Origin of the sequence: Streptomyces sp. NPDC093111, from assembly GCF_040683955.1 — a bacterium.
Lineage (GTDB): Bacteria > Actinomycetota > Actinomycetes > Streptomycetales > Streptomycetaceae > Streptomyces.
Map to the genome: position 1 here is coordinate 172,273 of NZ_JBFBNW010000010.1, position 56,582 is coordinate 228,854.

A 56,582-nucleotide genomic window follows, 5' to 3' on the forward strand; every position below is an offset into this window, starting at 1 on the left:
GCACGTCGTGTCCGAGCTGGAGGGGCTGGCGAAGCCGGACCCGGCTATCTACCGGCTCGCGCTGGAGAGGATCGGGTTGCCTGCCGAGCGGTGCGTGTTCGTGGACGATCACGAGGTGAACCTGCCGCCGGCTGCCGAGCTGGGCATCACGACCGTTCACGTCACCGACGAGGACAGGGCCGTGGCGGAGCTGGAGGCTCTTCTCGGCGTCACAGCTGTGCTCACGGTCTGAGCGTCAACTGCCGCCTGGCCGAAGGCTGTCCGCCGCCCCATTTCTGTGAGTACTGTCCGTGTGGGGCCCATCACGCGGAGGTTCTGGAGCATGCAGTGGTCGGAGTACACCACCTCTGAGCGCTTGAAGGCGCTGCGCGGTGCCATGACGCAGGAGCAGTTAGCGGAGGCGGCCGGTGTGTCCGTCGGCGTCGTCCGCAAGCTCGAACGTGGCGGGTCGGCTTCCCTGCCGTCGCTGCTGTCGATCGCCGACGCGCTCGGTACGGACATCGCCGTGCTCCTCGGGCAGCAGGCGCCGCGCCGCTCCATGGACCGCGACGAGAGGGCCGCGCTGCGCCTGGTCTCCGCAGCGACCCACGACGCTGCCATCGGTATCCCCGCCGATGTCGAGCCGGGCAGCGTCGAGGAACTTCGAGCGGTCGTGCGTCGGGCGGACGCCGCCTACTGGGAGGGGCGGTACACCGAGCTCGGCACCCTCCTCGGGCGGCTCCTTCCAGAAGCCCGCGCCAGGTTCGACGCCGCCGGTCTCGATGAACGGGAGGCCGCTGCCGGCGTCCTGATCGACACCTTCCAGACCGCGGGCATGGCCGCCAACGTGCTCGGCTCGCGAGACCTGGCGTACGCGGCGTTGACGTACGGACGGCAGATCGCCGTCCAGGGCGGGGACGAACTGCGCGACGCCCATCTCGCTGCCACGACCGCATGGGTCAACCTCCGCGATGGCCGTACCAAGCAGGGCTTCCTCCTCGCAGCGGCCCAGGCCGACCGGATCGAGCCCAAGATGAGCGAGCACGACCCGGACCGGCTCAGCGTCTATGGCCAGCTCGTCACGAACGCCGCCGTCGCCGCCTCCCGGGGCGGGGCCAGCGCGGACCACGTCCGCGAGTACCTCTCCCAGGCACACGCCGTCGCTGCCCGCATCGGAGACGAACACGCCCGTGGCTCGCACGCCCAGCCGTACGGGCCGATGTACGCCGCCACGCAGGCGATGAGCATCGCGGTGGCCCTCGGCGACACAGGTGGCGCTCTACGCCTCATGGACACCGTCCGCCTGGACGCCAGCGTGCCGCTGGCCACCCGAGCCCGCTTCGGCCTGGACGTCGCTCTCACCCAGGTGGAATGCCGACGGTGGGAGACCGCCGCCGACACCCTCCAAACGGTGTGTGAGATGGCTCCCGGCTGGGTGCGCCACCAGATGCTTCCCGGCGTCATCATCAGCAGGCTCGCCGGCGTGTCCGTCAACCGGCTGCGCGGGCTCGCCAACTCCGCAGGCGTCCCGCTCGGGGTGCGCTGACGGACGGGTCGCAGTACCACGGTCCGTAGTAGCTCCGCGGGTTCCACCAGCGTGATTGCTACGGGCCGTGCCAGCCCCACGGCGGAGTCCGCATCCGCTGCCACGGGACGTGGCAGCCGAGCCCGGTACGAGGTTCCTCCGCTGCGACGGGCCATGCCTGGGCCCGAGCATCGCAGGCCAGCAGCCTGGAGGCATGCCGAACAACCCGCCCGGCGGTCTCGGGCACGTGCCCGTTGCCGTCTACTCCTGCGCCCCGTCCTCCACCGCTCTCAGCGAGAGCGAGGAGCGTGGCCGCTACTACGCCGACGCCCGGCACTGGCACGTCGCCGGGGTCTGGTCCGACTCCGACCCGGCGCTGCCGCTCGCTGAGCGGCCGGGATGGCAGGCGGTCACGGCCGCCCTGTCCGCCGGGATGATCCGGGGCGTCGTCGTCAGCGCGGCGGCCCATGTCGCCTCCGACGCGGCCCAGTTCGCGGCCCTCAGCGTGCTTCTCCGCGATCGGGGAGGGTTCCTCGCGGACGCGTCGAGCGGCACCCCGGCCCGCCGTACGCCGGCTCAGGCCCGACGCCGCCGCGGCCTCGCGGACGCGGCGTCGGGCTGGTTCACCCAGACCGAAGCACCCGAGGAGGGCACCTCGTGACCGCCCGGCGCGCATGGGTCGGCGACCTCGTCAGGGACGGAAACGGACGGCGGGCGATCGTCACCGACGTCCGTGCCGGCGGCACCGTGTGGGTGCTGCGGCCGCCGACCGGGGGCGGGCCCTACTGGGAGACCGACGACCCCGACAGCCTCAAGGTCCTCGCTCCCTCCGGCGGCGAGGACAACCGGTGAGTTTCCGCGCTCACCGTCCCGTCCCTCACTCCCTTCCGTGCACCACGCCTGAAAGGCGACGCCCCGTGTACGCGTTCGGTCTCTGCATCGACCAGCAGTACCTCGTACCCGGCCTCGCCGCGATCGCGGGCCTGGCCGACGGCCTCACCCCCTTCGCCCGCCGCAACGCAGCGGTACGGGTGCTCACCCTCGACCTCACCCCGGCGCAGGCCCTGCTCCTCTCCGACTTCGCCAAGCGGACCGGCTTCGGCTCCTTCGACCTCCGCCGCTGCGCCCCGCTGCGCGCGTCGCGCATGGCGGACGCCTCGTACATCACCGTCACCACCTACCTGCGGTTCGAGTTCACGCCGGACTTCGTCCGCCGGCCCTACCTGATCTACGTGGACGCGGACGTGCTCGTACGCGGAGACATCACCAATCCGCTCGACTCCCTCGTGGAGGACGAGGTCGGTGCTGTACGCGACGAGTTCAACCCGACCGTAGGGGAGTGCCCGGCGCTGCCCGGGGTCGCCGAACGCTGGCCCCACCTGCACGGCCGTCCCTACTTCAACGCCGGAGTCCTGTAGACCCGCACCGGCCACATGCCCGTCGTCCGCAGGGGCGTCGAGCACGCGCTCATCCACGGCCGCCGCCACATCCTCCACAACGACCAGGACGCCCTGAACCTGTGGCTCCTGCACTCCGGCCGCGTGCGGCCGGCCGCCGCCGGGCTCAACAGGTTCGAGGCCGGCCGGTTCCTGGAGCGGGGCAACTGGGTACGGCGGGTCGTCACCCGGTCGCCCAGGCCGGACCCGGCCGCGGCCCTCGTGCACTTCGTCGGCCCCGAAAAGCCCTGGCAGCCCGACTGTCCCCGCACCGAGGACGTGGCCGAGTACCGGCGGCACCTGGCGGTCACCCTTCGGCACGTCCGCCGCCTGGGTGCCTTCGGGGCGGAACCGGCGGGTGCGTGGTGAGCACGACGAACGTACCCGCAGCCATCGCGCGGGCTGCTCTCGCTCTCATGGGAGTTCCGGTCCGCGCCGCACACCGTCTGTCGGCACGGTCGAAGACCGTCGTGTACCGGGCCTTCCTGGCCGACGGCCGGAGCGTGGTGATCAAGTTGTACGCGGTTACCGCCCGCCGCAACGCCGCGACCGAGGCGGCGGCGAACCGGGCCGTCGCGCAGCACGTCCCCGTGCCCGCCGTCCTCGTGCACGGACACGTGCCCGGCCACGAGGTGACCGCTCTCATCACTGCGGACCTCGGACCGCTCACCCTGGGAAGCGCCGTGCGGTCCGGCCGGGTGGGCGACGAGCGAGCCCTGAGGGACCTCGGCGGCCTGCTCGGCCGCCTTCACCGAGCCCCGGTCCAGCCGTGGGCCCCGCGCCGGCCGCTCCATGAGCAGGTCACCTCGATCGGCCGTCGCTGCCCGCCCAGCGCTCTGGACCGCATCGCGCCCGCCCTGGCCGCCATCACCGACGCCCCCACAGCCGCCCTGGTGTGGTGCCACGGCGACCTGCACGGCGACAACGTCGTGCTCGCCGGGCCCCGAGCCGTCCGCCACCTCGTCGACTTCACCGACGCCGTAGCCGGCCCCCGCGAGTCCGACGTGGCCCAGACCCTGGTCATGACCGGCGCCATCGCCTCCGCCCGGGCCCGCACGGTCACTGACGCCTATCCGCTCGCCTTGGACCACCACCAGCTGGCGGCCTGGGCCGTCTTCCACACGATGCGCTGCTGGGCCCACTCCGAACCCGGCGACGACCGGGCCCGGTGGGTCGGCCGCCTGGACGAGCTGAGCCGACGGACCCCGCACCTCTTTCGCGTACCCCGTCCCGAAAGGACATATCGATGACCACCCCTGCCTTGTCGGTGGTGATCCCAGCCTTCAACGAGGTCGCCTACCTGCCCCGCTACCTGCCCTCCGTCCTCGCCTCCCTCGCCCGCTGGGAGGAGGTCACCGGCCGCACCGGGGAGGTGATCGTCGTCGACAACGCCAGCACCGACGCCACCGCCGACATGGCCGCCTTCTTCGGCGCCCGCGTCGTCACCGAGTCCGTCCGCAACATCGGCCAGGTACGCAACACCGGCGCGAGCGCCGCCCGCAGCGGCCGTCTCTTCTTCACCGACGCCGACGTGGCCCTCCCCCTGGAAGCGGTCACCGCCGCGGCTGCCGCCATGGACGCCGGGTCCGTCGGCGGCGCCATTCCGCCGCTCTACACGCCCGAGCGGCTCGGCGCCCGGCTGCTGTGCGCCTACTGGGACCACTACCGCACCCGGCGTGGTGGAGCCCAGGGCGTCAACCAGTTCTGCACCGCCGACGCCTTCCACCACGTCGGCGGGTACCGGGACGACCTGTTCATGAGCGAGGACGTGGAGTTCTTCGCCCGGCTCACCGCCCACGGCCAGGCCACCGGACGGCCCGTGGCGATCCTTGACGACCTGCGCGTACGCCCGTCGACCCGCCGCTACGACCAGTGGTCGAGCCTGCGGATGCTCTGGTGGCAGAACCCCGTCACCGCCCGCCTGCGGCTCCGGTCGCCCCGCATGTGGCGCCACTGGTACGAGACCACCGTGCGATGACGAAGGAGACCCCTGTGCGGCCCCAGCCCAAGACCCTGCCCGCAGCCGACCTGCCGGTTCCGGACGGCAGCGGCATCTACACCTTCCCCGACGACCTCCACCGCGCCCACCGGACGCACACCCAGCAGCTCGCCGCCCGCCACCGGGCCATGGACCACCATGTCCTGGAGGTGACGGCGCCCCACACCCGCGTCCCCTACTACGTCGAGGCCCGCACCCCCGCCGGCCGCCCGGTCCTCGTCATCGAACCCCACCACGACGACTTCGCCCTCTCCGCCTCGGGTGCCTTCCTCGCCCGCCCCCGACCGCTGACCGTGGTCACCGTCTTCACCCGCTCCCGGAGCGTGCACCCCACCCTGGAAGCCACGTACGCCGACGTCGACACGGTCTCCGAGCTGCGCGACCGCGAGGGCGCCGCCGCGCTCGCACCGTTCGCCGCCCGCCGACTCCTTCTGGGGCACAAGGACGCCGAGCCGCCGTACAGGCCCTACGACCCCGAACGGCTCGACCGGACCACCGAGGAGCTGCGCCGGATCGCCGCGCTCCACCCCGATGCTGAGCTCCTCGCCCCCGCCGCCGTCACCCGCCACCCCGACCACCTCCTCGTCCACGAGGCCGCCGTCCGTCTCGGCTGCACCTGGTTCTGGGAGGACCTCGCCCTCTGGGCGACGTACGCGCTCGCCGGCTGCGACCAGCACCTGTTCCGTACGCGTACGGGGGCGGACATGCGGCCCGAGCTGGTCGACATCACCGACGTCGTCCTGGACAAGGTCACCGTCCTGAGGATGCACGGCTCGCAGATGCACCCGGCCCGGAAGATGTACCGGCCGATCCGGCACGCCTTCACCACGGCGGCCGACCTCGCCGACGGGCCCGGCCCGTACGCCGAACGCTTCTACCGGACGGAGTCGCCGGCGTGTTGATCATCGCCCTGGAGGGGCCCTCCTACGCCGGCAAGTCCACGGCGATACGCCACCTCCGTCGCACCGCCCTCGGCTCACGGGCGTACGTCTCGGACTGCTACGTCAAGCACATCGCCCACCGCGACGACATCCCTCCGGCCCGCACCGACTCCGCGGCCGCCCAGCTCGCCGCCTTCGAGAGGTTCATGGAGATCGAGGCGACCAGAGTGGCCGAGGCCGCCGCGAGCAGCAGGCAGCTCGTCGTCCTCGACTGCTCCGTGGACACCCTCCTTGCCCACGCGTACGCCCTGGACGCCCTGTTCGGGTACGGCGTGCACCACCAGCTCCGCCACCGGCTCCAGTCGCTGCCGTTCCTGCGCCCCGATCACACCCTCTACCTCGACGTACCGGCCGAGACGCTCCACCTCCGCCGGAAGACCGCCGGCCACACCGCCGCCGAGTCCGAGTACTTCCTCCACGAGCCGGACTTCCTCCGCCACGCACGCGACTACTTCGTTCACACGGCCCGTCGGCCCATGACGCGAGAGCTCGCGGTCCTCGCCGCCGACGCCGACCCGGATGAAGTCGCCCGGGCCGTGGAAACCCTCGTCGGCTTCTGGGCGAGGTGACCGCAGGTGCCCACCGCCCTCTTCGCCTGGCGCCGCACCCCGCCCCCCTTCCTCATCGGCGGCGCCGAGGTCACCCAGCAGCTCCTCGCCGAAGAACTTGCCGCCGTCGGCTGGCGCGTCACCTACCTCGGCTCACACGAGGCGCCGTGGGACGGAGCCACCCAGCTCACCGACATGCGCGCCCATCTCGACAGGCATCGCGTCCTGTACGACGAAGCGGACGACACCCTGCGCTACCGGTGGAACGGGGTCGAGTGCGCGGCGCTGACGCAGAACAACGTGGGGCACGCACTGGCCAGCCTCCTGGGAAAGATCCGCCCCGACGTCGTGTTCACCGCCCAGGAAGGATCAGCGAGGCTGGCCGAACTGGCGAAGCCGACCACCCTCGTCGCCGGCCTGCTCCACTCCGTCTCTGCCACCGGCCTGGGCGTGCTCACCGGCCGTCCCCACTACGGACTTGCCGTGTCGAAGTTCGTCCGCGACCGGGCACCCCGCACGCCCGGCACCCGCATCGACGTGGTGTACCCGCCGTTCGCCCGCCCACGACCGGCTACGGACACGGAGCGCACACCAGCCGTACTGATGGTCAACCCCATCCCCGCCAAGGGCGCCGAGCTGCTGCACCAGCTCATCCGCCTCATGCCGGAACAGCCCTTCACCCTGGTCGAGGGCTGGTGGGACACGTCTGCCGACTTCGCGGCCTATCCGAACGTCAGGTACGTGCCCCGTGTCTACGACATGGAGCCGCTGTACCGTAGCCACCGCCTTCTGCTGGTCCCATCCACCGTGGAAGACGCCTTCCCCCGCTTGATCGTCGAGGCCGCCCTCCACGGCGTCCTGACCATCGGTACCAACCGGGGCGGGATCCCCGAAGCCATCGGCGACGCCGGAATCGTCCTCCCTGCCACCGCCGGCCCCGAGGCGTGGGCGCAAGTGATCCGCGACGTGGACTGCGAAGCGCTGGGGGAGCTGGCACGGGCCAGAGCGGCACGTTTCACCCGCCCGTGCCTCCCAGAGCTCCGGGAACTGGGGATCTAGAGAGCGCCGCCGAACGCCCGCTCCACCTCGTCGAGCCGCTCCGTCCACCAGCGGAGGAGCGCCTCGTCGGCGACGAACAGGTCGTCGCAGGAGTGGTCGCCCCGGTCGTAATGGAATTCGAGCTGCCAGAAGTCCGTCATCCGCTTCCACCACAGACGGCGTGCGCCGTCGAGCAGCGCGGCCGGCTCCAACGGGACCACCGACCGGTAGCCGCTCACGAAGGCCGCCACCCGCTCCAGGTCGAAGACGCCCTCCACCCCGAACTGCACCTGTGCCGTACGGACGACCTCCTCGGCGTACGGGCGGACGCCCAGCCGGTCCCAGTCCAGGACGGCCGTCAGCTCGCCGTCGGCCCAGAGGAGGTTCCGGTACTGAAAATCGCCGTGCGTCCAGCCGTACGGCCCTGCGGGAACGTCTCCCTCCGGGCGCAGGGCCGCGTACTCGGCGAGCAGCACCCGACGCTTGGCGAGGGCGTCGAGCGCCGCCGCGTCGAAGGCGTCGCCCGAACCGTGGGACCGCGCAGCAGAAGTGAGCCGGTCGGCCTTCTCCGCCGCCCGTTCTGGTGTGGCGACGTCTGCGGCGATGCTGTCGGGAACGGCAGCAAGAGCCCCGGTTTCGGCGGTGTGGCGGAGCGCCAGGTGGAGCTTGGCGAGGACTGCGCCGAGCCGCCGCACCTGAGCGATGGGGAGGTCAACGCCACGAACGTGCGCTCCTCGTGCCCAGGGGAACAGACAGTACCCGCTCCCACCGACCTCGACCACGGCCCCACCCGACGAGCCCACCACAGGGACGATCACCGGAATGCCGGCCTCAGCCAGGGGCGGCAACACGGCAAGATTGCGGCGCAACCTGTCGAGCGGCACATCCGTGACCCGCTTCACAGCGAAGGTCCCTCGCGGCGTGTCCAGCTGCCAGTTCACGTTCATGAGGCCATCAGCCAGATGACGCCAGTCGACGACGTCCCCGAGGTCGAACTCCTTGATCAGTTCCGCAAGATCATCGGAGGGGATGCGGTGCCTGCTCGCCACATGCGCGTTGGTCACCTTGGCGACGATACGTGAGCAGAGCACCCGGGTGCACAAGGATCACCGCGCGGCATCGGGCATCCGTGGTCCGGCCGACGCTTGTACTCAGACACCGTGCCCTTCGCGCTGGTGGTAGGCGGCCTCTCCGGCCCGGCCCCGTCCGCGGATGCTGACGGCTAGGGTCTGGATCGTGTGACCGCAGGGGAGCGCGTCGACGAGGGGGCAAAGCCATGAACGATCGGTCGGAGAAGCCGTTCCTGTACGTCGTCGTCTGCGCCGCCGGCATCGCGGGCGACGCGCACCGGCTGATCACCGCCGCGAAGGAGCAGGGCTGGGGCGTCGGCGTCGTAGCCACACCCCAGGGCCTCGGCTTCCTCGACACCAAGGCGATCGAGACCCAGACCGGCTACCCGATCCGCTCGGCGTGGCGGAGTCCCGGCGACCCGCGGCCCCTCCCGCCCGCCGACGCCATCGCCGTCGCGCCTGCCACGTTCAACACGATCAACAAGTGGGCCGCCGGCATCGCCGACACCCTCGCGCTGGGCATCCTGTGCGAGGCGTACGGGGCGGGCATCCCGACGGTCGTTTTGCCGCACGTGAACGCGGCCATGGCCGTGCATCCGGCGTATGACCGGAGCCTGAACCAGCTGCGGGAGATGGGCGTGTCGGTCGGGTCGTACGAGCCGCACCCGCCGAAGGCGGGCGGGGGAGCAAACTGCTTCCGGTGGGAGGAGGCGCTGGAGCTCCTGGACGGCAGGGGCGCAGGTCTCTTCGGACGGTGATCCGGATCGAGGCCCGCGCGCCCGTCGTCGGTCGGAGAGGACCGGGCGGATCTTTCGTCAGTGGGCGGAGCCCGGACGCGGCTCCTCGTCCTGCCTCGGCAGCAGTCGCAGGGCGAGGACCGAGCCATCGGCGTGGACGGAGACCGGACCTCCCCAGTCCTTGTCGTAGCTGAGGTGGGGGCGGGCGTGGCGGCCGGCGTGGACGAGGGCGCGGTACTCCTCGACGTCGCCCCTGGCGAGGAGCCGGAAGATGTCCTCGTCCACGCCGGAGAACGCCTCGACACGGGGGCCGTTGAGGCGGAAGACGTGGTCGGTGCCGACGTACGCGGTGCCGAAGAGGGTGTGAGCGGCGTCCTGGATGCTCATGGCGGCCGCGTGTTCGAGACCGGTGAAGCGTTTGCGGCCCTGCCGGTCGGTGAGGTGGCGGGCGGTGGCGTGGCCGGAGCCGGTGAACGCCATGAGGCCAGCCGCGGTGGTGTGGGCCAAGGACTCCTGGAACCAGGCGTAGTCCTTCGGCTGGACGTGGCAGCCCCGTACAGGCTCCGGCGTCACCAGGTCCTCGGTCGGTGGATGGATGTCCGGCATCACGTTCGCCTGGAACGGCGGAGCGTTCAGGTTCGCCTCACGGACTTCCGCCGGGGACAGCCGGCCTCCGCTGCCAGGTGCCTGGAGGGCGTGGACGGTCATCGTGCCGCCGTCCGTCGGGAGCTGCGTGCTGAACAGCAGGCCGGGGGTCTCGTTCCACGCGCCGATGTGGACCGCTTCAGCGTGGGCCGAGGCGGAGGCCAGCTGGTCGGCGGAGGTGGCGGCGTCGCCGTGGTTGCCCTTGCAGGCGAGGGGGATGACGAGAGACGGCTCGCCAGGACGCCAGACCTCGGCGAAGTAGTGCGGGCGGTAGCGGTACTTCACTTTGTCGCCCTTGTCCCTGCTCGTGAGGGCCCAGCCCGCGCGTAACACCGTGTCGGCGGGGACGATCGTCACCGAATGGTCGGGGAAGCGGCTGCGCAGCACGTGCTCCGCGAGGGTCAGCGCGAAGCCGATGCCGAGCTCGCCGGACTGTAGCGACTTGTAGTGGTCCGCGATGCGGTGGCCCTCGTCGGTGAGACCGAGGAAGGAGTCCCTGCCGCCGGCCAGGACCTGGGTGTATTTCAGCGCGCCCCAGTGCTCCGCCAGTCCCCGGCCCGCACCACGCCACGAGAGGGCGGTGGCCCGGGCGAGGGTGTGGAGGACGTCCCAGAGGGTCACTTCGAACTGCCGGGGCAGCTCCGTCTGCGGGATCGGGACGAGGTCGGGCTTCCTGCGGAGGGGCTCGTCCTCGTTCTCCTTCCGCTTCTTGTCGTCCGCCGCGATGGCGGCCTCCACCTTGCCGACGAGTGCCTTGTCGGAGTGGACGGAGATGTTCGAGGACTGGGTCAGGGCCTGGAGCACTTCTTCGGTCGGCTTCAACAGCTCTCCCTCACGGCGTGCGCGGGCAGTTCACCATCGGCTGGACCGTACGGAAGGGAGGAGCGGCGCACGCAAGTGCGCAGGGGCGCGTGGTCTGGACTTCGGCACGGCGGCGGACAGTGTGCAGCCGGTGGCAGGGGAGACCCCGCCACCGGCTGGTTGTTTGCATGGAGGATCTGACCCGTTCCTGCTATTTCTCTCGGGTCATGAATCGGCGCCTGCGGCGACGATGCCGCACAGGCGGTCGTATTCGAGCATGTCCTCGTGGGTCATGAACTGGACGAGGGCCGTGTGATGGTCCAGGGCGTAGGAATAGATCAGCTTGGCGAGTTCGGTGACGGCTGCTTTGGCTTCGGTTCCTGCTTCGGGGTTGTGGATGCGGACGCCGGCGGCCTGGAATTCTTCGAGAGTGGCGTCATCGGCGAGTGCCTGTTCTTCGTCGGTGAAGGGGCGGCCGTCGAGGTGGCGGAAGGTGCGGGTGCCCCACGGCCGGTCGAAGTCCGTGTCGAACAGCAGGGCCATGATGTGGGGGCGGGGTGCGGGGGAAGGGGTGGGCATGGAGGTTTCCTTGTGCCTGGTCAGAAGGTGTACGGGGTGAAGGGGAGAGCGGGTTCGATCATGAGCTTGAGCAGCTGGTCGAACTCGGCTCGCTCGTCCTCGGCCATGAGGGCGTGGGCGTTGCCGAGGTTCTTCTCGTCGAGCTGTTCCATGAACGGGGCGAGGAAAAGCTGGATGGCTTCGGGTGCTTCCTCGTGCGTCTGGAGGTACTCCATGTAGCGCGAATGCTGGATCTTCAGCTCTTCGAGGTCGGCGCGCGTGGCCTGGAAGATCAGCGTTCGTTCCTCCTGGGTGAAGGAGCGGCCGTTTCGACGGGACCAGGAGTCGGTTTCGCGGAAGTGCTGGAAGTTCGCGTCGCAGAGCAGGGCGACGATCTCGGGGCGGGCTTCGGACGGGGGCATGCGGGATTCCTTCCGGGGGTTGGTCGGAAGGTCAATTGTTGGGAGAATCGCCGGTTAGGCTAACCGGCGATTCTGGGCTATCTTTCCGCCTCGTTTCGCGGGTCAGCGCTGCCTTCGAGTGTCGTTCGATGGCCTGGCGTCGAGGTGTGCCGCACGTTGCTGCGAGGAGGCGGCAGCGCTGCCTCGTCCATGCGTGCTTCGGGAGTTCTGGGGATCAGCGGGGAGGTCGGCCATCCGTCGTAGCCGCCACACGAGCACGTCACTCGTGCGCTCCGCCGTGTCCAAATCCCTCCGGGCGGCTGCCTGCACCAGCAGAGCGGTGGGGTTGTGGCCGGCGGTCCGGGCTTCGTCGAGGGTGGCGGCGAGGGCGGGCCATCCGCGTTCGGCGAGGACCTGGTCGGCCAGCTCGGGCAGGGCTTGGCGCAGGGTGGCGGCGTGATGGCGTTGCCAGGCAGGGGTCAGGCGGCTGCCCCGCTGGTGGAGGAAGGCCATGGGGTGGTCGGCAGCGGCGGGATAGGCGGCGCGGAGGTGCGCGGCGGCCCGGTGGGCGGCTTCGGCCTGCTGGGCGTGCTGCTTCTTGGCGTGCCAGTGGGCGGCGGCGGTGATCAGGAAGAACAGCGTGTCGATGACCATGGCGGTGGTGGCGCTGTCCTCGCCTCGGCCGAGGGTCGGGCCGCTGTGGACGAGGTCGCGGGCGGCTCGGCGCAGGGCGTGGTCGTGACCGCGTGCGGCGCGGACGTGGGAGCGAGAGGCGCGTTCGAAGACGGCTGCTGCGGCTTGGAGTTCGTGGCGGGTGTGGGCGGCGGAGGTTTTGGCGAGAGCGTCGAGGACTTCCCCTGCGGCGGCGATCTGTGCGGCGATGACACCGTCGTCGCTCTGGTCGATGACGAGCAGGGCTTGCCAGGCGGCCGTGGTGGCGCGTCGGCGTGCGGACGCGGGCCCGGTCACCCACGGCTGGGACGACTCCGAGGAGGGGGCTTCCGTGGACGTGGTCCAGCGTTCACGGATCCGGGGCAGCGAGAGGTCCGGGGCTAGCTTGGAACCGGAGTAGAAGACCGGCTCGCCCTTGCCGTTGCGGTCATCAGGGAGGGCGACGGTGTAGCCGAGGGTGTCGCCCGAGGGTGCGATGCGCCGCCGGACGAGCAGATCGGCCGAGGCGAGACGGTCGTAGAACTCCTCCTCACTGGCTGCGCCGGCCACCGAGCGGCGGACTTCCTCGCGCAGCTCCTCGCGTGGGGTGCGCTGTCGGCCGAGACGGTCGGTTTTGTGGCGTTCGGAGCTGGTGGGCCGCGTGGCGGCGGTACCGTCCCCCGCCGCCACGCGGTGGAGGCCGTAGGCGACTTCGATCTGGCGGCATTCGGTCTGGGCGCGCTTGGCGGAGCGGTGGTGGTCGGGGCGGCGGCCGTCTTCACGGACGAGCGTGGCGATGAGGTGGATGTGGTCGTCGGCGTGGCGGACGGCTGCCCAGCGGCAGCCCGCGCCGTCGCCGGGGTCGATGCCCGTGGCGGCGATGACGCGGCGGGCGATGTCCGCCCATTCGGCGTCGGTGAGGGTGCGGTCGCCGGGGGCGGCACGGACGGAGGCGTGCCACACGTGGGTGGTGGGGCGGGCGTCTTCGTCGAGGAGGTGCAGGGGCTCGTCCAGGAGCTGGGCGAGGTCGACGATGGTGGTGCTCCGGTCGCGGCCGGGGTCGGGGGCGAAGCCGTCGAAGGAGGCGACGAGGTGGGGGTCGGTGTGTTCCTCGCGGCGGCCGGGGCCGTAGAGGTAGGCGAGCAGGCGGACGGTGTTGCGGCCCTGCTTGTGGATGCGGGGTATCAAGCGGCGGTGCCTTCGGAGTTCGGGTCGGTGAGGCGGGCGGTGACGTGGCGGACGGCGTCGACGGCGTGGCGGACGGCGGCGATGGTGTCCTCCAGGCCGTCGGGGTAGGTGCCGCTGTTGAGCGCGTGGGCGGCCTGGTTGAGGTTGTTGTTCGCGTGCCCGAGCTGGCGCCGGAGCGTGAAGAGGGTGGTCAGGGTGTCCTGGCGGGTGGCGATGGCGGCTGCGGTGCGGTCGAGGTCGCGGGCAGCGGTGAGTCCGCTGTGGGCGAGGAAGCCAGCGATGCTCATGCCGACCGCTTCGGCGCCGGCGGCGATGGTCGCGTGCTCGGCGTCGCTGAGGCGGACGCTGTGCGCGCGGCGCTGCGTACGGGCGCGTACGCGGGACTTGCCACGGCGACGCGGCACCGGCTGCGGTCCGCCCTCGGCCGCAGCCCCACCCTCCCGCGCCCCCTGGCGCGGGAGGGTGCCCGCCACCCCCGGGGCGGGCACCGGTTCGGACGCACCCCCGACGGGGGAGTGTCCGAACCTCCAACTTGCTCCGCCCGGGGCAGCGCCGGTGGGCACCAACGGCTGGTTGGTGAGGGCCTCGGTGTGGCTGTCGTGCATCGGGGTGTTCCTTCGGAGTGAGCACTGGAGGGGCGCCCGTGTGGGCCTGGGGTGACGGGGACGTCAGGCGGTGGCCGCCAGATTCTTGGCGGTGGCCGCTTCGTCCAGGACGGTGTCGGCGGCCTTCTGGGCCCGGGCCCTGTCGACGGTGTAGCCCTGGGCACGGGCGGTGCGCTCCAGGTCGGTCCGGCGGACGGTGCCGGTCTCGTAGCGCATCTGGCGGGCGAGCTCCAGGAGGTATGCGTCAGGGGCACTGGTCTTGCGTCCGCCGGTTTTGGCGTCGCTTTCCTCGGCGGTGTGGCGGTGGCGGGAGGCGGCGCCGTGGCGGTCGTGGCGGGGGAAGCCGGTGCGGTGGGCGGCTTCGGCTCTGGCGTGGCGGTCGGCTGCACCAGGCGCTGCTTAGCGGGTATGGCGGTGGCGGTGGACTTGGCAGCGGGCGGTGGCGGTCCGCCACTGGGTGCCTTGGCGGTTGGCGGTTCGGCCGCCATCGCCTTGTTGGCGGCGAGGTGGCGGTTGATGACGAGGTAGAGGTGGACGGCGCCGGCGAGGGCGAGTGGGGCGATGGCGGACAGGGCGCCGACGGTGGCGTTGTTGAGGTGGAGGCGGGTCTGTTCGTTCAGGCGGATGGCGTGCAGGGCGTTGGCCCAGATGCTGGCGCCGGTCGCCAGGGTGACGAGCGTCCACACGTACAGGCGGGAGCGGAGAGGGGCGGTGCGCAGGATGAGCAGGGCGGTGACGCCCAGCGCGATGAAGCCGTCGATGACGAGGGGGAAGAGGTAGGTCAGCGGTCCACTGATGTGGGCGGCGACGGCCATTTGCCGCAGGGCGTCGTAGGAGAGGACGAAGCCGACGGCGGCGATCAGGGTGACCCCATGAGGAGGGGACGGCCTCGCCGTTCGAAGGCGGGGCGTATCGGGGCAGGGGAGGGCAAGAGCAGGAATCTCCGGTGTGGTGCAAGGGGGCGGGATGGGCGCTGTCGGGGTCAGGCGACGGGCTTCTGACGGCGGCGGTCGTCGCCTTCGAGGGTGACGCGTTCGGTCATCTGGGCCAGGCGGGAGGCGACGCGGTCGCCGAGGGCTGCCCGCAGGGTGTCGGTGGTGAGGTTGCTGGTGATCAGGGTGGGGCGCAGGTGCTCGTACCGGTGGTTGATCAGCCGGTAGGTCAACTCCTCGGTCCACTCGCTGGTCTTCGCCGCGCCAAGGTCGTCCAGGAGTAGCAGCGGGCAGCGCATCAGGCTCTGCAGGTCGCGCTCGCTGTCGAACCCGGGGCGCGGGCGCAGGCGGGCGTACAGGTCGGCGGCGGTGACGGCTTCCCAGCGCAGGCGGACCCCCGCGGCGAGCAGGCTGCGGATGGCGCCGTACGCCTGGTGGGTCTTTCCGGTGCCGGTGGGGCCGACGATGCGCAGCGAGGGGCCCTCTGCGATGCCCCGTGTACCAGCGGGGCCGGGGCGTCCGGCGCGGGCGATCGCGTCCGCCCAGGCGGTGACCTGGGGGTGGTCCGCGAGGGCGTGCCGGTAACGGGCGGGGATACGCGCCGCGGCCAGTTCCAGCCCGGTGATCGGCTCAGCCACCGGTTCTTGGGCGGTGGTGTCGGGTGCGATGCCGCGCCGGGTCAGGATGTCGCCGAGTCGGCTGGAGATCCGGGCGGGCTGCTGCGGGTCGCGGGTGAGGGTGGCGGTCAGAGGTCCCCTCCGTAGGCGGCGGCGGTGTCGGCGGGGTTGGTCCACGGCCGGTGGGCAGCGGCGAGGGCGGGGGTGGCGTTCATGGCCTCGTGCACGAGGCTGGGCAGGGTGCTCGGGTGCAGGCCCTTGGCGCGGTGGCGGTCGAGGCCGGCGCGGATGTGGTCCGGGGAGATGCCCTCGGCCAGGAGCTTCTTCACCTCGCGGCCGAGATGGCCGAGCACGTCCTGCGGCGGGCGATGGGGGCACGCGGCGGCGTACTCGCCGATCAGGTCCTTCGCCGAAACCGATTGGGGTGCGGGGGCGCTCGCGCCCCCCAACGGGGTAGATCCTAGATCCCTGTTCCTAGGTCCTAGATCCGGACGGTGAGGGCTCACGGAGGGCTCGGTGAGCCCTTCGTGCGGCTGCGGTGAGCGCTCACGAAATCGGCTCTGACCTGCGGATTCGCCGTTCACGGAGGACTCGGTCACTCCTCTCGGCGTGTCACGGAAGGCTCAGTGAGCCCTCCCGGACGACTCGCGGAAGTCTCCGCGAGGGCTCCCCGCATCTGCGGTGAAGGCTCACGCCGCACCCCGAGATCATGGTGCGGGCACGGGGGCGTCCGGACGCCGCTGGGCCGGTTGATCTTCTGGTGCTTGGCGAAGGTGACGATGTGCAGGTACCGCTTGCCGTCCCCGCCCTCGTAACGGCAGATCAGCCCGGCATTGTCGAGCTGGATGAAGTCGTCCTCGACCGCCTCCGGGCCGTGCTCGCGGCGCAGCGACCATAGGTGGCCGGCGATGACCGCGGCCTGGTCGCGGAACCGGCCCTGGTCGTCGGCCTGGGTGAGTAGCCCGAAGAAGGTGCGCTCGGCGGACAGCGACACCGCGGCGAGGGACTCGGACGAGAACGCCTCGGGCTTGATGGTGCGGATACGGGCGATGGCGATCGACCGCCTTTCAGGAGAGGGTGGGGGAATCCGGCTTCGCCGGGGTACGTGGCCAACACAGCCACACCCAGTGCGCAGAAGTCCAGACTTTCCACAGGAATTCTGAAAAACCCGCTGACACGACGCGCCGACAGGTCCGGTCACTTTAGGACCGGATTCCCGGTTGGCGAAATCGCCGCCGGAAATTGCTACGCGGTCCGCATCGCTCACGGCAGACGGGAATGCCCTTCCGGACCGGTTGACGGGCAAGCTACAACACCACCCATGCCGCCACGCCCCCTCGCCGTCGGACCCGCCGGACACGCCGCCGCCCACGCCATCGAACGCACCCGCACCGCCCGCGGCTACTCCCAGCGCCAGCTCGCCGCCCGCGTCACCGCGCTCGGCCAGCCCATGACCTTCACCGCGCTCTCCCGCATCGAACGCACCGTCCGCCGCTGCGACATCGACGACCTCGTCGCCATCGCCGCAGCGCTCGGAATCGCGCCGCAGACCCTCCTCGCCGACCCCCTCGCACCCCCGGGGGCGGCCGCGGCGGGCGAAATATAGCCGACGATCCCCGGTTAGGGAAACCGGGGATTCTCCGGATCATTGTGCGTCCCGGAACGCCCGTCGTGTCGGTCCCTGCCAGAAGTCTGCCCACATTCCCGGAGGACGCCTTGCTTGATTCGCCTACGTGCCGATTTCAGGTTCCCCGCCGTGCACACGTAGCCCTGCTCGCTTCCTCTTCTGATCCGCTCGGAGATCTCGGCCGTACGTAGAAGCCCTATTCGGCGGTCTCGCAGCATCGGCTGGGCTTGTTGCTTCCCGGCCCAGGTAGATCTCTCAATTCTTGTCGCTATTTCTCCCGCAAAGGAACCGCCTATGGCCCCGCGCCTGCTGTCCATACCTGCCGTCGCCGCAGCCTTGGACGTCGACCGACGAACGGTCTACCGCTTCATCGCCGCCGGCGAGCTGCCCGTCGTCGACCTGCGCACAGGACCGGCTCGCTCTCGCGTTCGCGTCCCCGCCGCGAGCCTGGACGACTTCATCAACAGCCGGGCGGTTTCCGCGCCCGCGCGCCGCCGCTGACCAGGACCAAGTACCTCCGTACGCGAAATAGGAAGGAACGGAACCACGTACCTCCGGAAGCTGAAGTCCGGCAAATGGCAGGCAACCGTCCGCAACCGGGTTGGAGACCGGTTCAGCGAGTCGTTTCCCCTCAAGGCGCAGGCCCGCGCCTGGGGTACCGATATGGAGACCCAGTTCGCCCGCGGAAGCATGCGGGACCCACGAGCGGGCGAGATGGCGTTTCACGAGTGGCACGCCCGCTGGTGGCAGGCCCGCGTCGTCGAGCTCCATACGCTGCGCGGGGACGCCTCCAGCATCAAGAACCACGTGCTGCCCCACTGGGCCGACTGGGAGATGCGGGCCATCACCCGCATGGACGTCCAGAGCTGGATCCGCGGATTGGTCGAGAAGGGGGTCGGTGCCTCGGCGATCAAGAGGGCGTACAACCTGCTGTCGTCCATCATGCGTGCGGCCGTCGACGACGATGTCATCGCGGTCAGCCCCTGCCGGAACATCGACCTGCCGCAGATCGCGATCAGGCCTCCGCAATGGTTCACCCTCGACCAGGCGCAGAGCATCGTCGACGAGCTCCCGGCCCCATGGCGCACCATGTGCCTGCTCGGCTTCTACACGGGTCTGCGCTGGGGCGAACTCACCGGCCTGCATCGCCATCGGATCGACCAGCGCCGTTCCCGCTTGTTCGTGGTGGAGGTCAACACCAAGAGCGGCATCAAGGAGTACCCCAAGAGTTCGAGGAGCCGCCGGGAGGTCCCGCTCCCACCGCACGTCCTGGACGTGCTCGAACGGCACATCCACCCGCTCGACCGTGACGCCCTGGTCTTCACCACCGTCACCAAGGGCCGCGCTGGCCGTCGCCTCGACGACGGCAACTGGCGCCGCCAGACCTGGTGGCCTGCCATTGAGAATGCCCACTACTTCGGCACCGACGGGGAGCAGCTCCCCCTTCCGCACTATCCGCCCCACTCCATGCGTCACACCTGCGCTTCGTGGCTCGTCCAGAAGGGAGTCTCGCTCTACGAGGTCCAGCACCTCCTCGGCCACGAGAGCTTCCAGACCACCCAGCGCTACGCTCACCTGCAGCCGGACGCGCACAAGGCAGTGCTGGCAGCTTGGGAACGTCTGGAGGTCCCGCTGACCTTTGCGGCGTAGACAACTCGTCCTGTCCACTGGCGTGCGTCGGATGCGCGCTGCGCCCTACGTACAGGGCGAGCTGAAGGGCGGCCTATAGCTATGGACGAGCTTGTTTCTCCAGGTAGTCCATGACCACTTGGTGCGCCCGCCACCCGTCCGGGAACTTCGGTGGTACGTCGAGGTAGACCGGGCTGCTGCGGGGATGCCGGTCCAGGAGGTCGGTGATGCCAGCGCGGGCCACGACGATGCAGGCGAAGCGGTGGCGGGAGAGCAGGACGCATAGGCGACCGGTTTCCAGGTGGAAGGCGGATGCATCCTGACGGCCGGAGAGCGGGTGCCAGACCAGTGTGACGTCGAACTCGCGGCCCTGGATACGGTTGGCGGTGTCCACGGTGATGTCCGTGAGACCCCGCGTCTCCAATCGCGACCGTACCGAGTCCGCCTGGATCGTGCGGGCGGCGCCGATCGCGATGCGGGACTCGGTGAGCGGCTCTCCGTTCACCAGTGCCCCTCGCTCCAACAACCGGGCCGCCGTTTCTGCCAGGGCTTCGGCCACCTCGGGGTCATCGTCGAGGGTGTGCCGAGACGGAAGCTCAAGCAGACCCCAGCCCGACCCGGCCGCGCAGGCGAGGACGGCGTCCGACGGTGTTGCACGGTGAGGTGCGGTGCCGTAGGTGAGGACGCGGTCAGCCGCCTTGGTGCCGGAGATGAAGGAGTAGAAGGGATAGAACGCCTTCTGCACGAGAGGGGCTGCCATCTCCGGCAGCCGCCAGGAGACCGGGAGCTCGTGTCGCAGCAGGTCGGAGTTGTGCGCCAGCGCCACGTCGACGGCGTTGCGCAGCGGGTCCCAGGTCAGTCCCTGCCAGCGGTCGGTGTCCACTGTGGCGAAGGGGTCCAGCTGCCCGGGATCGCCGACGAAGAGGACTTGTGAGTCCTTCTCGGAGAACAGCGGTGCCGTCGCCAGCAGCGCGTCCGACCGCATCTGGTAGGCCTCGTCCACGATGGCCCAGCGCCATGGCGCGCACTTCTCGCGGGGGACGTGCGACCACTTCTTGGCAGTGGAGACGACGACCGGCAGCTCGCGGAGGGCGGGTGCCTCGTTGCTGCCCCGCACGTTGGCGTGCCGGCGCACCCGTTCGGGCAGGACGAAGTCCTTCTTGTGGAGGCGGCCGACGGGGAGGTCCGGGTATTCCCGGGCGATGTTGTCGACCAGGTCGTCGACCTGTTCGTTGGTCTGCGCGACGATCATCACCTGATGGCCGGTCGATGTCAGGTGGCCGGTGGCGCGCTTGACCAGCGTGGACTTTCCCGCGCCCGGTGGAGAGTCCACCACGATGCCGCGTCCGGTGGCCGAGTCCAGGCCGGACAGCACGTCGGCGACCGCCCGGTCGGCGAGGGCGCCGGGTGACGTGCCGCTGTCGGGTTCCGGAGTGGCTGTCATTCCCAGACCTCTTCCGCGTCCTCGTCGGTGGGTTCGTACGGCTGTGGCGGACCGCCGTGGGTCCAGGGGGTGTCCTCCTCAGCCGGGAGCGAGGACGGCATGTTCTTGGGATCGATCGACGTGAAGGTGACCGTCTCGCCGAGGTCGGCCATGGTCCCCTCAGGCGCGGGCGGCTTGCGCTTGTTGCCGAAGCCACCGTTCAGCTGGATCAGCACGGCGGACCCGGCTCCGTCGGGGGCGATGTTTAGGATCTCGGCCTTCTGCCTCGGTCTTGCCGGGGACTTGACCGCCGTCCCCACCGCCATGGACACGGGAATTTCGCAGTGCACGGTGATCGTCGGGCGCCACAGCGGGGATCCGGGCCGCGCCCCGGGGATGGTGCGCTCTTCCTCCCGGGCCGTGACCACGCCCGTGAACGCCTCGCCCGTCAGTTCGTACTCCGCCATCACCAGCGGATCGTCATACGCGCGCCCGGCGTCGTACCGTTCCTGGGCCTCCTCCATACGGGCGAGGCGACGGGCTGCCCCCACCGCGTGGTCGCGGCGGGCCTGCGGGCGCCCGTCGTCGTCCAGATAGGTCGCGTACTCACCGAACAGACGCCGGTCGTATGCCCGCCGTTCGGCGACGTGGCCCCCGGCGGGAAGCTCGCGCAACAGGCGGACGCCGTGCCACATCAGCTGCCAGGTCGGCAGCATCTGGGCATGCAGCTCGCGGTCGATGGTGCGAGCGGCGGCGTCCCGCGCCCGCTCTCCGATTGCGCCGTCGTACTTCGTGATCAGTTCGTCGAGCGTGCGGTCGAAGACCGGGTCGGTCGCCGGCCCGGCGGGCGGCCACGCCGCGGGGTCTTCGCGCTCCCGGGCGGTCTCGGCCCCGGTGCATCCGGCGGGGGGATCGATCCAGCCGAGCAGGGACGCCAGGTTCGCGTTCTCGGTGGGGCTCTGCCCGGTGGCCCAGTGGGCAGAGAGGGACCGCGTCATGGCCTGGAGCAGGGCGGAATCCGGGAACTCGGCCCGGTCGGCGAACCAGGTCAGCCACTTTCCGAGCAGGGGTACGGATGGGGAGACGGCATGCGGACCATCTGTCGCGCGCAGCCGGGTCAGACGGCCCAGTAGCCGGATGTACGTGATCCCCCCAGCGTTCGGGACGAGGAGCTGGGGTGCGCGCAGGGGCCGCTCCCGCTCCTCCTTGTCCTTGCCGCGCCCGACCGTGTACGGCTCTTTCGGCGCGGCGCGGCATTCCTCGAAGTAGGGCAGGAGGAGGTCCGCGAGGCTCTCGACGAAGCCGAAGCGCTCGGTTCGGTCGTGGGGGCGGCGAACCGTCAGAAGCGCCGGGTGGTCGGGATCCGTCCCGGCGAGAGCTGCGAGTGGCGCGCAGGCCTCGCCGGCGAGGGTGAGCGGGATGAGGACGAACGGGGTGTCGTCCACATGCTCGTGGCGCACGGTCGTCAGCCGCTCGGCGTATTCCGACGTGGATGCCCGCAGGGCGGCCACCGTGGCGATGATGCTCACGCGGTCGCACCTCCACGCAGTCGACGGAGTCGTTCGGCGGCCCGCAGCCGGATGATGACCGCCTCCTCGGCGGGGCCCGGGGCGCTGGTGCCGTCGAGGTGGCGGAGGGCGGTCCGGGTGGAGTCGATGCCGGGAAGACTGTTGCGTACCACTCCACCCAGTCGGGCCGGGGAGGCGCAGTCAGTGGCCTCGTCCCGGCAGTAGCGGGACATCTCGCAGAACGAGAGGCAGTCGGGGGTGAAGCTTGCGTCCAGCTCCCGCATCGTGGCGTCGATCTCGGCCTTCGGTCGTTCGGTGTCGAGCGTCGCGTCGGGAGAGAGGGCGTGGGCCAGGTCTTCGGCCCGGCGCAGACGCGATAACTGGAACCGCAGGGCGTCGAGTTCCTGGCGGAGGTCGATCAGCTTTCCGTAGGGCCGGTTGGAGAAGTCCTTAGGGCAGATGAGAAGGAACCTGTGGGCGATCGCCTTGGGATCGAGGCCGAGTTCTGTGAAGGTCTGCCGCAGGGCGAGGACGCTGACCGCGGCCTGTTTCGTGGTCTGGGCGACCGCCGAGGGGTTCGCCTGGCCGTCGATGGCCGGGAAGGAGCGGATCTCCACCACGTAGAACTGTCCGCCGGTGCGGTGGCTGAGGGCTTGCGGTATCACGTGGGCGGTCTGACCGGCGACCTCCAGGGTCAGGACGGGGCGGTCCAGGATCAGCCGCTCGTCGGCGCCGGCCGCCAGGCGGTTCAGAAGCCGCCGACTCTCGCCCGCCCGCACCGCGAGCGAAGCGTCGCCGCCCACCTCGGTCAGATCGGCTACCGCGGCTTCCTCGACGGGGACGTCGAGTTGCTCCCGGAGCAGGCGGATGAGCTCCGCGTAGCCGCCCCATTTGACCAGGGCCTCGAAGCTCTGCTCGCGCCGGATCGCGAAGGGGGACTGGCCGAAACGCGGCTCATGGCCCAGGCGTTGGGCGAGCAACGCCTTGTCCACGCCCGCTGCGTCGAGTACGGCGCGGCGGGAGCAGGCCGGGTTGGCCGTGAGGGCGGTGATCTTGCGTGCCGTGTACTCCTGTGGAGGTCGCGGTCCGCGCAGGACGGCGAGTCTTCCCGGAGAGGGGGCAGAAGGGTGCTGCGGAGGCATCTTCTCTTCTTACGCGGAATTCTGTGGCGGCACCGGAGGAATCCGGTAGTCGGTCAGATGGTGAAGCCGGCTGAACCGCGCAGGGCATCGTGCAGGGGCGGGGCCCCGAAGAGCTGCTGTACTTCTGTGAGTTGGCCGCGTGCGCGGTCGGCGGTCGTGCGACGCAGGGAGTAGTCCGCCTCCTGGTGCACTGCGGCCTCCGTGCGTGCTGCGGAGATCACGCGTTCGGGGTCGATTTCCTCGTCGTCGTACGCGCCGGGGATGTTGAGCGCGAAACGGCGCAGCAGTTGGCGGGCTGCGCCGGAGGGCGCGTGTCCGGCGACGTCGAGCCGCAGGATCTGCTCGGCGGTGCCGATGGCGTGGACGAGGAAGTCGGCACGCGGGCTCAGTGGGCCGACGATGCGCTGCTCCAGGGGCCAGACGGATACGGCGAGGAGACCGCGGGCGGGTGTGAGCCGGTCGTGGGTGAGGGCGGCACAGATGTAGTAGGGGCGGGCGTAGCCCTGTGCGGTGAAGGACCTTTCCTCGTCCCGGCGGAGGGAGGCGAGTTTCGTCGCGACCAGCGGCTCGGTGAAGAAGGCCTGGTATACGGATGAGATCAGCTTGGGCGACGCGGGAGCGCCGAGCAGGGTGAGCGCCTGGTGCACCTGCTCGCGGACCGGGACGGCGCCGTGGGTGGACTGCTTCCCGTGGGCCTGGAGCCGGAACGAGGATGCGGTCCCGGCGGTGGTGGCAGGTGCCGGGGACCCGGCGGGTGAGGAAGGAGCCGCGGCAGGTGGCGCGGCCCCCTCCGCCTCCTCGGCGTCGAGGGCTCGCTCCCACGCGGCCTCCGCCTCGCGCAGTTCGGCGCGGATGCGGGCGGTGGCCGCGTTGTCGCGGGCGCGTCGAGCCTCTCGCAGGAGGGCGCGCAGGCGCGACAGGCGTTCCTCGAGCTCCTCCAGCGATGCGGTCATGGGCGCACTGTATCGCGGATCCCTTTGATTTCCAATGTTCTCCAAAGAGTTCCAAAGTTGTGCGCTATGCTCGGCGGCACGGCCTCGGGGTTCACGACGGCCGGCCTGACTCCGTGCTTCGGCCGGGAGGGGGAACGACATGACGTGCGACGTGCCGTGGCGTGTGCCGCAGTGGATGACGGGGGACGAGGGGCCGGTCCGGATCGGGCCGGGCACAGGAGGGGGAGCGGACGAGCCGCATGTCTGCCCGGCCCGCGACGCGGCGAAGGCCCGGCCAGGACTTCGGGCGCGGGTGCCGTCGCAGCTTCCCCGGGAAGAGCACGAGACCTTCACGCTCGGTCCCGTGTGCGCGGCACTGGACCGGATCGAGTTCGGCGGCGCCACGGTGGACGAGGCGCTCGGAGCCCTGTCCGGCCACCGGCCTGCTCTGCACGAGGGGCACCGGACCTACGTGGAGCACGCGGTGCGGCAGTACACGAGCCAGGGGCCGGACGCCTTCGTGCCCGTCCAGCCGTACTGGGCGGTGCGCAAGGACAATGGTCGGCGCTGGGAGCTCTACGCATGGTGGCGCCGCTACCAGTCGGCCGACGGCACGGTGCGCGAGTACCGGCGGCTGAGACACGGGGACGCCCGTGCGTCGAGCCGGGGTGAGATCGCGGTCGCCGCGTACACCGCGGCGTTCGGAGCCGACGCGGCGTGGCCGCGCCGCTGGAACCAGGAGTTCGTGATCCACGGCTCTCCCGGGCCCGTCGCGAGGGTCAGGATCATCGAGATCGGCCTGGGCGACGGATCGCGGACCGTTCAGTTCGACGGAACTGCGGAGGAGGCCAAGGCGTACTACGAGGCGCACGGCGGCCCCCACGTGAGGAATGTGGTCAGGGGCGGTCCGGAGCGCCCCGGGGCGGCCTGCTTCGACTGCAAGCAGTTCACCGGGTGTGAGGCGGTGCCCCGGTCTCCGGGGGTACTGGCACTGCCCTCCCGCCGGTTACCGCTGCGGAAGGTGTCCATCAGCGACCTCAGGTACCACGCCGCCTGCCCTGCGCAGTCCCTGCTGCGCTCCCTGCACCTGCCGAAAACAGGCGAGTACAGCGACGCGGCCAAGCTCGGCCAGGCCGTGCACGGTTGGGTCGAGGCGCTCCACCGCCGCACCGGCCCCATTGCCTGCACGCGCGGCGACATGCCCCCGCCGGGGGAGAACTGGACCGCCGGCCGGTGGAGGGTCCCGGACGAGGAGGCGGAGACGGGCCGCGCCATGCTCCTGCAGCATGTGGACTCGTGCCCCTTCCAGCTCCCCGAGGCCATCGAGCGGGTCGAATGCGAACCGACCCGGGTGTTTCACGACACGGCGGCCCAGGCGCTGGTCGTGGCCAAACCCGACCTGCTCTACAGGGAGGACGGTTCCTGGGTATGGCGGGAGCTCAAGACCACCCGCACTCCTGCCCGCATCGGCAAGGATCCGTTGGACGCGTATCCGCAGCTCGCCCTGGCCGTCGTCCTGCTTGCCCAGGGGGAGCTGGGCGGTGACCCCTCCGGATCGAGGGTGGAACTGGAGGTCCTCCGTCCCTATGGATCCGACCCCCACGTCATCGACCCGATGGACGCGGAGCGCCTGGCCAAGGCGCGAGCGGTGCTCCGACGGTACGCCGGCCCCTGGCGCGAGGACCGTGCGTGGGAGGCACGGCCGGGCGGGCACTGCCACCAGTGCCCGGTCTCGCGGTGGTGCCCGAGCGCCCAAGCCCCTGCCGACGCGGAGGAGAAGGCGTGATCACCCAGACCCCACCGAACTCCGGGGCAGCCCGATCCGGCCTGGTCTCCCGACCGTCCGCGGGCTCGGACGAACCCCTGCTCCGGGATATCGCCAGTGCGCTGGTCCGTCTGTCCCGGCAGCGCGGCGTGCCCCACCCGATCTATCCGGCCCAGGTCCAGAACGCCTACAACCGACTCGTCCTGCACTGCCTGCGGCACGGAGTCGAACCGCCGGGCAGCATTCCCGAGATGGTGCGCTGGGCCTGCGAACGACCGCTGACGGGCTGGCCGCTGGACCTGCCTCCCGAAGCCCGTGGGGCCGCCGGCACGCTCGTGGATCCTCAGACGAGACTGCCGCACCAGCTCTGCCTCGAGTGGGAGGTGGATGCGGCGGACCCCGCCGCAGAGATCTTCGAGAACCAGCGCATGCTGGAGGCACTCACCGTATGCCGGGCAGCAGGCGATCCTGCGGCGTACACCGCCTTCCGGTCCCTGCTGACCACCCGGCCCGTACTCACCGGCGCGGAGCTCGCCCTGCTCGGCGGGGACCCGGAGTGCGGACTCCTGCTCCACCACGTCATCAGACAGTGCTACGAACCCGTCCCTGCGACCTATCGACGCGACGGCGGGTACCAGCAGTGCGGACGCTGCCGCTGCCTGATGGTGCCACTGCCCGGCGGAGGTCACCGCTGCGAGCTGGACCGCTGCCGCCGTGACGCCACCGCGGCTGTCCCCGTTCCGGTACGTCCCGACCGCAGCGGGCTCCACCAGCTCAGCCGCCCCCTGCGGATGTTCGTCACCAGTCCGGGCCTGGCAGAGAACGACATCGGGTCAACCCTCAAGAGACGCTTCGGCATCGACGCCGAGATGTGGCCCCAGTTCGACGCGTACGACTTGCGCGTCCCGCTGCCGGGAGGCCGGTACTGGGCCGTGGACGTCAAGGACCGGGTGAACCCGGTTTTGCTCGCACGCACACTCACCCGCTTCCGGGCCGACCCGCCCTTCGACCGAGCCTTCCTGGTCGTGCCCCGCTATCGATTCCGCGAGAACGAGGCGTACGGACGACAGTTCCGCCGAAATCTTCCCGAAGGTCTGGCAGGGAATATCACCCTGCTCGACGACCGGACCTTCCTGCGTCTCGTGGCCGAGCAGATCGCCGACCGGACGGAAGCCGCCGGATCCCCTCGCCGCCAAGGAGACCACCATGCGTGATCGCAGCAGCTGGCACCGTCGTTGCTCCCGCCAGCTCACCGATGTATGGCCGGATGACCTCGGTGCGTTCCGGGTCGCCGATCTCCTCGACGTCGAACTGGGCCTCTATCTGCTGCAGAGCGTGGCGCCCACGCGCGCCGCACTCGACGTGTGGCCCCTCCTCGGCGGATACCCCCACAGCGAAGCGCTCGGGGACGTCCGCTCCGACGAACAGCGGCTGCGCATCCTGCGCGCCCGCCACCACCTGTGGGTCCTCAGACGCGGGCACGCTTGGTCTGAGGCGCTGGAGTCGTACCTACGCGTGCCGCAGCAGCTGCGCGGATACGACCTCGAAAGCGTCGACGCGGTCCCGCGTCGACGCGTACCCGCCCGGGCAGCGCGTCGTTTCGAGGTGTTCGAAGAGCTGCTCACCACAGGACCCGAGTTCGCGACCCGCCGTGTTCCGCTCGCTGGGTCGGGCGAGCACACCTTCCGGGCCCAGGACCGGCTCCACTCGGTCGAGATCACCGACGACCTGCTGCTCGGCGCCCTCCCCAGGTCGCACGCCCTCGACGCGGCACCCGCCGGGCGCGGGGAACCCGTGGACGTGACCTGGGAAGAACTCGAGTCGGTGGCCGCAGCCATGGACGCGAAGGAGGAGGTCATCGGCGGCTCCCGAAGCGGATGGCGCGGTCGACTGAGCCGTGTCCGGTTACTCGTCCGGGACGAGGCCCTCGGTCGGTTCACGCGGGGCGAGCGCCTCAGGATCGACCAGCTGCTCCACCTCGTCGGCATGGTCGGTGCGGGCAAGTCGACCCTCCGCGACATCCTCACCTACCACCTGGTCACCCGGACGTCGCGCCGTGTCACCCTGGTCGTCGGCGACGTCGCCGAAACCCTGGCCGTCGTGGAGCTGTTCAAGCGGCTCGGGGTAGCGGCGGCACCCATCCTCGGCCACTCCACGCGAGAGCGGAACATCGGACGCCTGCACCGCCGCACCGCGGTGGCGGGCGCCGACACCATGCTGGGACACGACCACCCCGGCTTCGCATACCTGAGCAGTGCCTGCCCCGTGGACGTGCTGCGCGGCATGGAGGCACGCAGGCCCCTCGGCATCAGGGAAGCCCCGTGCCTCGGGCTGTACCCCGCTGTGGACCAGGAAGAGACCCCGGACGATCCACTGGTCGAAGCGGAGAACCCGGCCGGCCGAAGGTCGCGCCCCAAGCCCCAGCGGAAGCTGTGCCCGCTGTGGAACCGCTGTCCGAGACATCGCGGCGCCCGGGACCTCGTCGATGCCCGCGTCTGGGTTGCGACCCCCGCCGGGCTGGTGCACAGCTCCGTGCCCCAGCACCAGCACGACGAGCAGATCCGTTACCTGGAACTCGCCTGCCGACTCAGCGACCTGATCATCGTCGACGAGGCGGACCGCGTGCAGATGCAGCTCGACACCGTGTTCGCCCCGGCCAGCACCCTCGTCGGCACCTACCCGAACTCCTGGTTCGACGAGGTCGCCGTCCACAAGTTCCAGCAGATGGCCCGAGACGGGCGGCTCCAGCTGTCCGAACGCGACGTCGACGACTGGACGAACGCCGTCAACACCGTGAGCGCCGCCACCGACCGGCTCTATTCGCTCCTGGTCAAGGACGGGGAGCTGCGGCAGTGGATCAGCGTCGACTACTTCAGCGCGTTCACCCTGCACAACCTGCTGATCGACAGCTGGTTCCCCGGACGGGACGCGGGCGACCAACCACCGCCCGCGGCACGGCTGCTGGACGAGGCGTTGCTGCGGTTCCGGGACGACCCCCTGCACGAGCACGAGAGCACTGGTGACGGCGACCAGGTGACCCCCCTGGTCAACACCTTCGTCCACCTGGCCCTCGAACTGCTCCACGCCCCCCAGGGCGCCCGCACCCGGGAACGGCTCCGCTCCACCCTCACTGCTGTCGTGGGCCACGACTCCGGAGTCCTCGACCGGATCGACGTACAGGCCCGACGCTTCGAGTTCACCCTGCTCCTCGCTGCGCTCCACAGCCGACTCGACTTCATGACCATCCTGTGGCCGCGCGTCGAGGCCGCACTCCACCTGGAGAACGCGTCGAACGTCCTCTCCCGCAGACCTCCGAAGGACTACGAGGCGGTCATCCCCGAATCACCGATGGGCAACGTCCTCGGCTTCCAGTTTCGCCTCACGGACTCGGAGCGCGACGGTGACCGCAGCGGTGAGCTGCGCTTCTTCCACTGCAACGGTGTGGGGCGCGAACTCCTCATGCGAATGGGCGACCTGTGTCGGGTGGACAGTCGACCCGCCCCCCACGTTCTGCTCATGTCCGCGACCAGCTGGGCCGGCACTTCCAGCCGGTACCACCTGCACGCCGATGTGGGAGCCGTGCTTCGCCCGCGGGACGAGGAGGTCGAGGCCGTCCTCGGCACCGAGTTCCGCAAGGAGTTCCTCCACTGGCCGGGCAGCGAAGGGCCGCGGCCCCTGCGGCTGTCGGGCTGCCCCCCGAAGGAGCGGCCCCAGGCGCTCGTCGAGATGCTCCGGCAGCTCGCGGTTCCTGACCGCAGCCTGCCCGGCGCGTCCAGTATGCTCGACACCGAGCTGGACGAGATCCCCGACCAGGATCGACGCCGCATCCTGCTCCTCGTCGGCAGCTACGACGAGGCGCGGCGCGCGGCCGAGTACCTCAACGGGATTCCCGAGTGGAACGGCCGTGTCGTCCAGCTCGTCTCGGACGACGCGGACGCCGACACCGCCTGGGCCCGGCTGCCGGAGGACCCCGCGGTGCGCACCCTCACCCGAGGTGACGTGCACTCCTTCGCGAAGATCGGCGGCGAACTCCTGATCGCGCCGCTGCTCGCGGTGGAACGAGGGCACAACATTGTGCTGAGCACGGGCAAGGCCGCGATCGGCAGCGTCTACTTCCTCGCCCGGCCCCACCCGCGGCCCGACGACATCGCCCTCGCCATCCAGTCGATCAACGATTGGGCGGTACGCCAGCTCCGGGACACCGGAAGGGTCTTCACACAGGCGACGCTCGCGGCTGCCACGCCGCACCAGGCCGCCATCGGGTTCCGTAGTCGCGCCCGCCGCCAGTGGAACCGGTACCTCACCCGCCGAATGGCCTGGTCCAGCCTCCGGGACGACGAGAAGGTCGCCTTCACCTGGGACCAGCTGGTCGTGATGTGGCAGGTGATCGGCCGCCTCGTACGTGGCGGTGTGCCTGCCAGGGTGGCCTTCGTGGACGCCGCCTTCTCACCCCGCGAGGCGGGATTCGAGGCTGTCGACACCCCGGACACCAGCCTGCTGGCGAGCATGCGCGCCGTGCTGGCCCCCTACTTCGACGAGCCCGGCATCGTCGCTCAAGGTGCCGAAGCTCCGCCGGAACCCTCTCCGATCGACAAGTCGCTCGTCCGCGAGCTGTACGAGCCGCTCTACCGCGCCCTCGTCGACATGGGCTGAGACCGCGGCTGCCCGCCCGCACCCAGCACCCGTTCCCGCACCTTCCTCCGATCTGAGGAGACTCACAAGATGGCGTACCAGCACGTACGGACCGCCTCGTACATGCCTGACCCGGCACAGGGAACTTTCCCCGTCCTACGGCACACCCTCTCGCTGCCCGCTCACTGGGAGGAGCCGCTCGGCCAGCTGCGTGACCATGGCCGGCCGGAAGGGCGGTGGCACGGCCCACGCCGCATCCCCACCCGGGAGATCAACCAGCTGATCCGCACCACCGCCCCGGACGTCGTCACCGTGGCGTCCAACGCCACCTTCGGAACGGACTCCCCCTGGCTCTACTGCACCGAGCCGTTTCCCACCCCGGTGACCAACCTCTACGCCGCCACCTGGCTCAGAAACCTCCCCCGCCATCCCGATGATCCGGACGCACGGCGTCTGCTCGCGGAGTGCTTCCGCGAGCTGGACACCGGAAGCCTGACCTGGCGCGCAGACACCATCGACCTGCTCGAACAACAGCCTTCTCCCGGTGGCACCGCCAAGCCCACCCGTCTGGTGTACCGACTGCTCCCCGACGAACTGGCCGCACGCATCGCACGCCAGGGTGCCTACGAGCACGGAGGCCGGCAACTCACCTTCCACCAGGTCGCCGGCGCCGGCGGCGGGTACGACGCCGGAAGCAGCAGCGCGGAACTGATGTCGTGGCCGCCGATCGAATACCGACCTACGGGTAGGGGCGGCGAGCGCAAGCCGTCGTACTACGCGGCCACCCTCCGCGTCGGCGTGCGCACCGTCCCGTTCTCGCCGGTTCCTCGGATTCACCTCAGCGCGGGAATCCGCCGGTTCGTCACCGGAAAGGTCTGGATGCCCTTCCGCAAGGGGGTCTCGGTCTACCTACTGCCAGAGATCTCGCTCGTGCCGGACGCACCGGTGTCCCGGCGACTCTCGGTTGCCATGCTGCAGTGGCGCAACGGGACCACGGATTGGAGGCAGGGCGGCCCCAGTGGCATGCTCGCCGCCGTCGCCGCGCTCGACGGGCTCCCGTCGGTGGATCGACTGGTCAAGGAGGCCGACCACTGGATCGGGGACGGGAAGGACGGCATCAGGCTGGCGGTCGGCCACCAGGCCGCCATGGGCAGACACCCCATCGGGACCGGACTGATGCCCAGTGAACGCCGCCGTCTCATCGAGTGGGCCGAGCAAGCGCTGGCCCCCGAGTTCGTCCCCGCCCCGAAGCTCCAGCGCAGCCGGTACGGTCGCCCGCCTGTCAGACAGCTCACGAAGCGGCCCTCCATGCCAAAGAACGCCACCACCGAAGAGCTCGCCGCCCTCCTGGAACGGACGGAACGGACCGCGGCGGACAACGCGCGGGTGCGGCGTGCGGCGCTCGCCGCGACGCTGGACGGCACCGATCTCGTCGGCTTCCTGGTTCACCAGACCGACGACCAGCGGGACAGGCTCGTCGCCACCGCCGAGAGCGCGCTCGGACTCACAGAGTTTCGGCGTGAACGAGGACCGGAGACATGGGTGTGGGAGGCCGAGGAGCTCACCGTGCGGCTCCACGCCCACCCGCTGGGCGAACTGGGATCCCCGCTCGGAGCGGAGGACCGGCCGCCGCGCGCGGGACAGGAACACGACCAGGCCATCCGTGAGCGGCGCGGACGGGTCGCCGAGGCGATGACCCGCCTGAGGGAGCAGGTGCCCGGGGCTCGGATCGCCCTTGTCGAGCTGGAAGGAAGCGAAGCGTTCCAAGGTCCCGCGAGGCGTACCGACCCCAAGTACGCGATCCGGCTCGGGTGCGCGGACGCAGGCTTGGTCACCCAGTTCATCCGCCCCCTGGACACTGCAATGGACACGGCTGACGCCGAGAAGGACGCTGCCCTGCGGGCCGAAGCGGCCTGGGCGGACGGCCTTCGTCAGACCGGGATGCGCCTGGTGCCCCAGCACACTCTCGGCGATCGCATCCCTTCCGGTCTGAACCAGGTGGCCTTCCATCTGGTCGAGCGCCGGGTCGACGGTCCCACGGGCAGGGCACAGTTCACCCCGATCGCCGTGCTGCTCCGGCCGGACGCACCATGTGTCCTCGGACGGACCGCGGACACCTCGGAGTGGATGCCCTACCCGGACCTGCTCCGGATCCTGACCGGACGAGTGCGGGGGAATGATCTGAGTACCTCGGCGCAGCAGTCGGCAGTCACGGCTGCCTTCATCAGGAGGACCCTGGCGAGTCTGCGCGGCACGCCGACCCTGGTCCTGTCCCACGCACAAGACGTGCGCAAGCGCTGGCCGTGGCTCACCAACGGCGGGCTCGAGGTGGATCGGATCGGCCTCGACGGGGGCCCCGCGCAGCGAATCGGTCTCTACGGCAAGCACCTCCGGGTCGTCAGGGTCGCTGACAGCGGCCGTGACGAGACGCCCCAGTGGTGGGCGGAACGGGAGGAGCGCGAGGAAGAGTTGGCCGGGCAACAGCGGGGCGGCTTCGGCATGGGACTGTGGGTGCCCGACGAGCCCGGAGCCCCCGGCCGCGTCTTCTACAGCACGGCGGACAAGGCGAGCACGCAGACGAAGTTGACGAACGACGACGCGAAGCTGACCCCTCACGTCAACCCCGTCGGCCGGAGCGCCCACCGGCCGACGGTGAACGCGTGGAACCCCGAGCTACTGGAACTCACCCTGGCCTGCCTTCAGCCCGGCGACGACCCCGAGGCATGGGCCGCGTTCGTCCACCAACAGCGCATCTGCAAGGACGACTACCGGGACGTGCTCGGCCTGCCGCTCGCTCTCCACCTCGCACGGCTCGCGGACGAGTACGCGCTGCCGCACGACGAGGAGGAGGCGGTGGACCCGACGGCGGGGCCGATCGCGGCGCCCGTCCCCGGAGACGGGTCCGGGCAGCTCACCTTTGACTTCGACACGGACGAGGACAGTGAGGACCAGGCACATGGCGACGTGTAGTACGGAGGCGGTGGAACAGGCCGTTCAGTCCGCCGAACTCCTCCACGCCCAGGAGGAGATGCGGGAAGCGGTCGGCGTACCGGAACCGAAGGGAGGCGCGGCGACGGCAGTGGCCGTCGCACATCTGGGCGGGCTGTTCGAGGGCCTGTCCGGGGTGATCCGTCACGCCTTCGACCGGACCCGGGACTACGACGGCAATCTATCCAGCGGTCCGCTCCAAGGCCTCTCTGAGATCGTGCAGAACGCTGAGGACCTCGGAGATTCCGGAGTACGCCTGCTCACCAGGGACAGGGATCTCCTCGCCGGAACGGTGCCGGGCACCGTGCGGATCATCCTGGAGCCACTGAAGCACCTGTCCTACCGGACAAGTGGCAACGTGCTGGTCTCCGGCATCCGAAGTGCGCAGAGCCTTGCCTACCCGTTCGAAAGCACGGAGCAGGCCTCGTCATGACAGCTATCACAACGATGACAGCAAACCGAGGCCGGGACCCGGGGCAGCCCCCTACCGTGGAGATCGAAGTGCCGCAGGGGTGGCGGCGGAGGGGACGTACCAGCATGCGCAGGGTTCCGCCGTAGATGTTCCGGTTCACCACGGGGGAGGCGGCCGACTTGAACGGGGCCGTGCTCGAGGCTTTCGGGGTGGCCGGCGAGCACCTGGAGACCGCGCTCGGGCTCGACGGCGTACGGGAGCGGCTGCGTGCGGTGGGCTGGGTCTCGGACCTCGAGGACGAGGAACTGCACGAGACGCTGAAACGGCTGGTGAAGTGGGAACTCCTCGACGTGGTCCACAACCACGCCCAGAACTACCGCACGGCCGAGGAGTACGAGCAGCGCAACCTGCACTACTCGCTGACCCGCCGGGGCGAGGCCGCGCTCGCCGGGGTGCGACACGCCCTGGAGGTGCTGGCCTCCACGGGGGCGCTGCAGACCGCGGTGCTGGAGGCGATCGCCGACCGGCTCGACGCACTGACCCTCCTGTCAGGCGAACCTGCCGCGGCCGACCGACGGATCTTCAGCACCCTGCGGGAGCTGGAGGGTCATCTGGAGGGCCTGGTGGAGAACACCAAGGCCTTCAACGGCCAGTTGCAGAGGCTGCTTCGCGCCGAAGGAGTGGATCTGGACGTGTTCCGTGAGGTGAAGGCCGCCACCGTCGCGTATCTCCAGGAGTTCCTGGTCAATCTCGACCGGCGCGGCGAGACGGTGGCCGCCGCCGTGGCCCGCGTGGAGGAGCGGGGCATCGCGGTGCTGCGTGAGCGGGCCCTGCGCGGTGCCGAGCTGCCTCCGACCCCGGGAGAGGACCCGGCAGCCGGCTGGCTGGAGAGCCGGCGGGCGCGCTGGGCGGGGCTGAGGGCCTGGTTCCTGCCGGACGACGGGGCGCGCCCCCGGATCGAGCAGCTGCACGACATCGCCCGGCGCGCCATCGTCTCCCTCCTGCAGGTGCTGGAGCGGATCAACGAGTCCCGGCGCCGCCCCTCCAGCGCCGTACAGGACTTCCGGGAGCTCGCGCGCTGGTTCGCTGCGGCTCCCGACGAGGAGGACCTGCACCGGCTGTGGTCGGCCGCCTTCGGCCTCGGCCCGGCCCGCCATGCCCACCTCGCCCACCCGGACCCGGAGCTGATCCCCTCGTCCCACTCCTGGTCCGAGGCGCCGCCGGTACAGGTGTCGGCCCTGCTGAGGACCAGCGGACGGACCGAACGCTTCACTCGCACGGCCACGGTGCGGGACGTTGCGGCGGTCAGGGCGGAACGCGCCGAGCGGGCCCGGGCGGAGCGAGCGGAGCTGGCACGCGCCTGGCAGGCGCTGGAGACGGACGGCCCGGTACGGCTCTCCTCTTTCAGCACCCTCGACCCCGCGGCCTTCGACCGTCTCCTCGACCTGCTGGGCCGGGCGCTGGCCGCCCGGCCGGACGCGGGTGGCCGGCGACGGGCCACGACCGGCGACGGCCGGGTGGAGGTGGCGCTGTCGCCGCCCCCAGACGGGCGCACCGCCGTACTGCGTACCGTGCAGGGGACGATGGCAGGACCGGACTACGTCATCCACGTCACGGCCGTAGGCGGGGCGATCGCCTTCCCGGCAGTCCGCGCCGCCACGGGGCAGGAGGCCGCAGGATGAGCACCCTCGCCAACCAACTGGCCTCCGCCGAACGGGAGGAGGTCGCCCGTGCCATCCGCCTCCTTCTGGCCCGCCCGCTGCTCACCGAGGCAGCCGACCCGACCGGTTTCGATCTGGTGCGCCGCCGCCGTGACCCGCTGGCTCGTTGGTTCGACTACACCTGCGGCTGGAATCTGGGCGTGGAGCCCCGCCGGGGCTACGCCCGCCTCACCAAGGTCCGCGTCAACCCCGACGGCTCCCGCCCCGCTCGCCGGGCGCGTTCCGGCCGGGCCCCGTTCGACCGCCGACGGTACGTCCTGCTGTGCGTGACCGCCGCGGAGCTGCTGTCGATGCCGATGACGACCATCGGCATGCTCGCCGACCGCGTCGTCCAGGCCATGGCGGCCGACCGCGCGCTGGCGGGGTTCGACCCGGTCCGCCGGCCGGAGCGCATGGCGTTCGTCCACGTCCTGAAGCTGCTGGAGTCGTACGACGTGCTGCGTGTGGTGGACGGCACGACCGAGACGTACGTCGACTCCGTGGAGGCGAAGGTCCTCTACCGCGTGGACAACACACTGCTCATGCGGCTGCCCGCCGCACCGGTCGGCGCCTCCCGGCTCGCCGTGCCTCCGGAGGAGGTGCCCGCGCGGTTCGAGGAACTCCTCGCCGACCTGGTCAGGGAGCGCCGCTACGGAGGCGCTTCTGCCGACGATACGCACGCCGAGACCGCCGCGACCACGGACGCCCAACGCAACCTGCGGCTGCGCCATTCGGTGCTGCGCCGCCTCTTCGACGATCCCGTGCTCTACCGGACCGACCTCGCCGACGACGAGCTCGCTTATGTCACTTCCTTGACCGGCCGCCAGATCCTGCGCCGCTCTGTCGAACAGGCCGGTTTCCTCCTGGAGGAACGGGCGGAGGGCTTTCTCCTCGTCGACCCGGACGCCATCGCCACCGACGTCCGCTTCCCCGACGACACCTCCACAGCCCGAGTCGCCGCGCTACTCCTCCTCGCACCGCTCTGCGCCACGCCCGCAGGCCTGCTGCCCGAGCAGCTGGCCGAGGCCGGAGCAGAGCTGCTGCGCCGCTTCCCGGGCTGGGCCAAGGCGTACCAGTCGGAGGAAGGCCCGGCCCGCCTTGCCGACGACGCCGTACGGATCCTGCTCGACGTCGGCCTGGCAGCCAGGGCCCGAGACCGCGTCGTCGCGCGACCGGCCGCGTACCGCTACCGCCTGACGGAGACCACCGGCCCAGCCCCGAAGAACGATCCGCTAGCCGTGACCACCGCCGGCAGCGCCGGAGAAGGAGACAAGCAGTGAGCGTGACGGAACTCCCCCTCCAGCGACGGCCCGAGGAGATCATTGAACCGTCACCCGTTCACGACGCGGACACTGGCCGCGGACGCTGGCAGCCCCATCGCGCGGGCATCCTCAACGTCTGGCGCTACTACGACGAGACCTTCACCTTCCACCAGGGTCGCCTGCTGCTGCGCGGTCAGAACGGCACCGGCAAGTCCAAGGCCCTCGAACTGCTGCTCCCCTTCCTCTTCGACGCCAGCCTCTGCCCCAACCGCCTCTCCACATTCGGCGGTTCGGAGCGCACGATGCACTGGAACCTGCTCGGCCAGGGAGCGTCCGGAAAGACCCGTGTTGGGTATGTGTGGATGGAGTTCCGCCGCGTCGGAGACGACGGCACCGAGCACTGGTTCGGCTGCGGAGCCCGCCTGCACGCGAGCGTGCACACCACCACGGCGCACGCCGACTACTTCACCACCACCGCCCGGATTGCCCACCCCGACGGGGTCCACCTCGTCAGCGACACCGGACAGCCCCTGACCAAGGCGGCCCTCACCGAAGCCCTGCGCGACCGCGGCGAGGTACATCCGTCAGCCACCGACTACCGTGCCACTGTGCGGCGCGAACTCTTCGCGGGCATGGGCGAGCAGCGGTACGAGTCCCTGCTCTCCGCCTTGCTCCAGCTCCGCCAGCCCAAGCTGTCCGAACGGCTCGACCCATCCCTCCTGTCCACCCTGCTGTCCCGCGCCCTGCCCCCGCTCGGTGAAGGAGAGATCACCGAGCTCGCCGAGGGCTTCGAGCGCCTGGACCGACAGCGGGACCACCTCGACCGGCTCGACGCCGAGGTGACGGCCGCCGAGAACGTCGCCTCCCGGCAGCGCGCCTACGCCCGTCGGGTCCTGCGGGCCGGCGCGGCAGCGCTGATCTAGCCGATGTGCTGTTGGAAGATCTCGCTGCTGCGGCTCGCCAGGAGCACCCCGCTGGCTGCCCGTGACGCTCATTTGACGCTCCAAGCGACCGAAGGGGCACTCAGTGGAGCCGTGTACCGGTGCTGACCTGCGACTATGTCGACTGCCGTTTTGCGTGACATCTTTCCGATGACCCACCATGTCGAGTGTGTCGCGATCCTTGAGCCTGCGGAAAAGGGCCGCTGACCTGCCGTTTTTACGCCCGGTCAGCAAGGGATGGGGATCGCCATCGCGTTGTACGGCGTCTGTGGAGTCGGGGGGAGAGGGAAGCGGGCGTTGGTGATGTAGAGGCGGTTTCCGTACACGTCGGCCGCGACGGGGGTGTCGAAGCGGGGGTCGGTGACCGTGCGTACCAGGCGGCCGGTGTGGCCGGTGTGGTCCAGGCGGAGGACGGCGAGGTCGGAGACCGTCGGTGCGTAGAGGGTGCTCCCTTGCGCGAGGATGCCGTTGGTCGTGGGGAGCCGGGTTTCTCCTAGGTCGACCTTCCGGGCCCGGCCCGTCGCGGGGTCCACCCGGAACAGGCTGCCTCCTCGGGCGTGGACGTTGACCACGAGGAGTGCCCTGCCGTCCGGGGTGGCCGCGATGCCCGTTGCCGTGAGTCCGTCCAGTGGGCCCTGCTCCCACTCGTCGGACAGCGGCAGTGTCACCACCCCGTCCCGTGGCGGCAGCTCGCCCTCGGGGCCTAGGGGAAGGCCGTAGAGCTGTCCTGCGAAGGCGTCGGTGAACCACGCCATGCGGGGGGTCAGGACGACGTGGTCGACGAAGGTGTCGGCGACCCCGACGTCGTATGTTCGGAGTACCTGTCCTGTGACCCCGTCCATGACGGTGACCGTCCGTCCCCAGCCTCCTGCGATGAACAGCCGCTGGCGGTCGTCGACCCGGAGGCCGGCGGCGTAGTGTCCTTCGCCGAAGCCGGGGTGGATCAGCGTCCCGTCGCCGGTGGCCAGCCGGACGCGGTAGACGCCCCCGCCGAGCAGGGAGCCGAAGTACGCGTACGGGGCGGGCCCGATGCCGATGCCCGCCGGATGGAACCCGTCCGGCAGGTGCAGGGTCGTGGGCCAGTTCTCGGTGCGTGGGCGACCGGTCCGCGCGGCGGCCGGACGCGTGCCGGTCAGCACGGCGGCGCCGAGAGCGGTGCCGATGCCGAGCAGGCGTCGGCGGTGGATGCCTGGGCCCGGGCCCCGGTCGGCGGGGGGCTGTGCGGCTCTCATCGCGTGCGCGCGTTCTATCGCCTGTCTGCTCATCATCTCCATGAGCGGCAGTCTCGTCCTGTCCGCCTGAGAGCGGCTCAAGTCCGGCCTCATCGCCTGCCCGTACCGCGCGGTGCCCTATCCGGCTTCAACCGTCGCTTGAGGTGTGCGCTGGAGCCTGGGCGTCCCGGGGGGCCACTCCCCGCGGGGGTGGCGCAGCCCGAGCGGCGCAGGCGAAAGGAACACGCTGAGATGATCTCCAAGGACCGGAGTGCTCGTCTCCGGAGGGCCCGCCCGGGGGGCCGGCCGTGACGCGCCGTGTGGTCGTCACCGGGATCGGAGTCCGCGCCCCGGGCGGAAACGGCACGAAGGAGTTCTGGGAGCTGCTGACCGCGGGACGGACGGCCACGCGCCCGATCTCCCTCTTCGACGCTTCCCCGTTCCGCTCCCGGATCGCCGGGGAAGTCGCGTTCGACCCCGTGGCCGAGGGGCTCACGCCACGTCAGATCCGCCGGATGGACCGGGCCACGCAGTTCGCCGTCGCCTGCGCCCGTGACGCCGTCGCCGACAGCGGCCTCGCGGTCGGTGAGCTCGATCCGCACCGCATCGGGGTGAGCCTGGGCACCGCGGTCGCCTCCGCCACCAGCCTGGAGCAGGAGTACCTCGTCCTCTCCGACGCGGGCCGGGAGTGGGAGGTCGACCCGGCGCACCTGTCCCCGTACATGGCCGACTACCTCAGTCCCGGCGTGATGTCGGCCGAACTCGCCTGGGAGATCGGCGCCGAGGGCCCGGTGACCCTGGTCTCCGACGGCTGCACCTCCGGCATCGACGCGGTCGGGCACGCCGCTCAGCTCATCCAGGACGGCACGATCGACGTGGCCGTCGCGGGCGCCACCGACGCCCCGATCTCACCGATCGTCGTGGCCTGCTTCGACGCGATCAAGGCGACCTCCAACCGCAACGACGACCCGGAGCACGCCTCCCGGCCCTTCGACGGCACGCGCAACGGTTTCGTGCTCGCCGAGGGCGCCGCCGTGTTCGTCCTGGAGGAGTACGAGTCCGCCCGGGCCCGCGGCGCGTCCGTCTACGCCGAGATCGGCGGATACGCGACGCGCTGCAACGCATACCACATGACCGGATTGAAGAAGGACGGACGGGAGATGGCGGAGGCCATTCGGACGGCACTGGACCTGGCACGTCTCGACCCGACGGCGGTGGACTACGTCAACGCGCACGGCTCCGGCACGAAGCAGAACGACCGCCACGAGACGGCGGCCTTCAAGCGCGCGCTCGGACCGCACGCCTACGACATCCCGGTCAGCTCGATCAAGTCGATGGTGGGGCACTCGCTCGGCGCGATCGGCTCGATCGAGATCGCCGCGTCGCTGCTGGCCATCGAGCACGGCGTGGTGCCCCCCACGGCGAACCTGCACACTCCGGACCCCGAATGCGACCTGGACTACGTGCCGTTGACCGCCCGTGAGCAGCGGGTGGGCAGCGTGCTCACGGTGGGCAGCGGCTTCGGCGGCTTCCAGAGCGCGATGGTGCTGCACACCCCGGAGCTGACCGCATGACGGCGGTCGTGGTCACCGGCCTCGGGGTGGCGGCCCCCAACGGCCTGGGCATCGACACGTACTGGAAGTCGGTCCTGGCGGGCCGGCACGGCATCGGCGAGCTGACCGGGTTCGACAGCACCTCGTATCCCGCCCGGCTGGCCGGACGGATCGAGGACTTCGACGCCGCCGAGCACCTGCCCGGCCGGCTGCTCGCGCAGACCGACGTCTCCACCCGGTACGCCCTCGTCGCCACCGACTGGGCGCTGGCCGACGCCGGTCTGGGCACCGCTCCGGAGGAACTCGCCGACTACGACATGGGGGTGGCCACCTCCACCGCCCAGGGCGGCTTCGACTTCACGCACCGGGAGTTCCGGAAGCTGTGGACGCAGGGGCCGAAGTTCGTCAGCGTCTACGAGTCCTTCGCCTGGTTCTACGCCGTGAACACCGGGCAGATCTCGATCCGCAACGTCATGCGCGGACCGGGATCGGCCGTGGTCGCCGGCCAGGCGGGCGGGCTCGACGCCCTCGGCAACGCCCGCCGGGCGGTACGGCGCGGCACCGCCCTCATGGTCGCCGGAGGGGTGGACTCGGCCCTCGACCCGTGGGGCTGGGCCTCCCAGCTCGCCGGGGGCGGGATCAGCACGGTCCCCGATCCGACCCGCGCCTACCTGCCCTTCGACGTGGACGCCTCCGGTCACGTCCCCGGCGAAGGCGGTGCCCTCCTCGTCCTGGAGGACGAGCGGTCCGCCGCGGAGCGCGGCGCGCCCCGGATCCACGGCCGGATCGCCGGTCACGCCTCGACCTTCGACCCTCCGCCGGGGTCCGGGCGTCCGCCGGGGCTGCGCCGGGCGGCGGAACTGGCGCTGGCCGACGCGGGCCTGACACCGGGCGACATCGACGTGGTGTTCGCCGACGCGTCCGGTCTGCCGGAGCAGGACCTGGCCGAGGCCCGGGCCATCGCCGGGATCTTCGGCCCGCGGGGCGTCCCGGTCACCGCCCCCAAGGCCCTCACCGGTCGACTGCACGCGGGGGGCGGCCCGTTGGACGTCGTGACCGCGCTGCTGTCCATCCGGGACGGTGTGGTCCCGATGACCCCGCACACCACGCGCGTCCCCGACGCGTACGGCCTCGATCTCGTGCTGCACGAGCCCCGTTCCCTGCCGGTCGGTGCCGCGCTGGTCCTGGCGCGGGGCAGGCACGGCTTCAACTCGGCCGTCGTCGTGACCGGGGCGAACCACTGACCGCTCGATTCCTCAGCGATAGGGAGAACACTGTGTCGATCATGAACTTCGGCGATCTGAGGCGGATCCTCGTGGCCAGTGCCGGCGAGGAGGAGGTCGCCGAACTGGACGACCGCGCCGCCGACACCGTCTTCGCGGATCTGGGCGTCGACTCGCTGGCCTTCATGGAGAGCGTGGCCGCCATCGAGCGCGAGTTCGGCGTGGAGCTGTCCGAGGAGGCGGTCGCGGAGACCCGGACCCCCCGCGAGCTGCTCGATCTGGTCAACAGCGTGTCTGCGAACGCGAGTTGAGACGCTCGGCTCATCACCCACCGGAGGAGCACCCTTGTCAGCACTGAAGCGGCATCGCGCCGAGCACCGGCTGGTCGTTCCCGCGCCCGCGGCGCAGGTGTACGCCGTGATCGCGGACGTGACCCTGTGGCCGGCGGTGTTCGGCCCCACGGTGCACGTCCGTCATCTGGAGCGCGGCGAACGCGCCGAGCGCTTCGAGATCTGGGCGACCGTCGGCGACGGGATCAGCCGGTGGACGTCCCGCCGCACCCTGGATCCGGCGGGGCTGCGGGTCACCTTCCGACAGGACCACAGCCGTCCGCCGGTCGCGTCGATGGAAGGCGAGTGGACCCTGCGGGAACTGCCCGGCGGAGGGACCGAGGTCGTCCTCGTGCACGACTTCACGGTCGTCGGCGACGATCCGGAGGCGGTCGGCTGGGTCAACGAGGTGCTGGACCGGAACAGCGAGGCGGAACTGGCGGCGCTCGCCCGGGTCGCCGGGCGGGGGCACCCCGTGGCGGACCTCGTCTTCTCCTTCACCGACCGGCTGGAGCTCGCCGGACCGGCCGCCGAGGCGTACGGGTTCGTCCGCCGTGCGGAGCTCTGGGCGGAGCGACTGCCGCACGTGGAACGCGTGCGGCTCACCGAGGACGCCCCCGGGATCCAGGACCTGGAGATGGACACGGTCACGGCCGACGGGTCGCGGCACACCACCCGGTCGGTGCGGGTCTGCCGGGACCCGGAGTGGATCGCGTACAAGCAGCGGGTGACGCCGGCGCTGCTGGCGGGCCACAGCGGCCTGTGGACGTTCTCCGACGGGCCGGACGGGCCGGTCGCCACCGCCCGGCACACGGTGGCGCTCGACCCGGACGGCCTGGAGACGGTGCTCGGCGCGGGCGCGACGGTCGCCGACGGCCGCGCGTACGTACGGGAGGCCCTCGGCCGCAACAGTCTGGCCACGCTGACGAGGGCCGCCGAGCACGCCCGGACCGTCCTCGGCCGATCGTGAGCCGGGTCCCGGCGCCGGCGGACCGCCGGCGCCGGGACCGGTCAGCCGGCCGCGCCGGAGAGTTCCAGCGCCTCGGCGGCGGCGGCGAGGATGTCCAGGCGGCCGTCCAGGGACGTGGCCGCCGCCGACACCATCACGCCGAGCGTGGTGACACCGGCGTCCGCGTAGGCGCGCATCCGCTCGGCGATCCTGGGGACCGGTCCGACCAGCGCCGTGCGGTCGATGAGCTCCGGCGGCACCGCGGCGGCCGCCCCGGCCCGGTCGCCGGCCGCGAGCCGCTCCCGCATGACGGTGATCTGGTCCCCGAACCCCATCCGGCGCGCCAGCGCGCAGTAGAAGTTCCGGTCGGGGTCACCGATGCCCAGCAGGTACACGTACTGCCCGCGCAAGGCGTCCACCGCCGTGTCCGGATCGTCGGCGATCGCGGTGGGCAGGCTGGGCAGCACCTCGAAGCCGCTCATGTCCAGACCCGCCGACCGGCGGCCGTCCCGGATCTCGGCCAGGGCGTCGGCGACCGCCTCCGGCGAGGTGAACACCCCGATCCAGCCGTCGGCGGTCTCTCCCGCGAGCCGTAGCGCGCGGGGGCCCACCGCCGCCAGGTAGACGGGGATCCGGTGGCGGGGCGGTGCGGTGAGGTGCAGCGGCGCGCCGCCGTCCACGGCGGACAGCCGGAAGTGCCTGCCCTCGAACGTCACCGGATCGCCCGTCAGCGCCCGCTGAACGATGTCGACGTACTCACGGGTGCGGGCCAGCGGTGCGTCGAAGGGCACGCCGTACCAGCCCTGCGACACATCGGGGTTGGAGACGCCGAGCCCCAGCCGGAACCGGCCGCCGCTGAGCGCGTCGAGTGTGGCGGCCGTGAGTGCCGCCATCCCCGGCGGACGGCCGGGGATCTGCATCACGCCCGAGGCCAGGGCGATCGTCGAGGTCTGCCCGGCGACCAGGCCCAGCACACTGGCGGCGTCCGAGCGGTAGCCCTCGGGGGCCAGGACCATGGCGTAGCCCAGCCGTTCTGCGGCCCGGGCCAGGTCGCCCGCTCCCTGGTAGGTCAGGTTCGCGGCAAGTCGCATGCCAACTCCTCGGCAGGGGGCGTCGTTTCAGATGAGGTGGGCGCCGCCGTCGACCAGCAGCACCTGTCCGGTCGTGTACGTGGACCCGACCAGGTCGAGGACCGCCTGGGCGACGTCCTGCGGGGTGCCGACGCGGCGCAGCGGTGTGGTCTGCCGGACCATGTCCGCGATCGGGGCGAAGAAGGGTTCGTCCCGTGTCCAGGGGGTCTCGACCAGACCGGGTGCCACGGCGTTCACGCGTACCTCCGGGCCGCAGACGTTGGCCAGCAGGCGGGTCATGTGCTCGATGGCGGCCTTGCTGACGGCGTACGGGATCGAACTGCCGGCGGGGCGGCTGCCCGCGACGGACGAGACGTTGACCACCGCTCCGTTCCCGTTCGCCCGGAGATGGGGCATCGCGGCCACGGTGGTCTGCCAGGTGCCGAAGACGTTCAGCGCGAAGACGTCGCGCCAGAGCTCCGGGGTGGCTCCCTCGAGGTCGGCGTGCGGTACCGGCCGGGTCATCCCGGCGTTGTTGACCAGGACGTCGAGCCGGCCGTACTCCTCGACGGTCCGCGCGACCAGGTGCCGGGCCTCCTCCGGCACGGAGATGTCGGCCCGTACGTAGAGCGCGTCGGGCAGGGCGGCCGCCACCTTCCGCCCGTTCTCGACGGAACGGGCGGAGTTGATCACCAGGCGGTATCCGGCGGCGGCCAGACGGCCGGCCACCGCCTCCCCGATGCCCGAGGAGGAGCCCGTGACCAGCGCGACCGGGGCGGAGTGCGGTGTGCTCATCAGTAGTTGCCCAGTCCGCCGCAGACGTTGAGCGCCTGCGCGGTGACCGCGGCGGCGTCGTCACCGACCAGGTACTCGACCATCGCCGCGACCTCGCGCGTCTCCACGTACCGCTTCAGCGGCACCCGCGTGGTGATGCGGTCGAACGCCTCGTCCGTGCTCACGTCCCAGATGGCGGCGTAGTGCTCGCGGACCCGCGCGGCCATCGGGGTCTCGACGAAGCCGGGGCACACCGCGTTCACGGTGATCCCGGTGGCGGCCAGTTCGAGGCCGAGGGCCTTGGTGAAGCCGACGACGCCGTGCTTGGAGGCGGAGTACGGGGCGGCGTGGACCACGCCCTGCTTGCCGCCGGTCGAGGCGATGTTGACGATGCGGCCGCGGCCGCGCGCGAGCATGCCGCCGGTGTTCAGGACCTCCTTCGTCATGACGAAGACGCTGTTGAGGTTGGTGTTGATGACGTCGAGCCACAGTTCGTCCGGGACCTCGGCCGTGGCGCCGCCACCGCTGCGGCCGGCGTTGTTGACCAGGATGTCCACCGGCCCGTAGCGCTCCACGGCCGCGGCCACGAACGACCGGATCTGATCGTGGTCCGCGACGTCGCAGACGCTGCCGTCCGCGTCGTACCCCCGCTCCCGGAGTTCCCGGACGCGCTCGGCCAGCTCGTCGCCCTTGCGCGCGCACAGGTAGACCCGTGCTCCCAGCCCGGCCAGACGGGTCGCGATCTCCAGCCCGATACCGCTGGTAGCTCCCGTGATCAGGGCTACGGGCTTCTTCGCCTCCGGCATGGTTCCTCCAGTTTCACCGTGAAGTGGACGTCGGTGACTCTGGCGACGCGGGCTCGAATCCGGCTGGACCACGGCATGAGCCGACGCGGTCGAGCGGCCTTCGAGCAGGGACCGGCAGCGTGAACGGGAGGAAGTGCACACCGAGCCGTCCGGAGGACCCGATGAGCGTCACCACCGTATCGACCGACCTCTACTCGGAGGTGACCCAGTTCTACGCGCATCAGATGCAGGCGCTGGACAGTGGCCGCTTCGAGGACTACGCCGCCACGTTCACCCCGGACGGCACGTTCCAGCACTCACCGCAGGCCGATCCGGCGGCCGGCCGGGAGGCGATCGTGGCGGAGCTGGTGAGGTTCCACGAGCGGTTCGCCGACGACCCGGTCCGCAGGCGCCACTGGTTCAACCACGTGGCCCTGACACCGCGGGAGGACGGTGCCTTCGACTCGACCGTGTACGCGCTGGTGGTCACGGTCCGGCCGGGCGGCAAGCCGGACATCTCCCCGAGCTGTGTCGTGCACGACGTGCTCGTGCGTGAGGAGGGCGGGGTGCTGACCCGCTCGCGCCTGGTGACGCACGACCAGGTGTTCTGAGCGGGGAGTGACGTCCGCGACCGGCGGGCCGCCCGAACGGGCGGCCCGCCGGCGCGTCGTCAGCGCCGCTCGGGCGCCGGGCCCATGGCGTTGAGGGCGGCGACGACCGTCCGCTCCTCCCACTCGAAGTGGGCCTCCAGCTCGGTGGCCAGCTCTTCGAGCCTGCTCCGGAGCTCGCGGGGATCGTTCACGCCCGGCGTGTAGCCCTCCACGAGCCGCTGGATCTCCTCGTGGAGCCGCGCCACCTTCTTGTGCTCCTCGGTGAGCTCGGTCAGTGTCGGTTCGAGCCCCGGGAACCACTGCGCGAGTACGGGGAAGCCGCCGGCGTCCTCTCCGTTGTGGTGCACCTTCAGTGCCTCGCAGAAGCTCAGGCAGTGCGTGCGCAGTTCCCGCGCCAGGTCCGGCGTGGGCCGTCGTACCTCCGCGGACTCCGAGGTGCCGTCGACGATCTCGTCCACCTGGCGCCGGAGTTCGTCCAGCTCCTGGCGCAACCAGTCGTGGATCTCGATCAGTTCGTCGCCCAGGCCCTTGACCCGATCCGCTCCCGGCACCGGCTCGACCCGGTGCAGGACGACCACGGGCAGGAGCCGTGTCGTCTTCTCCTGGTAGTCGGCGAAGCCGGGTTCGGCTTCGACCACCTGGGCGAAGAGCCTGTCGCGCTCCTCGGCGGGCGGGACGGCCGCGATGGCCTCGTACGTCTCGGTGCCCGTCTCGACGGTCACCATCGGGTTCTTGCGGATGTTGTGGAACCAGGCCGGGTGGTGGGGCGCGCCCGCCGCCGAGGCGATGACGGCGGGATGCCCTTCGAGCTCCAGATAGGCCAGGGGGTTGGTCCGGCGTCGGCCGCTCCGTGCGCCGACCGTGGTCAGCAGGACCAGTCTGGCTCCCTCGAACATGCCGCCGACTTTTCCGCGGTTGGCCCGGAACTCGGCGATGACCTGTCGTTGGAAGTTCTGGACGTCGTCCATCGTTGGGGCTTGCTGCTCGGTCACTTCGTCCTCTCGGATGCAGTCCCGTGGAACGGGGCGTTCACCCACGCGCGTACACACCTCGCCGGCACAGGGAAGGTGGAGAGTCACTCCACACGCCACACGAGGGTTCGCATTTCCACGGCACCTCAACGCCGCCGACATCTTGTCGCCGACGGCATGAAGGCTTGCGAGCACCCTATAGGCGGGGAAACCAATTCGCAACGTCGATTTTCGGTCACATTCTCACTCGAATGCGACTCGAATAATACTCGCGCAGCCCAGACGCCTCCTATCAATGATTTATGGGAAATGTCAATGTGAGTCACGCAACAGCATCGGTGGTCAAGTGTCTGTAAAGTGATGCATTCGCAAGGGGGTCGCAAGAAAGCGTTTTCCCGATATCCATCCGAAGGGGTATATGGCGCATTAGGAACCATCGGTTCGAATTTATTCCAGCCTTACTTCCAGAAGTACCCCCACAAAGTAAGGAGACAAATGGAAGGCCTTCTCTCCATGCGGACAGAGGCCGGGCCGGCCGCCGCGGACGTGGTGGCTCTCGCCGCACTCCACGCCGAAGAGGCGGAACGGCGGTGGCGCCCCGCGACCGAGGTCGTCCGCGCGGTCGCCGAGGCAGGCTTCCCCCGTCACTTCGTGCCCGCGGCATATGGCGGCACCGAGGGTTCGTTCACCGCGCTCACCGGAGCGATCGCCGAGATCGGCGCGGCCTGCCCGGCCACGGCATGGTGCGCCTCGGTCACGGCCCACCTCGCGCGGATGGCCGCGTTCCTGCCCGCCGAGGGGGCCCGGGAGGTCTGGGCGGAGGGTCCGGACGCGCTCGTCGTCGGCTCGCTCATCCCCGCGGGCCGCGCCGAATCCGTCCCCGGCGGCTGGCGTCTGACGGGCACCTGGCCCTACGTCAGCGCCGTCGACCACTCGGACTGGGCGCTGCTGTGCGCCATGGCGCCGTACCCGGAGGGCCCCCGGGCCATGGTGTTCGCCGTGCCGCGCGCCGCGTACGCGGTACGGGACACCTGGTCGGACATCGGCATGCGCGCGACCGGGAGCCATTCCCTGGTCGTCGAGGGCGTCCACGTACCGGCGCACCGGGCGATGGATCGCGACGCCCTCCTGGAGGGCCGTCCCGCCGACGCGTCGGCCCCCTGCCACACGGTCCCGCTGCGCGCGGTCAACGCGCTGTCGTTCGCCACCCCCGCGTGGGGCGCCGCCCAGGGGCTCCTGGCCCTGTGGCGGGAGCTCGTGGGACGGAAGCTCGACGGTCCGACACCCCCGCCGGCGGCGGCCCGCGGATCGTACGAGGCCGTCCTCGCGCGCGCCTCCGGGGAGATCGACTCCGCCGGCCTGCTGCTGGAGCGCGCCGCGCGGGTGGCCGATCGGGGCGGCCCGCTCAGCCCGCTGCTCACGGCCCGGAACCTGCGGGACTGCGCGCTGGCGATGGACCACCTCGTCGCCGCCACGGACCGGCTGTTCCGGTCGGCGGGCACCGGCGCCCACTCGGTCTCCGCGCCGATGCAGCGGTACTGGCGGGACATCCACTCGATGGCCTCGCACGTCGTGCTGCAGTTCGATGCCGCGGCCGGGGTCTATGCCAGAGAGGTCTGGTAAATCCGGCACCACCCTCAGAACCTGATCGGGCTCCTTTGGCGTGCCGGTCGAGAACGCTTTGTACGAGCTGAATACGGGGATTCATGCCACACCAAGCGGAAATCAATGTCCTAGGGTCGATGTCCATTCGCCTGAATGGCAAATCAATCGTGCCGACGGCTGGAAAGCCGAGGCAGCTGCTCGCCCTCCTTTCACTGCACTGCGGCCGGATTCTGCCCGTCTCCACGCTGATGGAGGAACTCTGGGGCGACGCCATTCCACGCAGTGCGTCGACCACCTTGCAGACCTACATCCTCCAGCTGCGGAGGCTGATCGCCGAGGCGTTACCTTACGAGCCGCAGCAGTCCGCCAAGGACCTGCTGGCCACCCACTTCAACGGCTACCAGATGACGCTGGCCCCCGGCGCGTTCGACTTCCGGGAGTTCGAGCGGCTCGCGCTCCTCGGTGACGCCGCGCTCGAACTCGACAATCCCCGGGACGCGTCGGTGTACCTGAACGAGGCGCTCGCCCTCTGGCGCGGCCCCGCGCTCATGGACGTGCCGAGCGGCCGGGTCCTGGCCATGGAGGTGATCGGCATGGAGGAGGCCAGGCTGCGCGTGCAGGAGCAGCGGATCATGGCGGACTTCCACCTCGGCAAGCACGGCGTGCTGATCCCCGAGCTCTCCCGGCTCGTCGCCCAGCACCCGATGCACGAGACGTTCAGCGCCCTCCTGATGATCGCCTTCCAGCGCTCCGGCGCCGGCTGGCGAGCGCTGCAGGCCTTCCAGCAGCTGCGCAGGACCCTGATACGGGAGTTGGGCGTGGAGCCCTCGGTCCGTCTGCAGAGGCTCCACCAGGCGGTGCTGTCCAACACCTCGGACGTGTCGTTGCGGGACTTCTGTGCGGCCTGAGCCCCTTCACGCACCGAACGACGGGCAGCCGAGAAGCAGAGCGGCAGAGCGGCAGAGCAGCCGAGCAGCGCAGAAGCAGAGAAGACGAGAAGCCGAGATCCGAGGAGACGAGGAGAGTCCTGTGCCTTCCCCATCAGAGACGACCGCTGCCGATCCCGAACTGACGGAGGTGGCGGACGGTGTGCTGGCCTATGTCCAGCCCGGCGGCGGCTGGTGCGTCAACAACGCGGGTGTGCTCGTCTCGGGCGAGGCGGTCGCGCTGATCGACACGGCGGCGACCGAGGCCCGGGCCCGCCGGCTGCGGACGCACGTGGTCGCGGCCGGCCGGCCGGCACCCTTCGCGCTGATCAACACGCACTCCCACGGCGACCACACCTTCGGCAACTTCGTGTTCCCCGAGGCGACGGTGTTCGCGCACGCCGGGACCAGACGGGAGATGGCCGACGTCGGGCTCCATCTCACCCAGCTGTGGCCGGACGTGGTCTGGGGTGACATCGAGCTGACGCTGCCCCAGGTCACGTACGAGGAGTCCATGACGCTGCACGTCGGGGAGCTGACCGCCGAACTGCTGCATCCGGGCCCGGCCCACTCCATCAATGACAGCGTTGTCTGGGTGCCGGAGCGACGGGTGCTCTTCACCGGGGACATCGTCATGTCCGGTATCACCCCGTTCTTCCCGCTGGGTTCGGTCGCCGGTTCGCTGCGGACCCTCGACCGGCTCCGTGCGTTCGGGGCGACCACCGTGGTCACCGGGCACGGTCCGGTCTGCGGACCGGAGGTGTTCGACGTGACGGAGGACTATCTGCGCTGGGTGCAGGACCTGGCCCGGCAGGGCGTGGCCGCGGGCCTCGCGCCGAGGGAGGTGGCGCGCGAGGCCGACCTCGGCCCGTTCGCGGAGCTGGCGGAACCCGCCCGGCTCATCCCCAACCTGCACCGCGCCTACGTCGAGGAACTCGACGCGGCACGCGGCGGGGAGGCGGACGTCAAGGCGATGGTCGACCGCATGGGCGAGATCTTCCAGGAGATGATCGACTACAACGGCGGTCCGCTCGTCTGTCACGCCTGACCGCCGGCTCCGGCACGGCGTACGCGCACGCGAACGGCCCCGTCCACACCGGTGGACGGGGCCGTTCGGCGTCGGGTCAGCGGCTGCGGCGCCAGTAGACGCTGTACGCGTCGATCTCCACCAGGGGATCCGCCTCCAGGCCCTCCTTGGCCCGGAACGCGTGCACCGCCTCCTTGCAGGACGGGATCATGTAGTCGTCGATGATGACGTAACCGCCCACCGAGAGCTTCGGGTACAGGTGGGTCAGCGCGTCCATGGTGGACTCGTAGAGGTCGCCGTCCAGCCGCAGCACGGCCAGCTGCTCGATCGGCGCGTCCGGCAGCGAGTCGCGGAACCAGCCGGGCAGGAACTCCACCTGGTCGTCGAGGAGCCCGTACCGGCGGAAGTTCTCGCGCACCGTCTCCTCGGAGACGCCGAGCACCTCGTTGAACGCGTGGAGGTTCAGCTCCCGGTCCAGCGGGTGGCTCCCCTCGCCCACCTCGGGGATCCCCTCGAAGGAGTCGGCGACCCAGACCTTGCGGTCCTCGACGCCGTACGCCTTGAGCAGCCCACGGGCGAAGACGCACACCCCGCCGCGCCACACACCGGTCTCGACGAAGTCGCCGGGAACGCCGTCCGCGATGACCTGCTTGAGGCACATCTCGACGTTGTCGAGGCGGGGCATCCCGACCATGGTGTGCGCGACGCTCGGCCAGTCCGCTCCCGAGTTGCGCGCCTCCCGGTCGTGCCCGTCCCCGCTGACCAGCGGGTTGGGGATGGCGGGGTCCTCATAGATGACGTTGACGAGAATCCTCTTGAGCAGGGACAGGTAAAGGTCGGCGGTGTCGGGCACGGTCGGAGTCTCCACGGATTGCATCCCCTGGGGTCGGCGGTGGACGGGTCGGATGGTGTGGGTCATGGACGGCGGACGGGCCGCCGGGCGAGGTCCGAGGTGACCCGCTCGACGACCTCGGCCGGGCTCGGCTGGGCGGCCATCTCGTCCCGTACCGCCGCGGCGTTACGGGCGAAGGCCGCCTCGCCGAGCAGGCGTTCGACCAGGGCGCGAAGAGCGGGGACGTCCGCTTCCCCGGGGTCGACGGAGAGGCCGACCCCGCGGTCGACGACCCGCCGGGCGCACAGCGCGTTGTCCGCGCCCTCGGGAACGATGAGCTGCGGCACCCCGTGGTGCAGGGCCGCCGCGGTGGTGCCCGAGCCGCCGTGGTGCACGACGAGCGAGCAGTCCCGGAGGATTCCCGACAGCGGGACGAACCCGGCCGGGTGGACGTTCTCGGGCAGCGGGGCGAGCAGACTCAGATCCGTCTCGCTGTCGGCGAGCACGATGTCGGCGTCCAGGCCGGACAGCGCCTCGATCAACGGGGCGAGACCGCCACCGCCGGGCAGCAGGGGGGCGATCGTGCCGAGGGTCAGACAGATCCGGGGCCGGTCGGGGCGGAGCATGGCCCAGGAGGGCAGGGTCGCGCCGCCGTTGTACGGCACGTACCGCATCGGCAGCCAGGGGACCCCGTCCTCGGCGTCCGGCTCCTCGCCGGCGAGGCCGCCCATGCTGGGGGCGCGCGGATCGACCCGGGCGAGCAGCTCGGGTTCGCGGTCGCCGAGCCCGAGCCGTGCGCGCAGGGCGACCACCACGGGGGCGTCGTCGGCCACGAGTCCGGTGCGCGCGCCGTGGTTCCCGCCGTGGTTCGCGCCGGGCCGGAACCCCTCGTCGCGCGTCGACCAGGAGACCCGGTTGCCGACCTCCAGCGCCGGTGTGTCCAGCGCCGTCGCGGCGAGCCGGCCCGCCACGTGGTCCGAGCAGTGCACGACGAGATCGGGGCGGAACGCACGGCCCGCGGCGACCGTACCCTCGGTCATGGCCAAGGTGAACAGCTCGAACGGCCGCATCGCGTCGACCAGTTCCCAGTACCCCTCCGGGGTGTCCTTGGCCTCCGGCGGCCGGCCGGCCGCACCCGCCACCAGGTCCTCGCCCACGTCCCGCTCCGGGAACACGTCCGCCACCAGCAGACCCGACTCGGCGGCGACCTTGGTCATGTAGGCGGTGGTGGCGAGCAGGACCTCGTGGCCGGCCGCTCTGGCCGCCCAGGCCAGCGGGACGATCGGCAGCATGAGCCCGTATCCGGGCGCGGACGTGAAAAGGATGCGCATCTCCGAAACCCTTCGGCGTGCTTGACGGGTGATCTCTGGAATTCGACGGGTGTCGATTGCAATGCCGATGCCGATGCCGATGCCGATGCCGATGCCGACGGCGACGGCGACGGCGACGGCGACGGCGATGTCGATATCGATGGCGGGCCGGGCGGCGCGGAATTCCTTCGGGCCTTCAGGCCCTCGCTCCGGCACTTCGGTAAACCGCCTCGACGAGCCGGGAAGCCCTTTCGTCCATGCGTCCGATCTCCGCGGATCCCGCGTTCTGGACGTAGGCGAAGGCGAGCTCCCGCTCCGGGTCGGCGAAGGTGAAGTTGCCGTTCGCGCCGCCGAGGCCGAAGGCGGTGCCCAGGCCCGCGGACGCCGGGAACAGCGGGCCGTCGGGCAGCATGACCCCGAGTCCCCAGGTGGTGGGCAGCAGGGTCGTACGACAGGTGCCGCTGGAGTGGACGGTGCGCAGCTCGCGGGCGAGCGCGGGGGTGGTCAGCCGGAACCCGTCGACCTCGCCGACGAACGAGGCGAGGAACCGGGCGAGTGAACGCGCGCTCGCCAGCCCGTCGTACGACGGGTTCTCCGTGACCGGATCGGGCGCGAGATCCAGCGCCATGCTGCCGATGGTCGCGCGGTGGCTCAGCGAGTCCGGGTCGCCGAGGGCGGTCAGGAAGGCGATCCCGTCGCCCGGGTCGGCCCCGGCCATGACCGCCTCGGCCTTGGACTCCAGCATGGTCGCCAGATGGGCCGAGGCGGGATCCGGCAGCCCGATGTAGCAGTCCAGACCGAGCGGGGCGGCGATCTCGCGGGCGAAGAACGCGCCCACGGTGAGGCCCGTCGTGCGCCGGATCAGCTCGCTCACCAGATGGCCGATGGTCGTGGCGTGGTAGCCGTGGGCGGTGTCCGGCTCCCATTCCGGCCGGGCGGCCGCCAGTGCCTCGGCGACCGGGGTGTGGGCCCGCAACGACGCCTCGGTCAGGGGGGCGTGGTCGAGACAGACCACCCCGGACCGGTGGCCGAGCACCATGCGCAGGGTGATCCCGGCCTTGCCCTCGGCGGCGAACTCCGGCCAGTGCTCGGCCACCGGCGCGTCCAGGTCCAGCACCCCACGGTCGACGAGCAGCAGGGCCGCCCCCGTGACCAGCGCCTTCGTGGGCGAGGCCAGGACGGCCAGGGTGTCCGGCCGCCACGGGTCCGTCGCCGCCTCGTCGGCGAAGCCGCCCCAGAGATCGACCACCGGCCTGCCCCGGTGGTAGACGCACACGCCGGCCCCCACCTCGGCGCCGGCGGCGAAGTTCGCGAGGAACGCGTCGCCGACCTCGGCGAAGGGCGGCTCGACCGTCCCCGCCCACGGGAAATCCTGCACGGTGCCCACCTTCCGGGTCCACGACGTCTCCCCTCCGATCATGGGGACCCCGCTCGCTGCTCACTCGAATATGGGTAAGGGCGCACTCGCGGGAAAAGGGAATTCCGCATGAGGGGGCGGGAAGGAGAGCGGTACTTCTGGCAGTATCGTGCCTTGCCGGTTTCTCGGCAGTACGCATGTCCGAAAGGGAATAGTGCACACTTTCCGCCGCAGGAGGTGACCGAATTGTTCTCCGAAATAGCGGAATTCCATGCCTGGTACCGAGAGCGGTGCCGGGCACAGGATTACCGGACGAGCAAGATCCCCATCGATGAGATCGACGGCTGGCTGACCGACCCGGACTCGGGGAACCTGGTCCATCGCACCGGCCGGTTCTTCACCGTCGAGGGCCTCGACGTGACCCGTTCCGGGCGCGCCGTGGAGTCCTGGCAGCAGCCCATCCTCGTCCAGCCGGAGCGAGGCGTGCTGGGCATCCTCGTCCGGGAGTTCGACGGCGTCCCGCACTGCCTGCTCCAGGTCAAGATGGAACCGGGCAACGTCAACGGGCTCCAGATGTCGCCCACCGTGCAGGCGACCCGGAGCAACTTCACCGGCGTGCACGGCGGCAAGCCGGTGCCGTACCTGGAGTACTTCACCGCACCGCGGCGCGGCAGGATCCTCTCCGACGTCCTCCAGTCCGAACAGGCGTCGTGGTTCCTCGCCAAGCGCAACCGCAACATGATCGTGCAGGTCGACGAGGACGTCCCCGTCCTTGACGACTTCTGCTGGCTCAGCTTCGAACAGATCGACGAGCTGCTGCGGGAGCCCAACCTCGTCAACATGGACACCCGCACGGTCCTGGCCGGCGCCGCCTCGCAGCGGTTCCGGCCGACCGACCTGACCGCCGACACCTTCCGCGGCGCGATGGCCCGCTCATGGTCCCCCGGGGAAGGCGCCCTGCACGCCACCGTCGAACTGCTCAGCTGGTTCACCGAGGCGAAGAGCCGCTGCACGCTCACCCGGGAGCGCATGCCGCTGGCGAAGCTGAGCGGCTGGTCCCGGGTGGACGGCGAACTCGTCCACGACCGCGGCCAGCACTTCGCCGTGGTCGGCGTGGACGTACGGGCCAGCCACCGGGAGGTGACCGGCTGGCAGCAACCGATGTTCCAGCCCCGCAGCCAGGGCGTCATCGGCTTCCTCACCCGGCGGATCGACGGAGTCCTGCACCTGCTGATGCAGGCCCGCACCGAGACCGGGGCGCTCGACAGCGTGGAGATGGCCCCGACGGTCCAGTGCCAGCCGGACAACTACCGCCTGCTCCCGGACGACCGCCGGCCGCTCTTCCTCGACGAGCTCCTCGGCGCACCGCCCGAGCGGGTCCGGTTCGACTGCGTCCACTCCGAGGAGGGCGGCCGCTTCTACCACGCCGAGAACCGCTACCTGCTGGTCGAGGTGGCGGACACGTTCCCCATGGAGGTCCCGCAGGACTTCGCCTGGGTGACGCTGCGCCAGCTCACCGAATTCGTGCGGTACGGCAACCACCTGAACGTGGAGGCCAGGAGCCTCCTGACGTTCTTCGGCTTCTACAAGGAGGACGAGCGGTGACCACCTACGTGTGGGACTACCTCGCCGAGTACGACGCCGAGCGCGGCGACATACTCGACGCGGTCCAGCAGGTCTTCGGCTCCGGCCGGCTGGTGCTCGGCGAGAGCGTGCACGGCTTCGAGGCCGAGTACGCCGCCTATCACGGGCTGCCGCACTGCGTCGGCGTCGACAACGGCACCAACGCCGTCCAGCTCGCCCTGGAAGCCCTCGGCATCGGCCCCGGCGACGAGGTGATCACCGTCTCCAACACCGCCGCGCCCACGGTCGTCGCCATCGACGCCGCCGGAGCCACCCCCGTCTTCGTCGACGTCCGGGCCGAGGACCACCTCATGGACACGCGCCTCGTCGAGGCCGCGATCACCCCTCGCACCAAGGCCGTCCTGCCGGTCCACCTCTACGGCCAGTGCGTGGACATGGAGCCGCTGCGGCGGATCGCCGACGCCCGCGGACTGAGCGTCGTGGAGGACTGCGCGCAGGCGCACGGCGCGCGCCACCACGGCCGGCTCGCCGGAACGATGAGCGAGGCCGCCGCCTTCTCCTTCTACCCGACGAAGGTGCTCGGCGCCTACGGGGACGGCGGCGCCGTGCTCACCGCCTCGTCCGACATCGACGCCGCCCTGCGCCGACTGCGCTACTACGGCATGGAGGACGTCTACCACGTCGAGCGGACCCCCGGACACAACAGCCGCCTCGACGAGGTGCAGGCCGAGATCCTGCGGCGCAAGCTGACCCGGCTGGACACCTACATCGCCCGGCGCCGCGAGATCGCCGACCGCTACGCCGAAGGACTCGCCGACCTCCGCGATCCCGAC

At 70.8% G+C, this 56,582-nt stretch carries 52 protein-coding genes and 3 pseudogenes (2 of these 55 only partly in view); 33 read left to right on the forward strand and 22 right to left on the reverse strand.

Features of this window, described 5'->3' with window-relative positions; translation table 11 throughout:
- From AB0Q96_RS19315 to AB0Q96_RS19365, 11 genes are all read left to right on the forward strand, one after another.
- Nucleotides 1–232, forward strand: partial view of an HAD-IA family hydrolase gene (locus AB0Q96_RS19315; protein WP_365326929.1) — the 3' portion only. Its footprint begins 392 nt before the window's first position; the window shows 232 of its 624 coding nt (coding positions 393–624); the start codon falls outside the window, past its left edge; the stop codon is at nt 230–232.
- A 90-nt stretch (nt 233–322) separates the two neighbouring features.
- Nucleotides 323–1,525: a helix-turn-helix domain-containing protein gene (locus AB0Q96_RS19320; protein WP_365326931.1), complete on the forward strand. Its 1,203-nt coding sequence runs from the start codon at nt 323–325 to the stop codon at nt 1,523–1,525.
- 193 nt (nt 1,526–1,718) lie between these two features.
- On the forward strand, nt 1,719–2,165 hold the full coding sequence (locus AB0Q96_RS19325) for a hypothetical protein (protein WP_365326933.1): 447 nt from the start codon (nt 1,719–1,721) through the stop codon (nt 2,163–2,165).
- Complete coding sequence (locus AB0Q96_RS19330; RefSeq protein WP_365326935.1) at nt 2,162–2,356, forward strand: hypothetical protein; 195 nt, start codon at nt 2,162–2,164, stop codon at nt 2,354–2,356. The genes AB0Q96_RS19325 and AB0Q96_RS19330 overlap by 4 nt, the downstream gene beginning before the upstream one ends.
- A gap of 65 nt (nt 2,357–2,421) precedes the next feature.
- A complete protein-coding gene (locus AB0Q96_RS19335) occupies nt 2,422–2,922 on the forward strand; it encodes a glycosyltransferase (RefSeq protein ID WP_365326937.1) in 501 nt (166 codons plus the stop codon).
- 15 nt (nt 2,923–2,937) lie between these two features.
- Nucleotides 2,938–3,309 (forward strand): hypothetical protein, encoded by a 372-nt coding sequence (locus AB0Q96_RS19340; protein WP_365326939.1) that lies wholly within the window; start codon nt 2,938–2,940, stop codon nt 3,307–3,309.
- A gap of 47 nt (nt 3,310–3,356) precedes the next feature.
- Nucleotides 3,357–4,190 (forward strand): aminoglycoside phosphotransferase family protein, encoded by an 834-nt coding sequence (locus tag AB0Q96_RS19345; protein ID WP_365326941.1) that lies wholly within the window; start codon nt 3,357–3,359, stop codon nt 4,188–4,190.
- Nucleotides 4,187–4,918, forward strand: coding sequence for a glycosyltransferase (locus AB0Q96_RS19350; protein WP_365326943.1), 732 nt, complete (start codon nt 4,187–4,189; stop codon nt 4,916–4,918). The genes AB0Q96_RS19345 and AB0Q96_RS19350 overlap by 4 nt, the downstream gene beginning before the upstream one ends.
- Nucleotides 4,915–5,841 (forward strand): PIG-L family deacetylase, encoded by a 927-nt coding sequence (locus AB0Q96_RS19355; RefSeq protein ID WP_365326945.1) that lies wholly within the window; start codon nt 4,915–4,917, stop codon nt 5,839–5,841. The genes AB0Q96_RS19350 and AB0Q96_RS19355 overlap by 4 nt, the downstream gene beginning before the upstream one ends.
- Entirely contained in the window at nt 5,835–6,449 is a 615-nt protein-coding gene (locus tag AB0Q96_RS19360; protein WP_365326947.1) for a hypothetical protein, read from the forward strand. Before AB0Q96_RS19355 ends, AB0Q96_RS19360 begins: the two co-directional genes overlap by 7 nt.
- Before the next feature lie 6 nt (nt 6,450–6,455).
- Nucleotides 6,456–7,487, forward strand: coding sequence for a glycosyltransferase (locus AB0Q96_RS19365; protein ID WP_365326949.1), 1,032 nt, complete (start codon nt 6,456–6,458; stop codon nt 7,485–7,487).
- Here AB0Q96_RS19365 and AB0Q96_RS19370 read toward each other — a convergent pair.
- On the reverse strand, nt 7,484–8,530 hold the full coding sequence (locus AB0Q96_RS19370) for a phosphotransferase (protein ID WP_365326951.1): 1,047 nt from the start codon (nt 8,528–8,530) through the stop codon (nt 7,484–7,486). The genes AB0Q96_RS19365 and AB0Q96_RS19370 overlap by 4 nt on opposite strands.
- 212 nt (nt 8,531–8,742) lie before the next feature.
- Between AB0Q96_RS19370 and AB0Q96_RS19375 the strand changes: the two genes are divergently transcribed.
- On the forward strand, nt 8,743–9,294 hold the full coding sequence (locus tag AB0Q96_RS19375; protein ID WP_365326953.1) for a flavoprotein: 552 nt from the start codon (nt 8,743–8,745) through the stop codon (nt 9,292–9,294).
- A gap of 57 nt (nt 9,295–9,351) precedes the next feature.
- On the opposite strand, the gene AB0Q96_RS19380 is transcribed toward AB0Q96_RS19375, so the two are convergent.
- The 9 genes and pseudogenes from AB0Q96_RS19380 to AB0Q96_RS19420 form a co-directional block, all read right to left on the reverse strand.
- Nucleotides 9,352–10,740: a hypothetical protein gene (locus AB0Q96_RS19380; RefSeq protein ID WP_365326954.1), complete on the reverse strand. Its 1,389-nt coding sequence runs from the start codon at nt 10,738–10,740 to the stop codon at nt 9,352–9,354.
- Between the two features lie 204 nt (nt 10,741–10,944).
- Complete coding sequence (locus AB0Q96_RS19385; RefSeq protein WP_365326956.1) at nt 10,945–11,298, reverse strand: hypothetical protein; 354 nt, start codon at nt 11,296–11,298, stop codon at nt 10,945–10,947.
- A 20-nt stretch (nt 11,299–11,318) separates the two neighbouring features.
- Nucleotides 11,319–11,699, reverse strand: coding sequence for a hypothetical protein (locus AB0Q96_RS19390; RefSeq protein ID WP_365326958.1), 381 nt, complete (start codon nt 11,697–11,699; stop codon nt 11,319–11,321).
- A 102-nt stretch (nt 11,700–11,801) separates the two neighbouring features.
- Nucleotides 11,802–13,517 (reverse strand): relaxase/mobilization nuclease domain-containing protein, encoded by a 1,716-nt coding sequence (locus tag AB0Q96_RS19395; RefSeq protein ID WP_365326959.1) that lies wholly within the window; start codon nt 13,515–13,517, stop codon nt 11,802–11,804.
- Nucleotides 13,514–14,122, reverse strand: a complete 609-nt coding sequence (locus AB0Q96_RS19400; protein ID WP_365326960.1) for a plasmid mobilization relaxosome protein MobC — start codon at nt 14,120–14,122, stop codon at nt 13,514–13,516. The genes AB0Q96_RS19395 and AB0Q96_RS19400 overlap by 4 nt, the downstream gene beginning before the upstream one ends.
- Before the next feature lie 63 nt (nt 14,123–14,185).
- Nucleotides 14,186–14,338 (reverse strand): hypothetical protein, encoded by a 153-nt coding sequence (locus AB0Q96_RS19405; RefSeq protein ID WP_365326962.1) that lies wholly within the window; start codon nt 14,336–14,338, stop codon nt 14,186–14,188.
- A 284-nt stretch (nt 14,339–14,622) separates the two neighbouring features.
- A pseudogene (locus AB0Q96_RS19410) lies at nt 14,623–14,985 on the reverse strand (DUF2637 domain-containing protein); the annotation flags it as partial.
- 119 nt (nt 14,986–15,104) lie between these two features.
- Entirely contained in the window at nt 15,105–15,803 is a 699-nt protein-coding gene (locus AB0Q96_RS19415; protein WP_365327196.1) for an ATP-binding protein, read from the reverse strand.
- Nucleotides 15,800–16,722 (reverse strand): annotated as a pseudogene (locus AB0Q96_RS19420) (hypothetical protein). Before AB0Q96_RS19420 ends, AB0Q96_RS19415 begins: the two are co-directional and overlap by 4 nt.
- 270 nt (nt 16,723–16,992) lie before the next feature.
- On the opposite strand from AB0Q96_RS19420, the gene AB0Q96_RS19425 reads away from it, so the two are divergent.
- The 3 genes from AB0Q96_RS19425 to AB0Q96_RS19435 all read left to right on the forward strand — a co-directional run bounded on the left by AB0Q96_RS19425 (nt 16,993) and on the right by AB0Q96_RS19435 (nt 18,948).
- Nucleotides 16,993–17,277 (forward strand): helix-turn-helix transcriptional regulator, encoded by a 285-nt coding sequence (locus AB0Q96_RS19425; protein ID WP_365326963.1) that lies wholly within the window; start codon nt 16,993–16,995, stop codon nt 17,275–17,277.
- Between the two features lie 315 nt (nt 17,278–17,592).
- Nucleotides 17,593–17,799 carry a helix-turn-helix domain-containing protein gene (locus tag AB0Q96_RS19430; RefSeq protein WP_121827678.1) on the forward strand — a complete coding sequence of 69 codons (207 nt, stop codon included), beginning with the start codon at nt 17,593–17,595 and terminating at the stop codon, nt 17,797–17,799.
- A 213-nt stretch (nt 17,800–18,012) separates the two neighbouring features.
- Complete coding sequence (locus tag AB0Q96_RS19435; RefSeq protein WP_365326965.1) at nt 18,013–18,948, forward strand: site-specific integrase; 936 nt, start codon at nt 18,013–18,015, stop codon at nt 18,946–18,948.
- Nucleotides 18,949–19,027: 79 nt separating this feature from the next.
- On the opposite strand, the gene AB0Q96_RS19440 is transcribed toward AB0Q96_RS19435, so the two are convergent.
- Genes AB0Q96_RS19440 through AB0Q96_RS19455 form a run of 4 tightly spaced genes read right to left on the reverse strand, consistent with a single transcriptional unit; the run spans nt 19,028 to nt 23,953 of the window.
- Complete coding sequence (locus tag AB0Q96_RS19440; RefSeq protein WP_365326967.1) at nt 19,028–20,371, reverse strand: AAA family ATPase; 1,344 nt, start codon at nt 20,369–20,371, stop codon at nt 19,028–19,030.
- The gene (locus tag AB0Q96_RS19445; RefSeq protein ID WP_365326969.1) at nt 20,368–21,879 is read right to left on the reverse strand and encodes a hypothetical protein; all 1,512 of its coding nucleotides are present in this window, start codon (nt 21,877–21,879) and stop codon (nt 20,368–20,370) included. Before AB0Q96_RS19445 ends, AB0Q96_RS19440 begins: the two co-directional genes overlap by 4 nt.
- A complete protein-coding gene (locus AB0Q96_RS19450; RefSeq protein WP_365326971.1) occupies nt 21,876–23,000 on the reverse strand; it encodes a hypothetical protein in 1,125 nt (374 codons plus the stop codon). Before AB0Q96_RS19450 ends, AB0Q96_RS19445 begins: the two co-directional genes overlap by 4 nt.
- Nucleotides 23,001–23,053: 53 nt before the next feature.
- Entirely contained in the window at nt 23,054–23,953 is a 900-nt protein-coding gene (locus tag AB0Q96_RS19455; RefSeq protein ID WP_093436642.1) for a hypothetical protein, read from the reverse strand.
- A 343-nt stretch (nt 23,954–24,296) separates the two neighbouring features.
- On the opposite strand from AB0Q96_RS19455, the gene AB0Q96_RS19460 reads away from it, so the two are divergent.
- The 8 genes and pseudogenes from AB0Q96_RS19460 to AB0Q96_RS19495 all read left to right on the forward strand — a co-directional run.
- Nucleotides 24,297–25,718, forward strand: a complete 1,422-nt coding sequence (locus tag AB0Q96_RS19460) for a PD-(D/E)XK nuclease family protein (RefSeq protein ID WP_365326972.1) — start codon at nt 24,297–24,299, stop codon at nt 25,716–25,718.
- A complete protein-coding gene (locus AB0Q96_RS19465) occupies nt 25,715–26,911 on the forward strand; it encodes a hypothetical protein (RefSeq protein WP_365326974.1) in 1,197 nt (398 codons plus the stop codon). The genes AB0Q96_RS19460 and AB0Q96_RS19465 overlap by 4 nt, the downstream gene beginning before the upstream one ends.
- Nucleotides 26,904–30,350: a signal recognition particle gene (locus AB0Q96_RS19470; protein WP_365326976.1), complete on the forward strand. Its 3,447-nt coding sequence runs from the start codon at nt 26,904–26,906 to the stop codon at nt 30,348–30,350. The genes AB0Q96_RS19465 and AB0Q96_RS19470 overlap by 8 nt, the downstream gene beginning before the upstream one ends.
- A gap of 69 nt (nt 30,351–30,419) precedes the next feature.
- Nucleotides 30,420–33,299: a DUF3962 domain-containing protein gene (locus AB0Q96_RS19475; protein ID WP_365326977.1), complete on the forward strand. Its 2,880-nt coding sequence runs from the start codon at nt 30,420–30,422 to the stop codon at nt 33,297–33,299.
- Between the two features lie 10 nt (nt 33,300–33,309).
- Nucleotides 33,310–33,750, forward strand: coding sequence for a hypothetical protein (locus tag AB0Q96_RS19480; RefSeq protein WP_365326979.1), 441 nt, complete (start codon nt 33,310–33,312; stop codon nt 33,748–33,750).
- Between the two features lie 125 nt (nt 33,751–33,875).
- Complete coding sequence (locus AB0Q96_RS19485; RefSeq protein WP_365326981.1) at nt 33,876–35,411, forward strand: TIGR02677 family protein; 1,536 nt, start codon at nt 33,876–33,878, stop codon at nt 35,409–35,411.
- Complete coding sequence (locus AB0Q96_RS19490; protein WP_365326983.1) at nt 35,408–36,709, forward strand: TIGR02678 family protein; 1,302 nt, start codon at nt 35,408–35,410, stop codon at nt 36,707–36,709. The genes AB0Q96_RS19485 and AB0Q96_RS19490 overlap by 4 nt, the downstream gene beginning before the upstream one ends.
- Nucleotides 36,706–37,611, forward strand: a pseudogene (locus tag AB0Q96_RS19495) (TIGR02680 family protein); the annotation flags it as partial. The gene AB0Q96_RS19490 and the pseudogene AB0Q96_RS19495, both read left to right, overlap by 4 nt.
- Before the next feature lie 248 nt (nt 37,612–37,859).
- On the opposite strand, the gene AB0Q96_RS19500 reads toward AB0Q96_RS19495, so the two are convergent.
- Nucleotides 37,860–38,864, reverse strand: coding sequence for a superoxide dismutase (locus AB0Q96_RS19500; protein ID WP_365326985.1), 1,005 nt, complete (start codon nt 38,862–38,864; stop codon nt 37,860–37,862).
- 287 nt (nt 38,865–39,151) lie between these two features.
- On the opposite strand from AB0Q96_RS19500, the gene AB0Q96_RS19505 reads away from it, so the two are divergent.
- From AB0Q96_RS19505 to AB0Q96_RS19520, 4 genes are read left to right on the forward strand one after another with little or no spacing between them, the layout of a single operon-like run.
- Entirely contained in the window at nt 39,152–40,417 is a 1,266-nt protein-coding gene (locus tag AB0Q96_RS19505) for a beta-ketoacyl-[acyl-carrier-protein] synthase family protein (RefSeq protein ID WP_365326987.1), read from the forward strand.
- Nucleotides 40,414–41,640, forward strand: coding sequence for a ketosynthase chain-length factor (locus AB0Q96_RS19510; protein WP_365326989.1), 1,227 nt, complete (start codon nt 40,414–40,416; stop codon nt 41,638–41,640). Before AB0Q96_RS19505 ends, AB0Q96_RS19510 begins: the two co-directional genes overlap by 4 nt.
- 41 nt (nt 41,641–41,681) lie before the next feature.
- Nucleotides 41,682–41,930, forward strand: a complete 249-nt coding sequence (locus AB0Q96_RS19515; protein ID WP_103493718.1) for an acyl carrier protein — start codon at nt 41,682–41,684, stop codon at nt 41,928–41,930.
- Nucleotides 41,931–41,964: 34 nt separating this feature from the next.
- A complete protein-coding gene (locus AB0Q96_RS19520) occupies nt 41,965–42,918 on the forward strand; it encodes an aromatase/cyclase (protein ID WP_365326991.1) in 954 nt (317 codons plus the stop codon).
- Between the two features lie 41 nt (nt 42,919–42,959).
- Here the strand turns inward: AB0Q96_RS19520 and AB0Q96_RS19525 are convergent, their stop codons facing one another.
- Genes AB0Q96_RS19525 through AB0Q96_RS19535 form a run of 3 tightly spaced genes read right to left on the reverse strand, consistent with a single transcriptional unit; the run spans nt 42,960 to nt 45,547 of the window.
- The gene (locus AB0Q96_RS19525) at nt 42,960–43,988 is read right to left on the reverse strand and encodes an LLM class flavin-dependent oxidoreductase (protein ID WP_365326993.1); all 1,029 of its coding nucleotides are present in this window, start codon (nt 43,986–43,988) and stop codon (nt 42,960–42,962) included.
- Between the two features lie 27 nt (nt 43,989–44,015).
- A complete protein-coding gene (locus AB0Q96_RS19530) occupies nt 44,016–44,762 on the reverse strand; it encodes an SDR family oxidoreductase (RefSeq protein WP_365326995.1) in 747 nt (248 codons plus the stop codon).
- Nucleotides 44,762–45,547 carry an SDR family NAD(P)-dependent oxidoreductase gene (locus tag AB0Q96_RS19535; protein ID WP_365326997.1) on the reverse strand — a complete coding sequence of 262 codons (786 nt, stop codon included), beginning with the start codon at nt 45,545–45,547 and terminating at the stop codon, nt 44,762–44,764. The genes AB0Q96_RS19530 and AB0Q96_RS19535 overlap by 1 nt, the downstream gene beginning before the upstream one ends.
- Before the next feature lie 161 nt (nt 45,548–45,708).
- On the opposite strand from AB0Q96_RS19535, the gene AB0Q96_RS19540 reads away from it, so the two are divergent.
- Nucleotides 45,709–46,137, forward strand: a complete 429-nt coding sequence (locus AB0Q96_RS19540; RefSeq protein ID WP_365326999.1) for a nuclear transport factor 2 family protein — start codon at nt 45,709–45,711, stop codon at nt 46,135–46,137.
- Nucleotides 46,138–46,196: 59 nt separating this feature from the next.
- On the opposite strand, the gene AB0Q96_RS19545 is transcribed toward AB0Q96_RS19540, so the two are convergent.
- On the reverse strand, nt 46,197–47,105 hold the full coding sequence (locus AB0Q96_RS19545; RefSeq protein WP_365327001.1) for a nitroreductase/quinone reductase family protein: 909 nt from the start codon (nt 47,103–47,105) through the stop codon (nt 46,197–46,199).
- Nucleotides 47,106–47,603: 498 nt separating this feature from the next.
- Here AB0Q96_RS19545 and AB0Q96_RS19550 point away from each other — a divergent pair, with 498 nt between their 5' ends.
- From AB0Q96_RS19550 to AB0Q96_RS19560, 3 genes are all read left to right on the forward strand, one after another.
- Nucleotides 47,604–48,731 (forward strand): acyl-CoA dehydrogenase family protein, encoded by a 1,128-nt coding sequence (locus AB0Q96_RS19550; protein ID WP_365327003.1) that lies wholly within the window; start codon nt 47,604–47,606, stop codon nt 48,729–48,731.
- A gap of 149 nt (nt 48,732–48,880) precedes the next feature.
- Nucleotides 48,881–49,621: an AfsR/SARP family transcriptional regulator gene (locus tag AB0Q96_RS19555; RefSeq protein WP_365327005.1), complete on the forward strand. Its 741-nt coding sequence runs from the start codon at nt 48,881–48,883 to the stop codon at nt 49,619–49,621.
- A gap of 121 nt (nt 49,622–49,742) precedes the next feature.
- Entirely contained in the window at nt 49,743–50,687 is a 945-nt protein-coding gene (locus AB0Q96_RS19560; RefSeq protein ID WP_365327007.1) for an MBL fold metallo-hydrolase, read from the forward strand.
- A 76-nt stretch (nt 50,688–50,763) separates the two neighbouring features.
- Here the strand turns inward: AB0Q96_RS19560 and AB0Q96_RS19565 are convergent, their stop codons facing one another.
- From AB0Q96_RS19565 to AB0Q96_RS19575, 3 genes are read right to left on the reverse strand one after another with little or no spacing between them, the layout of a single operon-like run.
- Complete coding sequence (locus AB0Q96_RS19565) at nt 50,764–51,534, reverse strand: TylF/MycF family methyltransferase (protein ID WP_365327008.1); 771 nt, start codon at nt 51,532–51,534, stop codon at nt 50,764–50,766.
- A gap of 47 nt (nt 51,535–51,581) precedes the next feature.
- Nucleotides 51,582–53,024, reverse strand: a complete 1,443-nt coding sequence (locus AB0Q96_RS19570; RefSeq protein ID WP_365327010.1) for a nucleotide disphospho-sugar-binding domain-containing protein — start codon at nt 53,022–53,024, stop codon at nt 51,582–51,584.
- Nucleotides 53,005–54,186, reverse strand: coding sequence for a serine hydrolase domain-containing protein (locus AB0Q96_RS19575; protein WP_365327012.1), 1,182 nt, complete (start codon nt 54,184–54,186; stop codon nt 53,005–53,007). Before AB0Q96_RS19575 ends, AB0Q96_RS19570 begins: the two co-directional genes overlap by 20 nt.
- A 225-nt stretch (nt 54,187–54,411) precedes the next feature.
- Here AB0Q96_RS19575 and AB0Q96_RS19580 point away from each other — a divergent pair, with 225 nt between their 5' ends.
- The gene (locus AB0Q96_RS19580) at nt 54,412–55,770 is read left to right on the forward strand and encodes an NDP-hexose 2,3-dehydratase family protein (RefSeq protein ID WP_365327014.1); all 1,359 of its coding nucleotides are present in this window, start codon (nt 54,412–54,414) and stop codon (nt 55,768–55,770) included.
- A protein-coding gene (locus tag AB0Q96_RS19585) for a DegT/DnrJ/EryC1/StrS family aminotransferase (RefSeq protein ID WP_365327016.1) crosses the window boundary here: on the forward strand, nt 55,767–56,582 show its 5' portion. 309 nt of this gene lie beyond the right edge of the window; only the first 816 of its 1,125 coding nucleotides appear in the window; the start codon lies at nt 55,767–55,769; its stop codon lies off the right edge, out of view. Before AB0Q96_RS19580 ends, AB0Q96_RS19585 begins: the two co-directional genes overlap by 4 nt.

Bases quoted from the DNA above. Each gene is read 5' to 3' on its own strand.
- AB0Q96_RS19430 (WP_121827678.1), top strand. From the start codon at position 17,593: ATGGCCCCGCGCCTGCTGTCCATACCTGCCGTCGCCGCAGCCTTGGAC.
- AB0Q96_RS19535 (WP_365326997.1), bottom strand. From the start codon at position 45,547: ATGCCGGAGGCGAAGAAGCCCGTAGCCCTGATCACGGGAGCTACCAGC.
- AB0Q96_RS19340 (WP_365326939.1), top strand. From the start codon at position 2,938: ATGCCCGTCGTCCGCAGGGGCGTCGAGCACGCGCTCATCCACGGCCGC.
- AB0Q96_RS19540 (WP_365326999.1), top strand. From the start codon at position 45,709: ATGAGCGTCACCACCGTATCGACCGACCTCTACTCGGAGGTGACCCAG.
- AB0Q96_RS19320 (WP_365326931.1), top strand. From the start codon at position 323: ATGCAGTGGTCGGAGTACACCACCTCTGAGCGCTTGAAGGCGCTGCGC.
- AB0Q96_RS19425 (WP_365326963.1), top strand. From the start codon at position 16,993: ATGCCGCCACGCCCCCTCGCCGTCGGACCCGCCGGACACGCCGCCGCC.
- AB0Q96_RS19475 (WP_365326977.1), top strand. From the start codon at position 30,420: ATGGCGTACCAGCACGTACGGACCGCCTCGTACATGCCTGACCCGGCA.
- AB0Q96_RS19545 (WP_365327001.1), bottom strand. From the start codon at position 47,105: ATGGACGACGTCCAGAACTTCCAACGACAGGTCATCGCCGAGTTCCGG.
- AB0Q96_RS19515 (WP_103493718.1), top strand. From the start codon at position 41,682: ATGAACTTCGGCGATCTGAGGCGGATCCTCGTGGCCAGTGCCGGCGAG.
- AB0Q96_RS19525 (WP_365326993.1), bottom strand. From the start codon at position 43,988: ATGCGACTTGCCGCGAACCTGACCTACCAGGGAGCGGGCGACCTGGCC.
- AB0Q96_RS19355 (WP_365326945.1), top strand. From the start codon at position 4,915: ATGACGAAGGAGACCCCTGTGCGGCCCCAGCCCAAGACCCTGCCCGCA.
- AB0Q96_RS19470 (WP_365326976.1), top strand. From the start codon at position 26,904: ATGCGTGATCGCAGCAGCTGGCACCGTCGTTGCTCCCGCCAGCTCACC.
- AB0Q96_RS19440 (WP_365326967.1), bottom strand. From the start codon at position 20,371: ATGACAGCCACTCCGGAACCCGACAGCGGCACGTCACCCGGCGCCCTC.
- AB0Q96_RS19325 (WP_365326933.1), top strand. From the start codon at position 1,719: ATGCCGAACAACCCGCCCGGCGGTCTCGGGCACGTGCCCGTTGCCGTC.
- AB0Q96_RS19400 (WP_365326960.1), bottom strand. From the start codon at position 14,122: ATGCACGACAGCCACACCGAGGCCCTCACCAACCAGCCGTTGGTGCCC.
- AB0Q96_RS19450 (WP_365326971.1), bottom strand. From the start codon at position 23,000: ATGCCTCCGCAGCACCCTTCTGCCCCCTCTCCGGGAAGACTCGCCGTC.
- AB0Q96_RS19455 (WP_093436642.1), bottom strand. From the start codon at position 23,953: ATGACCGCATCGCTGGAGGAGCTCGAGGAACGCCTGTCGCGCCTGCGC.
- AB0Q96_RS19510 (WP_365326989.1), top strand. From the start codon at position 40,414: ATGACGGCGGTCGTGGTCACCGGCCTCGGGGTGGCGGCCCCCAACGGC.
- AB0Q96_RS19375 (WP_365326953.1), top strand. From the start codon at position 8,743: ATGAACGATCGGTCGGAGAAGCCGTTCCTGTACGTCGTCGTCTGCGCC.
- AB0Q96_RS19500 (WP_365326985.1), bottom strand. From the start codon at position 38,864: ATGAGAGCCGCACAGCCCCCCGCCGACCGGGGCCCGGGCCCAGGCATC.
- AB0Q96_RS19345 (WP_365326941.1), top strand. From the start codon at position 3,357: ATGGGAGTTCCGGTCCGCGCCGCACACCGTCTGTCGGCACGGTCGAAG.
- AB0Q96_RS19530 (WP_365326995.1), bottom strand. From the start codon at position 44,762: ATGAGCACACCGCACTCCGCCCCGGTCGCGCTGGTCACGGGCTCCTCC.
- AB0Q96_RS19435 (WP_365326965.1), top strand. From the start codon at position 18,013: ATGGCGTTTCACGAGTGGCACGCCCGCTGGTGGCAGGCCCGCGTCGTC.
- AB0Q96_RS19550 (WP_365327003.1), top strand. From the start codon at position 47,604: ATGGAAGGCCTTCTCTCCATGCGGACAGAGGCCGGGCCGGCCGCCGCG.
- AB0Q96_RS19385 (WP_365326956.1), bottom strand. From the start codon at position 11,298: ATGCCCACCCCTTCCCCCGCACCCCGCCCCCACATCATGGCCCTGCTG.
- AB0Q96_RS19405 (WP_365326962.1), bottom strand. From the start codon at position 14,338: ATGCGCTACGAGACCGGCACCGTCCGCCGGACCGACCTGGAGCGCACC.
- AB0Q96_RS19390 (WP_365326958.1), bottom strand. From the start codon at position 11,699: ATGCCCCCGTCCGAAGCCCGCCCCGAGATCGTCGCCCTGCTCTGCGAC.
- AB0Q96_RS19490 (WP_365326983.1), top strand. From the start codon at position 35,408: ATGAGCACCCTCGCCAACCAACTGGCCTCCGCCGAACGGGAGGAGGTC.
- AB0Q96_RS19350 (WP_365326943.1), top strand. From the start codon at position 4,187: ATGACCACCCCTGCCTTGTCGGTGGTGATCCCAGCCTTCAACGAGGTC.
- AB0Q96_RS19485 (WP_365326981.1), top strand. From the start codon at position 33,876: ATGTTCCGGTTCACCACGGGGGAGGCGGCCGACTTGAACGGGGCCGTG.